General features: G+C 67.9%; 45 protein-coding genes (2 of these 45 running past the window's edge). 26 read left to right on the forward strand and 19 right to left on the reverse strand.

The features are described 5' to 3' along the window. Positions 1 to 272: the 3' portion of an EamA family transporter gene (locus tag BMX32_RS07855; protein WP_089976557.1), read on the forward strand. 583 nt of this gene lie to the left of the window's left edge; the window shows 272 of its 855 coding nt (coding positions 584-855); its start codon lies beyond the left edge, outside the window; it ends in the stop codon at positions 270 to 272. A gap of 216 nt (positions 273 to 488) precedes the next feature. On the opposite strand, the gene BMX32_RS07860 is transcribed toward BMX32_RS07855, so the two are convergent. Both BMX32_RS07860 and BMX32_RS07865 read right to left on the reverse strand, forming a co-directional pair. After that, positions 489 to 1514 carry a LacI family DNA-binding transcriptional regulator gene (locus tag BMX32_RS07860; RefSeq protein WP_089976559.1) on the reverse strand — a complete coding sequence of 342 codons (1026 nt, stop codon included), beginning with the start codon at positions 1512 to 1514 and terminating at the stop codon, positions 489 to 491. 63 nt (positions 1515 to 1577) lie between these two features. Continuing rightward, on the reverse strand, positions 1578 to 2867 hold the full coding sequence (locus tag BMX32_RS07865) for a sugar MFS transporter (RefSeq protein ID WP_089976563.1): 1290 nt from the start codon (positions 2865 to 2867) through the stop codon (positions 1578 to 1580). Between the two features lie 430 nt (positions 2868 to 3297). On the opposite strand from BMX32_RS07865, the gene glk reads away from it, so the two are divergent. The 3 genes from glk (at position 3298) to BMX32_RS07880 (ending at position 9600) form a co-directional block, all read left to right on the forward strand. Continuing rightward, the gene (gene glk / locus BMX32_RS07870; protein ID WP_089977130.1) at positions 3298 to 4293 is read left to right on the forward strand and encodes a glucokinase; all 996 of its coding nucleotides are present in this window, start codon (positions 3298 to 3300) and stop codon (positions 4291 to 4293) included. A 119-nt stretch (positions 4294 to 4412) separates the two neighbouring features. Beyond that, entirely contained in the window at positions 4413 to 7148 is a 2736-nt protein-coding gene (locus tag BMX32_RS07875; protein WP_089976566.1) for a TonB-dependent receptor, read from the forward strand. Positions 7149 to 7326: 178 nt separating this feature from the next. Continuing rightward, a complete protein-coding gene (locus BMX32_RS07880) occupies positions 7327 to 9600 on the forward strand; it encodes a family 20 glycosylhydrolase (protein WP_089976568.1) in 2274 nt (757 codons plus the stop codon). Positions 9601 to 9650: 50 nt separating this feature from the next. Here BMX32_RS07880 and BMX32_RS07885 read toward each other — a convergent pair whose 3' ends face one another. Next, positions 9651 to 13952: a DEAD/DEAH box helicase gene (locus BMX32_RS07885; RefSeq protein WP_089976571.1), complete on the reverse strand. Its 4302-nt coding sequence runs from the start codon at positions 13950 to 13952 to the stop codon at positions 9651 to 9653. Between the two features lie 130 nt (positions 13953 to 14082). Between BMX32_RS07885 and BMX32_RS07890 the strand changes: the two genes are divergently transcribed. Together BMX32_RS07890 and BMX32_RS07895 are read left to right on the forward strand one after the other, a co-directional pair. Next, on the forward strand, positions 14083 to 16299 hold the full coding sequence (locus BMX32_RS07890; RefSeq protein WP_244511454.1) for a glycoside hydrolase family 3 C-terminal domain-containing protein: 2217 nt from the start codon (positions 14083 to 14085) through the stop codon (positions 16297 to 16299). Between the two features lie 128 nt (positions 16300 to 16427). Further along, positions 16428 to 17201, forward strand: a complete 774-nt coding sequence (locus tag BMX32_RS07895; protein WP_089976575.1) for a transporter — start codon at positions 16428 to 16430, stop codon at positions 17199 to 17201. On the opposite strand, the gene BMX32_RS18625 is transcribed toward BMX32_RS07895, so the two are convergent. The 3 genes from BMX32_RS18625 to mprF form a co-directional block, all read right to left on the reverse strand. Continuing rightward, positions 17198 to 17362 (reverse strand): hypothetical protein, encoded by a 165-nt coding sequence (locus BMX32_RS18625; protein ID WP_170843590.1) that lies wholly within the window; start codon positions 17360 to 17362, stop codon positions 17198 to 17200. The two genes, BMX32_RS07895 and BMX32_RS18625, sit on opposite strands and share 4 nt — an antisense overlap. 602 nt (positions 17363 to 17964) lie before the next feature. Further along, complete coding sequence (locus tag BMX32_RS07900) at positions 17965 to 18759, reverse strand: virulence factor family protein (RefSeq protein ID WP_244511455.1); 795 nt, start codon at positions 18757 to 18759, stop codon at positions 17965 to 17967. Continuing rightward, entirely contained in the window at positions 18756 to 21365 is a 2610-nt protein-coding gene (mprF, locus tag BMX32_RS07905; protein ID WP_244511456.1) for a bifunctional lysylphosphatidylglycerol flippase/synthetase MprF, read from the reverse strand. Before mprF ends, BMX32_RS07900 begins: the two co-directional genes overlap by 4 nt. A gap of 215 nt (positions 21366 to 21580) precedes the next feature. Between mprF and BMX32_RS07910 the strand changes: the two genes are divergently transcribed. Continuing rightward, positions 21581 to 23512: an LTA synthase family protein gene (locus BMX32_RS07910; RefSeq protein ID WP_089976581.1), complete on the forward strand. Its 1932-nt coding sequence runs from the start codon at positions 21581 to 21583 to the stop codon at positions 23510 to 23512. Between the two features lie 84 nt (positions 23513 to 23596). Here BMX32_RS07910 and BMX32_RS07915 read toward each other — a convergent pair whose 3' ends face one another. Next, positions 23597 to 25018: a nicotinate phosphoribosyltransferase gene (locus BMX32_RS07915; protein WP_089977134.1), complete on the reverse strand. Its 1422-nt coding sequence runs from the start codon at positions 25016 to 25018 to the stop codon at positions 23597 to 23599. 42 nt (positions 25019 to 25060) lie between these two features. Then, complete coding sequence (locus tag BMX32_RS07920; protein ID WP_089977137.1) at positions 25061 to 25762, reverse strand: pirin family protein; 702 nt, start codon at positions 25760 to 25762, stop codon at positions 25061 to 25063. A gap of 195 nt (positions 25763 to 25957) precedes the next feature. Here BMX32_RS07920 and BMX32_RS07925 point away from each other — a divergent pair, with 195 nt between their 5' ends. Together BMX32_RS07925 and BMX32_RS07930 are read left to right on the forward strand one after the other, a co-directional pair. After that, entirely contained in the window at positions 25958 to 26965 is a 1008-nt protein-coding gene (locus tag BMX32_RS07925; RefSeq protein WP_089976583.1) for an LLM class flavin-dependent oxidoreductase, read from the forward strand. 4 nt (positions 26966 to 26969) lie between these two features. Next, entirely contained in the window at positions 26970 to 27383 is a 414-nt protein-coding gene (locus BMX32_RS07930) for a putative toxin-antitoxin system toxin component, PIN family (RefSeq protein WP_089976584.1), read from the forward strand. A gap of 35 nt (positions 27384 to 27418) precedes the next feature. On the opposite strand, the gene BMX32_RS07935 is transcribed toward BMX32_RS07930, so the two are convergent. Together BMX32_RS07935 and BMX32_RS07940 are read right to left on the reverse strand one after the other, a co-directional pair. Further along, the gene (locus tag BMX32_RS07935) at positions 27419 to 28066 is read right to left on the reverse strand and encodes a DUF6348 family protein (protein WP_089976587.1); all 648 of its coding nucleotides are present in this window, start codon (positions 28064 to 28066) and stop codon (positions 27419 to 27421) included. Positions 28067 to 28094: 28 nt separating this feature from the next. Continuing rightward, the gene (locus BMX32_RS07940) at positions 28095 to 28925 is read right to left on the reverse strand and encodes a DUF72 domain-containing protein (RefSeq protein ID WP_089976593.1); all 831 of its coding nucleotides are present in this window, start codon (positions 28923 to 28925) and stop codon (positions 28095 to 28097) included. 103 nt (positions 28926 to 29028) lie between these two features. On the opposite strand from BMX32_RS07940, the gene BMX32_RS07945 reads away from it, so the two are divergent. Then, on the forward strand, positions 29029 to 29649 hold the full coding sequence (locus tag BMX32_RS07945) for a response regulator (protein ID WP_089976597.1): 621 nt from the start codon (positions 29029 to 29031) through the stop codon (positions 29647 to 29649). A 59-nt stretch (positions 29650 to 29708) separates the two neighbouring features. Here the strand turns inward: BMX32_RS07945 and BMX32_RS07950 are convergent, their stop codons facing one another. Further along, entirely contained in the window at positions 29709 to 30206 is a 498-nt protein-coding gene (locus BMX32_RS07950) for a hypothetical protein (protein ID WP_089976600.1), read from the reverse strand. A 69-nt stretch (positions 30207 to 30275) separates the two neighbouring features. After that, positions 30276 to 31247 carry a GlxA family transcriptional regulator gene (locus tag BMX32_RS07955; RefSeq protein WP_089976602.1) on the reverse strand — a complete coding sequence of 324 codons (972 nt, stop codon included), beginning with the start codon at positions 31245 to 31247 and terminating at the stop codon, positions 30276 to 30278. 97 nt (positions 31248 to 31344) lie between these two features. Between BMX32_RS07955 and BMX32_RS07960 the strand changes: the two genes are divergently transcribed. The 4 genes from BMX32_RS07960 (at position 31345) to bla (ending at position 36320) form a co-directional block, all read left to right on the forward strand. Next, entirely contained in the window at positions 31345 to 31992 is a 648-nt protein-coding gene (locus BMX32_RS07960; RefSeq protein ID WP_089976605.1) for an HD domain-containing protein, read from the forward strand. A gap of 92 nt (positions 31993 to 32084) precedes the next feature. After that, positions 32085 to 34304 (forward strand): TonB-dependent receptor family protein, encoded by a 2220-nt coding sequence (locus BMX32_RS07965; protein ID WP_089976608.1) that lies wholly within the window; start codon positions 32085 to 32087, stop codon positions 34302 to 34304. A 1-nt stretch (position 34305) separates the two neighbouring features. After that, positions 34306 to 35394: a PepSY-associated TM helix domain-containing protein gene (locus BMX32_RS07970; protein ID WP_089976610.1), complete on the forward strand. Its 1089-nt coding sequence runs from the start codon at positions 34306 to 34308 to the stop codon at positions 35392 to 35394. A gap of 131 nt (positions 35395 to 35525) precedes the next feature. Continuing rightward, positions 35526 to 36320, forward strand: coding sequence for a subclass B3 metallo-beta-lactamase (gene bla / locus BMX32_RS07975; protein WP_089976613.1), 795 nt, complete (start codon positions 35526 to 35528; stop codon positions 36318 to 36320). A gap of 9 nt (positions 36321 to 36329) precedes the next feature. On the opposite strand, the gene BMX32_RS07980 is transcribed toward bla, so the two are convergent. Together BMX32_RS07980 and ligD are read right to left on the reverse strand one after the other, a co-directional pair. After that, a complete protein-coding gene (locus tag BMX32_RS07980) occupies positions 36330 to 37226 on the reverse strand; it encodes an acyltransferase (RefSeq protein WP_089976616.1) in 897 nt (298 codons plus the stop codon). 57 nt (positions 37227 to 37283) lie between these two features. Then, complete coding sequence (ligD, locus tag BMX32_RS07985; protein ID WP_089976618.1) at positions 37284 to 39836, reverse strand: DNA ligase D; 2553 nt, start codon at positions 39834 to 39836, stop codon at positions 37284 to 37286. Between the two features lie 152 nt (positions 39837 to 39988). Between ligD and BMX32_RS07990 the strand changes: the two genes are divergently transcribed. The 3 genes from BMX32_RS07990 (at position 39989) to BMX32_RS08000 (ending at position 43618) form a co-directional block, all read left to right on the forward strand. Further along, complete coding sequence (locus tag BMX32_RS07990) at positions 39989 to 40951, forward strand: fimbrial protein (RefSeq protein ID WP_089976621.1); 963 nt, start codon at positions 39989 to 39991, stop codon at positions 40949 to 40951. A 106-nt stretch (positions 40952 to 41057) separates the two neighbouring features. Then, a complete protein-coding gene (locus tag BMX32_RS07995; protein WP_244511457.1) occupies positions 41058 to 42746 on the forward strand; it encodes a copper resistance system multicopper oxidase in 1689 nt (562 codons plus the stop codon). Next, positions 42743 to 43618 (forward strand): copper resistance protein B, encoded by an 876-nt coding sequence (locus tag BMX32_RS08000; RefSeq protein WP_244511458.1) that lies wholly within the window; start codon positions 42743 to 42745, stop codon positions 43616 to 43618. The genes BMX32_RS07995 and BMX32_RS08000 overlap by 4 nt, the downstream gene beginning before the upstream one ends. On the opposite strand, the gene BMX32_RS08005 is transcribed toward BMX32_RS08000, so the two are convergent. Next, positions 43575 to 45152: an MFS transporter gene (locus tag BMX32_RS08005; RefSeq protein WP_089976626.1), complete on the reverse strand. Its 1578-nt coding sequence runs from the start codon at positions 45150 to 45152 to the stop codon at positions 43575 to 43577. The two genes, BMX32_RS08000 and BMX32_RS08005, sit on opposite strands and share 44 nt — an antisense overlap. A 109-nt stretch (positions 45153 to 45261) precedes the next feature. Between BMX32_RS08005 and BMX32_RS18630 the strand changes: the two genes are divergently transcribed. The 5 genes from BMX32_RS18630 (at position 45262) to BMX32_RS08025 (ending at position 49224) form a co-directional block, all read left to right on the forward strand. Further along, positions 45262 to 45399, forward strand: coding sequence for a hypothetical protein (locus BMX32_RS18630; protein WP_170843591.1), 138 nt, complete (start codon positions 45262 to 45264; stop codon positions 45397 to 45399). Positions 45400 to 45479: 80 nt separating this feature from the next. Further along, positions 45480 to 45659, forward strand: a complete 180-nt coding sequence (locus tag BMX32_RS08010) for a hypothetical protein (RefSeq protein WP_089976628.1) — start codon at positions 45480 to 45482, stop codon at positions 45657 to 45659. A 69-nt stretch (positions 45660 to 45728) separates the two neighbouring features. Beyond that, positions 45729 to 47186 carry an alpha-L-fucosidase gene (locus BMX32_RS08015; protein WP_211664187.1) on the forward strand — a complete coding sequence of 486 codons (1458 nt, stop codon included), beginning with the start codon at positions 45729 to 45731 and terminating at the stop codon, positions 47184 to 47186. Between the two features lie 85 nt (positions 47187 to 47271). Then, positions 47272 to 47538: a DksA/TraR family C4-type zinc finger protein gene (locus BMX32_RS08020; protein ID WP_089976630.1), complete on the forward strand. Its 267-nt coding sequence runs from the start codon at positions 47272 to 47274 to the stop codon at positions 47536 to 47538. 114 nt (positions 47539 to 47652) lie between these two features. Continuing rightward, on the forward strand, positions 47653 to 49224 hold the full coding sequence (locus tag BMX32_RS08025; protein ID WP_089976633.1) for a methyl-accepting chemotaxis protein: 1572 nt from the start codon (positions 47653 to 47655) through the stop codon (positions 49222 to 49224). Here BMX32_RS08025 and BMX32_RS08030 read toward each other — a convergent pair whose 3' ends face one another. Continuing rightward, positions 49225 to 49884 carry a glutathione S-transferase family protein gene (locus tag BMX32_RS08030; protein ID WP_089976635.1) on the reverse strand — a complete coding sequence of 220 codons (660 nt, stop codon included), beginning with the start codon at positions 49882 to 49884 and terminating at the stop codon, positions 49225 to 49227. 173 nt (positions 49885 to 50057) lie between these two features. On the opposite strand from BMX32_RS08030, the gene BMX32_RS08035 reads away from it, so the two are divergent. Further along, positions 50058 to 51080, forward strand: a complete 1023-nt coding sequence (locus tag BMX32_RS08035) for a L,D-transpeptidase (protein ID WP_089976638.1) — start codon at positions 50058 to 50060, stop codon at positions 51078 to 51080. A gap of 9 nt (positions 51081 to 51089) precedes the next feature. On the opposite strand, the gene BMX32_RS08040 is transcribed toward BMX32_RS08035, so the two are convergent. Then, on the reverse strand, positions 51090 to 51986 hold the full coding sequence (locus BMX32_RS08040; RefSeq protein WP_089976641.1) for a LysR family transcriptional regulator: 897 nt from the start codon (positions 51984 to 51986) through the stop codon (positions 51090 to 51092). Positions 51987 to 52208: 222 nt separating this feature from the next. Between BMX32_RS08040 and BMX32_RS08045 the strand changes: the two genes are divergently transcribed. The 3 genes from BMX32_RS08045 to BMX32_RS08050 all read left to right on the forward strand — a co-directional run bounded on the left by BMX32_RS08045 (position 52209) and on the right by BMX32_RS08050 (position 56467). Next, complete coding sequence (locus tag BMX32_RS08045) at positions 52209 to 54419, forward strand: toll/interleukin-1 receptor domain-containing protein (protein WP_089976644.1); 2211 nt, start codon at positions 52209 to 52211, stop codon at positions 54417 to 54419. Positions 54420 to 54541: 122 nt separating this feature from the next. Continuing rightward, on the forward strand, positions 54542 to 54694 hold the full coding sequence (locus tag BMX32_RS18635) for a hypothetical protein (RefSeq protein WP_170843592.1): 153 nt from the start codon (positions 54542 to 54544) through the stop codon (positions 54692 to 54694). Between the two features lie 87 nt (positions 54695 to 54781). Continuing rightward, positions 54782 to 56467 carry a hypothetical protein gene (locus BMX32_RS08050; RefSeq protein WP_089976647.1) on the forward strand — a complete coding sequence of 562 codons (1686 nt, stop codon included), beginning with the start codon at positions 54782 to 54784 and terminating at the stop codon, positions 56465 to 56467. A gap of 7 nt (positions 56468 to 56474) precedes the next feature. Here BMX32_RS08050 and BMX32_RS08055 read toward each other — a convergent pair whose 3' ends face one another. Both BMX32_RS08055 and BMX32_RS08060 read right to left on the reverse strand, forming a co-directional pair. Beyond that, positions 56475 to 57239 (reverse strand): SDR family oxidoreductase, encoded by a 765-nt coding sequence (locus tag BMX32_RS08055; protein ID WP_089976650.1) that lies wholly within the window; start codon positions 57237 to 57239, stop codon positions 56475 to 56477. 8 nt (positions 57240 to 57247) lie between these two features. Beyond that, positions 57248 to 57671, reverse strand: partial view of a hypothetical protein gene (locus BMX32_RS08060; protein WP_089976652.1) — the final stretch only. It continues 443 nt past the right edge of the window; 424 of the gene's 867 nt are visible here — the last part of the coding sequence; its start codon lies off the right edge, out of view; its stop codon occupies positions 57248 to 57250.

The raw sequence follows: 57671 nt of genomic DNA on the forward strand, positions 1-57671 counted from the left end.
GCGCGCTCATGGGCAAGGCGGCGCTGTCGTGGCGCAGTGTGGGTTTCGGTGTGCTGCTGGGCGCCGCCAACTTCGCCAACATCCTTTTCTACGTACGCGGGCACCAGGCCCTGCCCGGCTCGCCGTCGCTCGTGTTCGCCTCGATGAACGTCGGCGTGGTGGTGCTCGGTGCGCTGGTGGGCGCACTCGGCTTTCGCGAAAAGCTGTCGTGGCTGAACTGGCTCGGACTTGCGGTCGCCATCGCCGCGATCGCGGTGATGACGACCGCCTGAGGAGCGGACGGAAGCGCTCCGTCCTCGTCGAGCTCGTGTGGGAGCGGCCTTGGCCGCGATGAGGGCTGCCGCGAGCCCCATCGCGCGCGAGCGCGCTCCCACAGGGTTGTGGCCGGCGAGCTTGTGTGGGAGCGGCCTTGGCCGCGATGGGTGCCTGCCGCGAGCCCCATCGCGGCCAAGGCCGCGCCCGCACGCGAGCAATCTCCCGGCCGCGCCTCAGAGCCTTCGCGGCGCCGTCGATCCGCGTACCACCAGATCGGGGCTGAACCCTTCGTTGTCGATCACGTGATCGTCCGCGCGTTCGATCTCCGCGATGAGTCGCTGCGTCGCATGGCGTCCGATCTCCTCGGTGTTCTGTCGCGCGGTGGTCAGCGCGGGCCACGACTGCTTGGAGAACGGGCTGTCTTCGAAGCCGGCGATGGAGAGCTCCCACGGTACGTCGACCCCGCCGGAACGCGCGGCCGCGAGCACGCCCGCCGCGATCTCGTCGTTGGAGCCGAAGATCGCGGTCGGCGGCTCCTTCAGCGCGAGGAGTTTGCGCGCGCCGCGGAAACCGTCGTCGAACGAATAATCGCCTTCGACGACGAGGCGCTTGTCGACCGCGATGCCGTACGCGCGCAGCGCGTCTTCGTAACCCTTGTAGCGTTCGGGACTGGAGCGATGCTCCTTGCCACCCCAGAGGAAGCCGATGCGTTGATGCCCGAGCTGGATCAGGTGCTCGGTGATCGCATAGGCGGCGTCGCGATCGTCGACGAACACGCAGGGCCAGCCGTCCTTCGGATCCTGTCGCGCGGAGATGATCCGCACGAACGGCACCTTCTGCTCCGTCAGCGCCGTGAGCAGCTTCGGCTGCTCGGACATCGGGGGGCAGAGCACGAGGCCCGCCAGCCGGTTGCGCCGCACCAGGTCGCCCAACTGCTCGGCGAGACGTGGCGCCGAGGCGTCGCAGGGGTGGATCTGCAGGCCGAAGCCGCGCTCCCGGCAGACCGACAGCACGCCGTTCTGCATCGCGATCACGTAGTGGGCGTTCGGGTTGTCGTAGACGAGTCCGAGCGCGTACGTGCGCTGGCTGCGCAGGCTTCGCGCTGCCTGGTCGGGCTGGTAGTCGAGCGCGTCGATGGCCCGCTGCACCCGCTCGCGGGTACGGGCGTGCACGGATGGCTCGTGGTTGATGACGCGGGAGACGGTCTTCAGCGACACGCCGGCCCGCTCGGCCACGTCCTTGATGGTAGGGCTACGCAAACTTTCGACCCCTCGATAGCAGAACGGCGATCCTAGCGGATCGCCGTTGCGGCGCGAATACGCTTAATTCTTCAGGTGCTGCCCGATCCGGTGGCCGACCGCGCCATAGAACAGGATGTACAGGTAGCAGACCGCCATGATCACCAGGAAAACGGCCTGGAAGTCGTACACCTGCTTCAGGTGCGCGAAGATCAGCGGGACGATGGCGCCACCGGCGATGCCCATGATCAGGAACGCCGAGCCGAACTCGGTCAGGCGGCCGAGGCCCTTGATCGCGAGCGGGAAGATGGCCGGCCACATCATGGCGTTGGCGAAGCCCAGCGCCGCGACGAAGGCCACCGAGGTGTAGCCGGTGGTCACGTACGTGCCGATCGAAAAGAGCACGCCGAGGACCGCGGAGATCGCCAGGTAGGTGTGCTGCGAAATGAACCTCGGAATCAGCGCGAGACCGGCGACATAGCCGAGCAGCATCGCGAACAGCGTGTACGAGGTGAAGTGCTTGGTGTCTTCCGGCGACATGCCGAAGCCCTGGCCGTAGGTGCCGATCGCGTCGCCCGCCATCACTTCCACGCCAACGTAGACGAACAGGCAGAGCACGCCGAGCCACAGGTGCGGGAAGCTGAAGACGCTGCCCTTGTCATGACCGATCGCGCGCTCGGAGTTGTCGTGCGATGCCCGGATCTCGGGCAGCGACGAGCGCACCACCCAGATCGCCAGCACCACCAGCAGGCCGGCCATCACCATGTACGGCAGGTGCACCTTCGCGGCGAAGGCGTTGAGCAGGGCTTCGCGCTGCGCGGGATCCGTCGCGGCGGCGATCTGCTTGTCGAAGCTGCCGATGTTGCTCATCACCACGGCGCCGAACACGAACGGCGCCAGGAAGCCGGCCGCCTTGTTGCAGATGCCCATGAACGCGATGCGCTGCGCGGCACTGTCGATGGGGCCGAGGATCGAGATGTAAGGATTGGAAGCGGTCTGCAACAGCGAGAGGCCGGCGCCGATCACGAACAGGCCCGTCAGCGCCCCGGGATAGACGCGCATGGTGACGAACTGGCCGAAGAGGACGGCGCCGATCGCCATGACGAACAGGCCGAGGCCCATGCCCTTCTTCATGCCGGTCTTCTTGAGGATGAACGACGAGGGCAGGGCGAGGAAGAAATACGACAGGTAGAACGCGCTGGGCACGAGGAACGCGCCGACGTCGTCCAGGTCGAAGGCAAGCTTCACGAAGGTGATCAGCGGTCCGTTGAGCCACGTCACGAAGCCGAAGATGAAGAACAGGACGCCGATGATGATCATCGGGATCAGGCTGGAGTGGCGCGTCTCGTCGACGCCAATCGCAGTGGACGACATGGGTGTTTCCCCTCGTGATGGACCGGAACGACCGGGTCGGCGGCACCGCCCGATGTCCCGTGGTTGTCTCTTTATCGGCGCACGTGCCCAACGTTGTCAATTGCCGCCGGGCCGGCCTCCGTGACCTGTGGCATGGCCGCCGACTTTCGATGTCGCAGTGCGTCAAGCCGTTGATCCTGTTCCGATGGCGACGCGGCAACCCCCGCGTGACGGAATTGACACGATCCAAGCGAAACGCGGCGAAAACGTTTCCTGTTGCACCGCGTTATGGAACGCGGCTTGTCTCGGCCATTTGTCCGGTTGACAACGTTGTCATCGGGCGAAGAGACTCGGCGGCAACAAGGGGCATCGTCCACGTTTCGGGTGACGACGCAGGGCAGAAAGCAGCAAGGGGCAGGGTGTGGGCGAATCGGCCAAACAGCGGGATGTCGTGCGTTCGTCGCGGCCCGGGGCGTTCATCGCCGCCGATGTCGGTGGCACGCATGCCCGTATCGGCCTCGTCCGCCGCGCGGCCGGCTCGACCGCGATCGACGTGCTGCGCTACGAGCGCTACGCCTGCGCCGAGTGGCCGAGCCTGACCGCCGTGCTCCGCGACTTCGTCGGGCACCTCGATGGCGACACCGCGATCGAGCACTGCGCGGTCGCCAGCGCCGGCTACGTGCTGGGCGACGCCATCGTCAACGAGAACCTGCCGTGGCCCGTGTCGATCGGCGACATCCGCCAGTCGCTCGGTCTGTCGGGTCTGGCCGTCGTCAACGATTTCGAAGCGGTCGCGTACGCGTGCCAGTTCCTCCAGAGCCACGAGACCACGCCGATCATCGCGACCGACGCCGCGCCCGTCGAGGGACCGATCCTGGTGATGGGTCCGGGTACCGGTCTGGGTTCGGCCGTGCTGCTGCCCGGCAAGCCGCATTGCACCGTGTTGCCGACCGAGGCCGGCCAGATTTCGCTCGCACCGGGTAATGCGCGCGAGGTCGCCATCCTCGCCGAACTCGGCCGCGACCGCGACTACGTATCGTACGAGACGGCGCTCTCGGGTCCGGGTCTCGTGAATCTCTATCGCGCCATTTCCACGCTGCGCGGCACGACCGCGACGCTGTCCGAGCCCGCCGACGTCACTGGCGCTGCGCTGGGCGGCAGCGACGCCGCCGCAACCGAAGCGCTCGACGTGTTCTGCGGACTGCTCGGCAGCTTCGTGGGCGATCTCGCGATGCTCTACGGCGCGCGCGGGGGCGTGTATCTCGCCGGCGGCATCCTGCCGCAGGTACGCGAGCGCCTCGTCACCAGCAGCTTCGCCACCAGGTTCTTCAACAAGGGCGTCATGCGCGCCTTTCTCCAACAGGTACCGGTACGTCTGATGGACCACGGACAGTTGGGTGTGATCGGTGCCGCCGGTCTCTACCTGCACGGTTCGACCGCTCATTGAAGAGCGGGGAAGGAACGTAAGGCCAGTTCGAAAAACCGGGTCGAAAGGCCCTTCGATAGCAACGAAGCGTGACGGTCGCGAAACCCGTCGTCGCTCTTATCCTCTGAGGGGAGGACATCATGTCGCATCGTAGAAACCTGCTCGCGGCGAGCATCATCGCCGGGTTGTGTTGCTTCACCGGAACCGTGGCCGCGCAGGACGCGTCCACCGCCACGACGAAGACCCAGACGGCTCAGCAAAAGGCCGAAGCCGCCAAGGCGGCCGAGCTCGAAGGCATCACCGTCACCGGTATCCGCGCGAGCCTCGAGAAGTCGCTCGACACCAAGCGCAACGCCGACGCCATCGTCGAGGCCGTCACGGCCGAGGACATCGGCAAGTTCCCGAACACCAACGTCGCGGAAGCGATGACCCAGGTGCCGGGCGTCACCATCGACCGCGCCTTCGGCCAGGGCGACCGCGTGTCGATCGACGGCACGGACCCCAGCCTCAACCTCACGTTCCTCAACGGCCAGCCGATCTCGCAGACGCCGTGGCAGTACGGCGCGCAGCCGAACCGTGGCTTCGACTTCACGATGCTCGCACCGGAAATCGTCGGTCGCCTCGAAGTCTACAAGTCGCCCGAAGCGCGCCTGCCGGAAGGCAGCCTCGGCGGCACGATCCTGCTGCACACGCTGAAGCCGCTCGACCTGCCGGCCAACACCATCCGTGGTTCGTTCGGCCTCAACTACAACGATCAGGCGACGGCGGGCACGCGCCCGACCGGCTCGGCACTGTATAGCTGGAAGGACGCGAACAACATCTTCGGCATGATCGCCTCGATCCAGCACTTCGAGGAAAAGATCGACCGCCAGGGCTTCGAGATCTTCAGCTACAGCCCCGTCTCCAAGTGGGCACCCAGCCCGGCCGTCGCCGCCGGCATCGCCAACGGTTCGCTCGACCCGAACGCGATGGTGCCGGACGAAGTGAACTCGGCGTGGTTCCAGCAGAAGCGCAAGCGCGACACCGCGACGCTCGGATTCCAGATCCACCCGACGAGCAACTGGGACATCGACATCAACAACCTGTTCGTCCGCGAGAACTTCGACAACTGGAACCAGTCGCTCTATCCGTTCACCGGCGCCACGCCGGGCAACGTGACGAGCTTCATCCAGGGTCCGAACGGCGTCGTGACCGGCGGCCATGTCTGCGGCAACGACTCCCCGAACTGCCCGGCCATCGCCCAGGGCACCTTCGACAGCAACATCCGCAAATCCGTGGTGCGTACGTCGGCGTTCGACCTGAAGTCGGAATACCGCGGCGAAGGCTGGAAGCTCGGCGGCGCCGCCGGGTATAGCAAGGCCCGCAACGACAATATCTCGCAGGCCGTCATGGAGCCCGTCTACGCGGGTGGCTACACCTGGGATATCCGTCGCGGTTTCAACTTCGACAACCCGGCCGCCGCACGCGATCCCGCGAACTGGCACATGGGCGACGTGGACGGTCTGGGCGGCTGGCCGGGCAACTACGGCGACTACTCGGCGAGCTCGCGCGACACCTACGGCCAGCTCGACTTCTCGAAGTACTTCGATTCGTTCTTCAACGAGATCGCCGTCGGTTACCGCTGGAACCGCCACGAAGAAGGCATGCAGGCGCATGTCTACGGCGGCAACGCTCCCACCAATCTCGCCGAACTCGGCACGAGCGGTTACACCGATACGCTCGACGCCTTCGGCGGCGCGCTCGACGGTTCGTCGAGCCACATCATGCCGGACCGCAACGCGCAGTACGCATGGGTGCGCAACACCAATCAGGGCAACGAGGATCCGGGCACTTACCTCAACGGCACGTACAAGCTGGTCGAAAAGACCAATGCCGCCTACGTGCAGGGTAACTTCGCCGGCGGCGGCTTCCACGGCAACATCGGCATCCGCTACGTCGACACGAAGACGGACGGTACCGGCTTCAACTACAGCGGCGCCCCGGTGCTGCCGGCCCCGGCCGGTTCGTGGCAGACGTCGTCGCGCACGACGAAGAACTGGCTGCCCAGCTTCAACGTCGCGTACGACCTGATGGACGACGTGGTGCTGCGCGCGGCCGCGGCGAAGGTGATCGCCCGTCCTCCGTACAACATGCAGGTGAACAACCTGTTCCTCAACGACTCGGTGCTCACCGGCTCGGGTGGCAACCCGAACCTGAAGAACTACAAGTCGAAGAACTACTCGCTTTCCGCCGAGTGGTACTTCGCGCCGCAGTCGTACCTGGCGCTCACCGGCTTCTACAAGCAGATCGACAACTACACCGTCGTCGACTCGGCCAACGAGAGGCAGTTCAACTCGGGTCTCGTCAACGACCCTGCGACGTTCGCGCGCCAGGTCGCGCAGGGCCTCTGCACGCCGGACGGCTTCTGCACGTACTCCATCAGCCGCCCGCGCAATACCGGGTCGGGCAAGGTGCGCGGCGGCAGCATCAGCTACCAGCAGGCGTTCTGGGATACGGGTTTCGGCGTCACGGCGAACTACACGTACGCCAAGGGCACCCTCGATTCCGGCGGTGCGCTGCCGTACAACTCGAAGAATTCGTACTCGGTCAGCCCGTACTACGAGATGGGCCCGTTCAGTGCCCGCATCACGTACAACTGGCGCAGCAAGTACCTCGCCGGCGGTTACATCGCCGGTGCGCCGCCGGCCACCACGGCCGACTACGGCGACCTGGGTGCGACGCTCGGCTGGAAGCTCAACAAGCAGATCTCGTTCACGCTCTCTGGCATGAACCTGACCAACGAGAAATACGAACAGTATCTCGGCGTCACCTCGATGCCGGCCTCAAGATACACCACGGGTCGCCGCTACATGGGCTCCGTGCACTTCGATCTCTGATAACGCGCGATGGACTCGCGGCCACGGACGGCCGCCAACGCATACCTCGATGCTTCATTCCCCTCGGGCCCGACGCCTCTTCATCGGGCCCGTTTTTTTTACTCCCACCGACGATACCTAGTCGCGATGCGGTTTCCACGCCACAATCGAACGACTTCACGAGATAAGGGAACCCTCGATGCGCCGACTCCTCCTCCTTGCGATGGCCACCGGCCTTACCGCGTGCGCCACCCAGCCGAAGCAGGAAACCGCGCCCGTCGATGCCGCGCCACTGTCGCTCATTCCCATGCCGGCGCAGGTGCAGCGCGCACCCGGGCATTACCGGCTCGATGCGATGACCACCATCAACGTGGCGCCGGGCGACACGCAGGCGAAGCATGTCGCGGCGCAGCTGCAGGGGTGGATCCGCCAGGCGCGCGGCATCACGCCGGCGATCGTGGAAGGGAAGGGCAAGAGCGGTATCTCGCTCGCGACCGTATCGTCGATCAAGGGGCGCGAGGCCTACACGCTCGACGTCGGCGCGAACGGTGTACGCATCGCGGCCAACGCCGAGACCGGCCTGTTCTACGGCGCGGTCACCTACTGGCAGCTGCTCACCGACCCTGCCGCGCAGAACGGCGTACCCGCCGTGCACATCGTCGACGCACCGCGGTTCGAGTGGCGTGGCCTGATGCTCGACTCCAGCCGGCATTTTCAGTCGGTGAGCGACATCGAGCACCTGCTCGACCAGATGGCGATGCACAAGCTCAATACGTTCCACTGGCATCTCACCGACGACCAGGGCTGGCGCCTGCAGATCGAGAAGTATCCGAAGCTCACCGAGACCGGCGCGTGTCGCAAGGCGGTCGGTCCCGACATCGCGCTCACCGGCGGTGCGGACACACCGTACTGCGGGTTCTACACGAAGGACGAGGCGAAGCAGATCGTCGCGTACGCCGCCGAGCGCCACATCACGGTGGTCCCCGAGATCGAGATGCCGGGCCATGCGCAGGCCGCGGTGGCGTCGTATCCGAAGTTCGGCGCCGGCTCGAAGAAGCTCGCCGTCTCGTCCGACTGGGGGGTGAACACCGCGCTCTACAACGTCGACGATGGCACGTTCACCTTCCTGCAGGACGTGCTGGACGAGGTGATGGACATCTTCCCGTCGACGTACATCCACGTTGGCGGCGACGAGGCGGCCAAGGACGAGTGGGAGCGCTCGAAGACGGTGCAGGCGAAGATGAAGTCGCTCGGCATCACCGACGAGGAAAAGATGCAGGGCTGGTTCATCGCGCGCATCGGTACCTATCTCGACAAGCACGGCCGTCGCCTCATCGGCTGGGATGAAATCCTCGACGGCGACGTGCCGGCGAGTGCCACCGTGATGTCCTGGCGCGGCACGGAGGGCGCGATCAAGGCGGCCAACGCCGGGCACGACGTCGTGATGGCCCCGTCGCCGACGCTCTACCTCGATCGCCTGCAGTCGACGCTGCCGGACGAACCGCCGGGTCGCCCGTCGGGGCAATCGCTGCGGACGATCTACGATTTCGATCCGGTACCGAAGGAAATTGCCGGTGCCAACGCCCACCATGTGCTGGGCGCGCAGGTGACCGTGTTCTCGGAATACATTCCGACCTGGTCGCGCACGCAGCACGTCATTTTCCCCCGCATCGCCGCGCTCGCCGAGCGTACGTGGTCGCCGAAGGCCGACTGGAACGATTTCGTCGCGCGTCTGCCTGCGCAGATGTCGCGCTATCGCGCGGCGGGCATCGTGCCCGCCGACGGTGCGTTCGCCGTCGCCATCGCCACGGAAGAGGCACCCGGACACAAGGCGAAGGTGACGCTGTCCAACCAGACCGGCTATGGCACCGTGCGTTACACGACCGACGGCAGTGCACCGACGGCGCAATCCACGGCCTATACGGGGCCGTTCGACGTGGATCTTCCGTCGACCGTGCGCGCGAACGCGTTCGAGGGCGGTTTTGGCCTCGCCGGTCCGCGCGACCGCGAGATCGATGCGAAGTCGCTGCTGCGTCGTACGAGCGACGAGCTCGACATGTGCGGCGACAAGCTCGTGCTTCGTCTCGAGTCGCCCAACGCGGTCGACGGCGTGCGTCCCGTGTACAAGGTCGACATCATGGACACGTGCTGGATCTGGAAGGGCGCGAAACTCGACGGTCGTTACGGCCTGTCCGTCACCGTCGATCGCCTGCCGTACAACTACGCGCTGTGGAAGGACGTCAAAGGCATCGTGTCGCGCAAGTCGCGCTCCGCCGCCGGCGAGCTGGAAGTGCACCAGGACACCTGTGACGGCCCGAAGCTGGCGACCATTCCCCTCGCGAAGGCGAAGGACGGCCGTGCCACGCTCGACGGCATCCTGCCCAAGCGCGAAGGCACGCACGATTTGTGCTTCGTGATCACGGGCAAGCCGGGTCCGAAGATGTGGGTGCTAGGCGACGTGCAGCTGCGATAACCGTTGCTCCAGGGGTGGGAGCCAGCAGGCTGGTTCCCACCTGAAAGCGCCTACAACGAGGCGAACGACCGCATGTCCGCCTTGCGCTGCAACGCACCCCGCGCCTCGCGCTCGTCATCGCCTTCCAGCGGCGTCAGCGACACGAATTTCCCCGCCACCATCGCTGCCAGCGGCACGCCGTCGCGGATCGCGATGCGATTGCCGAGCGTGGCCGGCACCTTCGCCATCCCCGCCACGATGGAGCCGACCAGGTTCAGCGGATCGGTACCGGCGATGCACACGATCTCGCCATCGTGCTCGCGATGGCGGATCTGTCGAAGGGCCGCCAGCGCTTCGGGCAGCGCGAACTGCTCGCCGACGAGTCCGTCGACGAAGCGGCCGCCGCGAATCTCCCCGCGCGCCTCCAGCCGGTGATACACCCGACGCAGTTCGCGCCAGCTCGGGAGCCACGCCGCCTCGCGCTCCAGGATGCGCCAGCTCACCACGCCATACCGCCGCAGCAGCGTGCGTGCGATGTGCTCCAGCCCATCCGCATCGTTGCGCTGTTCGCTCGGACGGCGCGCGAGCGACCAGCGGCCGGCATCTTCGATGCCGCTCATCATGTGCCGCCGCGTGCGACGGTGACGACTGGCGTTGCGCTTCGACGACGGCAGCAGCAGCGCGCGAAGACCGGCGAAGCTGTCCGCCGTGACGCGTCCCGCGGCGACGAGCTCGCCCAGGGCGTCTTCGAGCTCCGTTCTCAGCAAGCGCGTGATCGAGGCCAGTTCATCGAAGAACAACGCACCTTCGTCGCGCAGCGCCTCGTCCACCGCCTGCGCGCGCGACGACAGCGTCACGTCGCCGGGGGCCGGCGGCGCCGCGGCGGACCAGACCGGCAGCTGGCGCCGGGGCAACAGCACGATGGGCGTGGAGCGCACGGGCCCGCCGGTCCCCGTGCCGAGCCGCAGGCGACTCCACACCACGCGTCCGGCACGACACAGATCGTCGAGCCAGCCGATCCCGTAATCGCCGACACGCGATGGCAACAGCTCCGATTCCCATGCACCGGCCGCCGCCTCGAAACCTTCGAGCTGTCCGATGATGCCGGCCAGCGCATCGGGTCCGGCGACTTGCGTCGCGCGCGTGACGTGCTGCCAGTCGAGCAGGAACCGGAGGAAATCGCGCGGCGCCACGGGCTCGATCTCGCGACGCAGCCGCCCGATGGTGTAGCGATGGATGCGTGCGAGCAGGTGACGCTCGCACCATTCCGGCTCCGTCGCACCGGGCGAGAACGCACCGCGCATGACGAAGCCTTCCGACTCCAGCGCCGCCAGTGCGACATCGACATCGCCCGGGCGCACGCCAAGTGCGTCCGCGAGGAGTGCCGCCGGCACGGGGCCGAGTCCGCCGAGACGTCCGCGCACGATGTCGACGAGCGCCGCCTCCGCCGTCCACGGCTGCGCCGCGTATCCGGCGGGAGCGGCGATGGCCGGATGCATCGATGCGTCGGGGAGCAACGCGCGCCAGGCGGGCAGGCGCTCGGCGGCGACCCAGAGCGTATGACCGTGCCGCACCAGTCGTGTGGCCCGGGCATCCTTCGCCAGCGCGGCGAGCAGCGTCGCCCAGCCCGCGTTGTCACGCGCCTCGCTCTCCGTGATCCCGCCGAGCTGGACCAGCGCCTCGTGCATCTCGTCCGCGCTGCGCGCCTCGGGCCAGGCTTCCACGCGCACGGCGTCGATGGCCTCGGCGTCGAGACGACCGAGGTCGTCCGGACTCTCGGCCTCGTTCCAGCGACGCGACTGCACGGCCTGCGTGCGGCGCTCCTCGAGCGGTGCGTCGTCGAGGAAGGCATAGGGCGCGGCGCTGAGCACTTCCGCGGCCAGCGGCGACGGCGCGGCGAGGTCGCGCGCCACCATGGCGATGCGACCGGTTTCCAGGCCACGCAGGATGTCGAGCAGACCTTCGCTGTCCATCGCCTCGTGCAGGCAGTCCTCGAGGGTCTGTTTCACCAGCGGGTGGTCGGGCACCTCGCGCTCCCCGACGAGGTTTTCCGCGCAGGCGACCTGATCGGGGAAGACGGTGGCGAGCAGGTCTTCGCTCTTCATGCGCTGAAGCTGCGGCGCGACCTTGCGGCCGCCGGTGAAGCGCGGCAGGGCGAGCGCGGTGGTCGCGTTCCAGCGCCAGCGCACGCCGAACAGCGGCGCGTCGAGCAAGGCCTGGATCAGTACGTGCTCGGCGGAGTTCGAATGCAGGTAACGGGCGACCTCGTCGAGCGGAAAGCTGTGGCTCGTGGACAGCGACAGCACGATCGCGTCTTCCGTGGCCGCCGCCTGCAGCTCGAAATTGAACTTGCGACAGAATCGCTTGCGCAGCGCGAGTCCCCACGCACGGTTGATACGGCTGCCGTAGGGCGTGTGGATGATGAGCTGCGTGCCGCCGGATTCGTCGAAGAAGCGTTCCATCACCAGCGTGTCGCGCGTCGGCAGCGCACCGAGGGCCGCGCGGGCGCGGAAGAGATAATCGACGATCTGCTCCGCGGCGGCTTTCGGCACCCGGAGTTCGTCGACGAGCCAGCGGAACGCCGCATCGCGACCGCCGTCGTCGAACGCGGCCGACACGTCGCTGCGCAGACGCGACACGCCGATCGACAACTCGTCGGTACGGCCGGGTGCTTCGCCGAGCCAGAAAGGAATGTTCGGCGGCGCACCCTGGGCGTCTTCCACTCGCAGTCGTCCGGCTTCCACGCGCATGATGCGGTAGGAGCGGTTGCCGAGCTGGAACACGTCGCCGGCGAGACTCTCCACGGCGAAGTCTTCGTTCACCGTGCCGACGATCGTGGCCTGGGGTTCGAGCAGCACGTTGTAATCGCCGGTGTCGGGGATGGTGCCGCCCGACGTCACGGCCGTGAGCCGGGCGCCGCGGCGTTCGCGCAGCCGACGGTTCACGGCGTCGCGATGGATGTACGAACCCCGCGGACCGACGCGCGTCGTGAAGCCCTCCGACAGCATGCGCACCGTTTCGTCGAAGGTGTCGCGCTTCAGCGCCCGGAAGGGATACGCGCGGCGGAACAGGTCGTAGAGCGCGTCTTCGTCCCATTCCTGGCAGGCGATCTCCGCCACGATCTGCTGCGCGAGCACGTCGAGCGGCTCGTTGGGCATGATCAGCGTGTCGAGTTCGCCGCGGCGCACGCAATCGAGCAGCGCCGCGCATTCCACGAGGTCGTCGCGGGACGTGGGGAACAGCCGGGCCTTTGGCGTGCCGCCGACGGCGTGGCCCGCGCGGCCCGCGCGTTGAAGGAACGCCGCGATCGAACGCGGCGAGGCGATCTGGCACACGAGGTCGACGTCGCCGATGTCGATGCCGAGTTCGAGCGACGCGGTGGCGACCAGCGCGCGCAGCTCGCCGCGCTTCAGCCGCTGCTCGGCGTCGAGCCGCTGCTCGCGCGACAGGCTGCCATGGTGCGCGGTGACGGCCTCCTTTCCGAGCCGTTCGGAGAGGTGACGCGACACGCGCTCGGCCATGCGTCGCGTGTTGACGAACACCAGCGTGGTGCGGTGCTGCTCGATGAGGTTGCCGAGACGGTTGTAGACGAGTTCCCACATGTCGTTCGACATCACCGCCTCGAGCGGTACCGGTGGCACCTCGAGCGCGAGGTCGCGCTGGCGCGCGTGGCCGATGTCGACGATGGCGCAGTCCTCGCGCTCGCTGCCCGTGAGGAACGCGGCCACCTTCTCGATGGGTTTCTGCGTGGCCGACAGGCCGATGCGCGTGATACGGCGCTGGGCGATCGATTCGAGGCGTTCGAGCGATACCGCCAGGTGGCTGCCGCGCTTGCTCGCGGCCACGGCGTGGATCTCGTCGACGATCACTTCGCGCACGTCGCGCAGCATCGCGCGGCCCGATTCCGAGCCGAGCAGCACGTAGAGGGATTCCGGCGTGGTGACCAGGATGTGCGGTGGGCGTCGCTTCATGCGTTCGCGGTCGGACGACGGCGTGTCGCCGGTGCGTACCGCGGTGCGGATCTCGAGGTCGGGCAGGCCACGCGCGCGGAGTTCGTCGCGGATGCCGGCCAGCGGGGCTTCGAGGTTGATGCGGATGTCGTTGGACAGTGCCTTCAGCGGAGACACGTAGAGGATCGTCGTGCGATCGCGGAGGCCGCCTTCCTCCACGCCTTCGCGCACCAGCATGTCGATCGCCGACAGGAACGCGGTGAGCGTCTTGCCCGAGCCCGTGGGCGCGGCGACCAGCGTGTGCCGGCCGGAACGGATCGCGGGCCACGCGGCGACCTGCGCCGGCGTGGGCGCCGGAAACGTGGCCGAGAACCACGCCGCGACGGCGGGATGGAAGGCGCTGAGCGACTTTTGTGAATTCATTGAACCACTTGAGTGGGGTCGGCGGGCCTCGATGGCAAGCGCCGAGCATAGGCCGGTCGCGTCTCGCCGGTTGCGATAAAAGCGTTACTTGGCGATGGTTAGCCATTCTCCTTACCAACGCAGCGAGATCATGCCCCCAGTCGCCCGCCGTACCGCCCTTGCCGTCGCCCTCGCCGCCGGTCTTGCCGGCACCGTGCATGCCGCCGCTCCCACGGACCGGCCGTGGATGGATCGCTCGCTCCCGGCCGACCGGCGCGCCGAGCTGATCGTGGCCGCGATGACGGACGATGAGAAATTCCGGCTGATCCGCTCCGACTTCGGCCTCGCGAGCGACAAACACGGTGTGCCGGAAGGCGCGGTCAGCGGTGCGGGTTACGTCCCCGCCCTGCCCCGGCTGGGCCTGGCTGCGATCAACGAAACCGATGCCGGCCTCGGCGTGAACAAGCCGGGCATCGACGGCAAGGGCGCGATCTCCCTGCCCGCCGGCCTCGCCACCGCGGCGAGTTTCGATCCGGCGGTTGCCCACGCGGGCGGGCGGATGATCGGCGGCGAGGCGCGCGGCAAGGGCTACGCGGTGCTGCTCTCCGGCGGCGTGAACCTCGTGCGCGATCCCCGCAACGGCCGTAACTTCGAATACGCAGGCGAGGATCCGATCCTCGCGGGCACCATCGTCGGCGCGGCCGTGAAGGGCATCCAGGAGCGGAAGATCCTCGCGACGGTCAAGCACTTCGCCATCAACGACCTCGAGACGGGCCGCAACACGCACAGCGCCGACATCGATCCGGTCGCGCTGCGCGAGTCCGACTTGCTCGCGTTCCAGATCGCGATCGCCCACGGCGACCCGGCGTCCGTCATGTCGGCGTACAACCGCATCAACGGCGTCTACGCCGGCGAGAACGCCTGGCTGCTGACCGACGTGCTGAAGAAGGAATGGGGCTTCAAGGGATTCGTGATGTCCGACTGGGGCGGCGTGCACAGCGGCGCGAAGGCCGCGATGGCCGGCCTCGATCAGGAGTCGGCCGGCGAAGTCTTCGACAAGGAGGTCTACGTCGACAAGCCGCTTCGCGCGGCCGTCGCGTCCGGCGAGGTGCCGAAAGCCCGGCTCGACGACATGGTCCGCCGCATCATGCGCAGCCTGTTCGCCCACGGCGTGATCGACGAGCCGACGCCCGTGAAGCCGACCGTCGCCGTGCCTTACGCCGCCGATCGCGTTGTCGCGCGGGACGCGCTCGAAGCCGGCGCGGTCCTCCTGCGCAACGAAGGCGCGCTGCTGCCGCTGGCGCGCAAGGGTCAGTCGGTGGTCGTGATCGGCGCCCACGCGGACAAGGGCGTGCTGGCGGGCGGCGGTTCGTCCACGGTCACCGACGAGGGCGGCGACCCGGTGCCCGGCCTGGAGCCGACCGGCTGGCCGGGTCCCGTGCGGTATCACGCGTCCGCGCCGCTCACCTATATGCAGAAGCTCGGGGGCAAGGTCACGTTCGACCCGGGCACCGATCCCGCCGCGGCGGCAAAGGCGGCCGCGGCGGCCGACGTGGCCGTGGTGTTCGTCACGAAGTGGGCCGCCGAGTCGTACGACGCCCCGGACATGTCGCTGCCCGACGGCCAGGATGCGCTCGTCGCCGCGGTGGCGAAGGCGAATCGGAAGGTGGTCGTGGTGCTGGAGACCAACGGCGCGGTGAAGATGCCGTGGCTCGGCGACGTCGGCGCGGTCATGCAGGCGTGGTACCCGGGCTCCGGCGGCGGCGAAGGCATCGCGCGCCTGCTCTATGGCGAAACGTCGCCGTCCGGCCGCCTGCCGGTGAGCTGGCCGAAGGACGAAGCGCAGCTGCCGCGCCCGACGATCCAGGCGGCAGGCCTGAATGCGAAGGACAAGCCGGCCGACGACATCGACTACAACATCGAAGGCGCCGACGTCGGTTACCGGTGGTTCGAGAAAACGAAGCGCGATCCGCTGTTCGCCTTCGGTTACGGCCTGACATACACGACGTTCGCGTACAGCGACTTCGCGGTCGGCACCGACGCCGCCGGGCATCCGGTGGCCCACGTCACGGTGAAGAACACGGGCAGGGTCGCCGGCGCGGACGTGCCGCAGATCTACGTCGCCGCACCGGGCGGCGCCATGCGCCGTCTGGCCGGCTGGAGCAAGGTGTCGCTGAAGCCGGGCGCCAGCCGCCGCGTCGACATTCCGCTCGAGCCGATGGCGCTGGCCCGCTACGACGACGCCGGCAAGCGCTGGCGCGTGGCACCCGGCACCTACAAGGTGAAGCTCGCCCGCTCGGCGACGGATTTCGCGGGTGAGGCGACGCTCGAGATGAAGGAGAGCTTCCCGGTGGTCAAGGCGCCGTAATCGGCTTTACCGGTGGGAGCCAGCCTGCTGGCGAAGGGTGCCTGCCGCGAGCACCCTTCGCCAGCAGGCTGGCTCCCACCAAAGCGTCTCGACGATTCGCCCACACGCTTCGCCGCCACAATGCGCGCATGAACCTGCGCCCTGCCCTCGCCGCCCTGTCGCTCCTCGCCGTCGCCACCCCGGCCCTTGCCGACCCGCCCGACTTCGACCGCCCCGGCGCCGGCTTCGCCACCACGGTGCTACCGGCCGGCACGCTCGCGCTCGAGCAAGGCCTGCCCACGTACGAGCGGCAGCGCCAGGATGGCTTTCTCGATCGGACCTATACCGCCGACAGTCTCGTCCGCATCGGACTCGGTGGCCCGGTGGAGCTGCAGGTGGCCGGGTCGGCGTGGAACCGTCTGGAGGAGCGCGGCCAGGGTTCCCGGCGGCACGCCGTGGGCCATGGCGACACCAGTGTGGGCGTGAAGTGGGCGCCGGCGGGCGCGGGCGACGCCGGCGACTTCAGCTGGGCGGCGCTGGGCAACGTCACCTTCGACAATGGCGATGAGGATTTCGGCAACGGCGCACGCGAAGTCAGTCTCGGCACGACACTCCAGTGGCAGCCGGACGAGCAGCACCAGAACACGCTGTATGCCAACGTGGACCGGCTGAAAGGACGCAACACCTGGACACTGGCGCCCACGTTCGGGCGCCGCTTCGGTGAAAACCTCACCGCGTATCTCGAGGCCGACGCGATCCACGACGCCGACGACGGCAACGAGCTGCAGGCAGGCGGCGGCCTCGCGTATACGATCGGCGACCACGTGCAGCTCGACGCGTACGCCCTGCATCGGATCGGCAGCCATGGCCCGTCGGTGGTGGCGGGCGTGGGCGTGTCGATGTTCTTCGGGAAGAAGGGCTAGCGCCGGTTCGCCCGGCGCATGGCGCGGAGCAGGATCGCGGCAAGCACGAGGCCGACCAGCAGGCCGATACCACCGCCCCACACGGAACCGGTCCGCCCATCGACGACATAGCCGATGGCGAAACCGAGGAGCGCGATGAGGGGGACGGGAAGGCAGCCCATGGGTGAAAGATTACCCCACAAAAAGCATGGCCCTCGCGCTCACGCGGAGGGCCATGGCGACCGTCCCTTGGTCTGGTGGCCTTGGCCACCGGAACGCGGCCCGGCGAAGCCGACGCAGCGTTACCGCCGATGAAGGGGGGATCGATCCTTGCGCTAGGGACGGACGGCGTCCTGCCGTCGGATCGGTCATCGGCGATGGACCTAATGTCGCGTAGGTAGGCCGATGACGGATATAGGAGAATTCTTAAAATTAGTGCCGATTTGCCTTCGTCTTCGTAGGCCTCGACCCCGATTCACGCCGGGGCTTGGCTTTCCGGCGTCGACGTGTCGTCGCGGCGAGGCTGCGGACGGGCCCGATCGGTTCGGCTGATGCGACGGGGTGGCGGCGTCGGCTGAGGCTCGCTGAGCCCGCGACTGGCGAGGCTACGTGCGCGCGCACCGTCGGAGGATCCGTAATCGCGTTTGCCTGGTTCTCTCTGCATGCCGTTCTCCTGAGTGCACCCACCCGGGCGGTCAGGTTGGCTGCAAAAGGCGAAATTTTCGGTGGCAGGGGGGTGAACGTTTCGTGACAGTCTTTCACGGCCTTCCGGCGCCGGAAGACGTTAAGGCGACGTCGAGGCGGCCGGCATCCGCTGGATCAGTTCGGTCGCCAGTACTTCGTAGTTCTCGTCGAAATGATGGGAGCCGGGCTTTTTGTAGACCGTGACGAAGGACGGCAGCTTCGGGTCGGTGCAGCCGCTGTCGTCGGCGTCCTCGGCGCCGTAGTAGCACGCCATCGGCGGGCGACCCGCCAGGGCGGCGATCGGCGGCATGGCATCGGTGTGGACCACCGGATTCAGCCACTGCAGGAAATTGTGCGTGTGCGTGGTCCACCAGCCCTGCTGCATGTAGCCCTCGAGTTCGATCTCGAAGTTCACGTCGCGGCTGGCCGAGAGGAGCACCAGCTGGGCCAGCCGGTCGCGGTTGCCGGGCCGCAGCTTGCCGACGATCGTCGGCAGCACGTCGGCACCGAACGAATAGCCGATCAGCAGCACCCGCTTCTTTTTCCACAGGGTGGTGTAATGGTCGAGCAGGCCATCGAGGTCGCGGGCGGATTCGTCGGGCGAGCGATATCGCCAGAAGTACTTGAAGGTGCTCACGCCCGCCACGGGGATACCGCGCGAGGTGAACACCGCGCCCAGCCGCTGGTCGAGGTCCCACCAGCCGCCGTCGCCGGAATAGATCACCACCAGCAGATCCTCCTGGCCCGCCGGCGCCGCGGTGAGCGCGGGTAGCTCGACCGTGGATTTCTCCATCGAGGCACGCGTCCACGGATGCCACGCGAGCAGGGCCAGCACGCCGAGGATGACGACGGAGAGCGCGCCGTAGCGCAGCGCCTTGCGCATCGACGATCTCATCGGCGCACCACGCCGCCGAGGCCGCCCGAAATCAGGCTGGCGACGTTCGCGAGCGCGAGGGGCAGCGCGATGCCACCCGGCACGGCGATGTAGCGCGGTTCCCACTCCGGATCGAACTTGTCCTTGTACCGGTGGAGTCCGCGGAAGTTGTAGAAGCGCTCGCCACGGCCGAACACCATCGCGCCGAAACGGCTCCACAGCGGCGCCGTACGCCTATTCTGCAGGCCCGACAACGGGGCCATGCCAAGGTTGAACCAGCGATAGCCTTCGGCTTTCGCCCAGACCATCAGTTCGATGAACAGGAAATCCATGATGCCGGAGGGGCCTTCGGGCAGGTGGCGCATGAGGTCGACGGAGGCTTCTTCCTTCGTCGAGGTCACGAAAATATTGGCGAACGCGACCGGTTCGTCGCCCTGCCAGACGACCGCCATCGGCGTACGGGAAAGATACCGCTCATCGAACAGACCGAGCGAGAAACGTTTTTCGCGGACCTTCTTGTCGCGCATCCACGCGTCGGAGATGCGCTTCAGACGAGGCAACAACGCGGGCACGCCTTCGACCGGCACGATCTCCATGCGCAGGCCGTCACGCGCCAGCTTGTTCACGGTGCCGCGCAGCGTTTTCTTGGACTTGCCGTCGAGGTTGAACGCATCGAGGCGCACACGTGCCTCTTCGCCGATCTTCAGCAGGCTCATGCCGACGTCGAGGTAGAGGTCGAGGTCGTCGGGTCGTACCTGATAGAACAACGGCCAGCCGCCGGCGCGCTCGCATTCCTCGCGGAACGTCCACACCAGTTCGCGCCGCACGCTTTCGTCGGTGCCCACCGGGTCGCCCATGGCGACCCAGCTGCGGCCTTCGATGTCGTACATGATGAAGGCGCGGTCGTCGGGCGCGAACATCAGCATCTTGTCGCCCACCAGCGCGAGGTGCGCCTGTGCCGAGTCGAAGCCCTTCACCAGCGGCATCGCGCGCGCCAGTTCGGCATCGCCGGGCAGAGAGCGTCGCGGTCGTGCCGGGCGGATGAGCCGGGCGAGCGCGAAGAGCATGACGACCGCCGTCGCACCCACCAGCGCGCGCAGCGCACGCGGCGCGCCGCCGTGGCGGAAGCTGAATTCCCACCACAGGTTGTTGCTGTATTCGACGTGCTTGAAGCTGAAGAACACGAGCCATGTGGAGCAGGCGAGCACCGCGCCGATCGCCAGCACCCAGCCCGGCGAGAACGTGGCGCGGAACAGCGACGCGCGGCGATGGAAGTGGCGATGGGCAGGTGCGAGCGCGAGGGCCAGCAGGGCCAGCAACGTGGCTTCCTCGTAATCGATGCCCTTGAGCAACGAGAGGATCGCGCCGAGGATCAGCAGCACCAGCGTCAGCACGTACGCCGCATCGAGGCGACGCTGCAGCCCGCGCGCGAGGATCAGCAGCGACATGCCGACCACGCTCGAAAGGAAGTGGGACACCTCCACCAGCGGTAGCGGAACGAAGCCGCGCAGGATCTCCATGCGTCCGGGGATCGCCAGCGTCGCGCCCGAGAACAGCAGCACCGCGCCGCAGACCAGCGTCAGCCCGGCGAAGAACGGCGGCAGCAGGCTGCTGAACCACGGCGTGATCAGCGCGGCGTGGCGCAGCGCGCGCACCTCGCGCCAGATGACCATCACCGTGGCCGTGCACAGCGGCAAGAGGTAATAGACGAGCCGATACGCGGCCAGGGAGCCGAGGATGGGGGCTTCCAGTCCGTGGTTTCCGGTGGCGCCGAAGCCTGCGAGCATCACGGCCTCGAACACGCCGATGCCACCCGGCACGTGGCTGATCAGGCCCGCCATCTGCGCCAGCACGAAGATCGCGAGGAAATGGCCGAAGCCCCCGGCGATCGCCTCGGGCATCAGCACGTACAGCACTCCCGCCGCGAGACCCCAGTCCAGCGCGCCGATCAGGATCTGCCGCGCGGCGACCGCCGGGCGCGGCGTTTCCACCGCCCAGCGCCAGAGGCGCACGGGCCGGCGGACGAGGACGGCCGCCGCGAACCACGCGAGTGGCACCCCGGCGAGCACGATCGCGAGCGGAATGCGCCAGGCCGATAACGGCACGTCGGCCGGGATCGGTATGACCAGCAGCGTGACCCCGGTCAGGGCGGCGAGGCCCAGCCAGAAGCTCAGAGTGGTGTAGAGCACCACGCGCGCGACCTCGCCGGTGGTGAGGCCCGCCTGCACGTAGAACCGGTAGCGGATCGACCCGGACACCAGAAGCGACATGCCCAGGGCGTTCGAGAACGCGTAGCTGATGAACGAGATCATCCCCACGCGCTTCGCGGGCAGCCGCTTGCCGATGCTGCGGAGGCCGAACCAGTCGTAGAGGGTCATGACCAGATAGCCGGCGCCGGTCAGCAGCACGGCCAGCGCGATGTCCGTATTCGGCAAACCGTGGACGTACGAGGCGATCTGCCGGTAGGTGACCTCGCGGGCCATCGCGTGCAGCGCCCATAGCGCCAGGCACAGCAACACCACCGACAACAGCGGCCCGCCCGCGCGGCGCAGGAGGGTCAGGTAGAGCGCGCGCCTGGCAGCGGGCTGATCGGTCGACGGGAGCTCCGCCATGGTTTCGTGCTCCACGTGCGACGTGGCTCCGCTTCGGGTCGTAAGGTCGTGTAGGGTGCCACAGAGCGAACGGGTGCGGCAGGGCGTCTTTTCCTCGCGCGGCGATCTGAACGCGTCCCGGCGAACAAAGCCTCCCCTAAGCTGGGGGAAAGGGTCACGTAAGCACCCTCTTCTACGCTGCGCAGCATGCCGGATCCGCGCCCGGGGCCGGCACCGTTTCGAGAGGCGCCATGCGTTCGTTCTCCCTCCCCTCCGGCCCGCTCGGCCAGCGGTTTCGTCCGCTCGCCTGGTTCGCGGTGCTCTTCGTCGCCGTCGCGTTCCTTGTACGGCTCATCCTGGCACTGAAAACGCGCCACGAGCTCCCCGCCTCGCCGGGCCCATGGCTGTACGCGTTCCTCGTCGGCTTCGGTTACGACCTCGTGACCTTCGTCTACGTGGCGTGGCCCCTGTTGCTCGTGACCTGGCTGGTGCCCCGCCGCGCGTGGTCCTCCACCTGGGGTCACCGGATCGTGGTCGGCTTCTGTGCCGTGCTCGCCTTCGGCGTGCTCTACCTCGGGGCCGCGGAACTGGTGTTCTGGAACGAATTCTCGGCACGGTTCAACTTCATCGCGGTGGACTACCTCGTCTACACCCATGAGGTGGTCGGCAACATCCGCGAGTCCTATCCGATCGGCACGTGGTCGGCGCTGCTGGTGCTGGCGACCGTCGCGGTGATGTTCGCGAGCCGCCGCGCGCTCGCGGCGCGAGAGGACACGTCGCGCTTCCTGCACCGCACCGCGGTGGTGGGCGTATGGCTGGTGCTGACCGTGGCGGTGAGTTTCGCCCTCGACGGCTCGTCGAAGGACCGGTCTTCCAATCAATACGTGAACGAGCTCGCGGGCAACGGTATCTACGAGTTCTTCGCCGCGTTCCGGGAAAACGAGCTCGCCTACGACAAGTACTACCCGACGCTCCCCGAAACCCAGGCGTTCGGCAACCTGCGGCAATTGCTGAAAACGCCGGACGCCACGTTCACCAGCGACGACCCGAAGGACATCACGCGCGATATCGTCGCTGACCGGCCCGAGAAGAAGCTCAACGTCGTGCTGATCAGCGTCGAGAGCCTGTCCGGCGACTACGTCGAGGGCCTCGACGTGAGCGAGCACAAGCACCTGATGCCGAACCTCGACGCCCTCGCGTCGAAGAGCCTGTTCTTCACGCAGCTCTATGCGAACGGCACGCGCACCGTGCGCGGGCTCGAGGCGCTGTCGCTCTCCGTGCCGCCGACGCCCGGGGAATCGATCGTGAAGCGGCCCGACAACGAAGGGCTCTGGTCGCTCGCGGACGTCTTCAACGCTAAGGGCTACGAGTCCGAGTTCCTGTACGGTGGCTACGGCTACTTCGACAACATGGACCACTTCTTCTCCAGCAATGGCTACACGGCCGTCGACCGTGCCGCGATCGCGGACAAGGACATCCACGCCGAAAACGTCTGGGGCGTCGCCGACGAGGATCTGTTCACGCTGGTGATGAAGCGGATGGACGACGCGTACGCGAAGGGCAAGCCGTATTTCGGCCACGTGATGACGACCTCCAACCATCGTCCCTACACCTTCCCCGCCGGTCGCGTGAGCCTGCCGCAGGGATCGCGCCGGGCGGCCGTGCAGTACACCGACTGGGCACTCGGCGACTTCCTGCGCCGCGCGGCCAGCAAGCCGTGGTTCGACGACACCGTGTTCGTCATCACGGCGGATCACTGCGCGACGAGCGCCGGCAAGACGAGCCTGCCCGTCGATCGCTACCACATTCCGCTCTTCATCTACTCGCCGAAGCACGTGGCGCCGGGCCGCGTGGATCGCCTGATGAGCCAGATCGACATCCCGCCGACCGTGCTCGGCATGCTCGGCTTCAGCTACAAGTCGCGTTTCTACGGGTACGACCTGTTCCGCCTGGAGCCGGGTCGCGAGCGCGCGTTCCTCAGCACGTACCAGGAGCTCGGTTACCTGCACGGCGGAAAGCTCACGTCGCTCGTGCCGCGCCAGCCCGTGAAGGAGTCGATCCCGACGATGGGCACCGGCGACGCGACGCCCATGGCGCAACCGGATGCCGACGACGCGCGGGACGCGGTGACCTACTACCAGACGGCCGCATACCTTTTCACGCACGGCCTGATGAAGCACTGACACTCGGTGGGAGCCAGCCTGCTGGCGAAGGGTGCTCGCGGCAAGCACCCTTCGCCAGCAGGCTGGCTCCCACCGGGCTAGCGCCTACGGGCGCCCCGCCGCTCGCTCGCGCACCTCTGAAAAAGACCAGTCGCGCAACAGCGTGCCGTTCTCCCACACCGTCTGCATCGCCTCCTCCCAGCCGTCGGGAACGGCATCCGGCGGCAGGGAAACGGCGTCGCCGGGCAGCGGCACGGTGCGATAGCTGCCGTCGCGCAGGTTCCGGAGCAACGTCATGCGACCGCGCTTCGACATCTTGCCCTGATCGGTCACCGGATCCTTCCACACGTCGCGCCACGCACCGGCGACGCGGGCGGCCGAGCACTTCAGCGCGAACTTCTGCGTGTCGCGCGTGAGCTTCTGCAGCAGCGCGCCACCCATGCCGAAGGCGAGGTTGTCGGCCGAATAGCCCGCCGCGACGATCCGTTCGAGGATCGCGCGGATGCTCTCGGGATTCACGCCATCGCCCTGGATCACGCGAACATGGTTCAGCACGCGATAACCCCGCCCGTTGACGGTGCTGCCGAACGCGTCGTCGAGCATCGCGACACAGCGATGCACCACCTCGACGGGATCGCCCGAATCGGGCCGCACGACCACCGTCGCACCGGACGCGATCACCTCCTCGCGCAACGCCTTGCCCCATAGCTCCGCGATCGCGTGGTAGATGTCGTAGCTGTCGGACACCACGGCGACGAGACTGCCCGGTTTCGCGAAGCGGCGGAGCATGTTCCGGTAGGCATCGACTTCGTGCTCCCGGCCCCAGCTCGTGATCGTGCTGTGCTCGGCCGCCGGGATCGAGAAGCCCGCCATCGGCTCGCCGTAGAAGGCACGCGCGGCAAGCACGCCGGAGACGGTGTCGGTGCCCAGGAAATTGACCAGGTGCGCCATGCCGCCGAGCCCCGCGGATTCCGCGCTCGACACGCCGCGCGCGCCGAAGTCGTGCAGTTTGAAGGCTATCTGCCCGGCCGCGTCGTCGGACGTGCGTTCCAGGTAATGGAGGATCGTGCGCCGCGCCTGCCAGCTGATCGTCGCGACCGTCACCGGATACCAGAGGCGCAGCAGCAGCGTCTCGAGGTAAGACGGCAGCCAGTAGCAACGCGGGTCGGTGGATTCGATCGTCACGAGTGCCTGGTGCGTGGGCACCACGCTGCCTTCCGGAACGGCCCGCACGCGCACGGGCAGGCGTCCGCCGTGCACGTCGACGATGTGGCGCCAGTCGGGCTCGTTGAAGGGTTCGCCATGGGCGGCGAAGAACGCGCGCGCTTCGTCGATGTCCGCGTGCGTCACGGGGCGACCGAGGCGGGATTTCAGCACCGCCTGCAGACCGAAGAACACCGTGCTTTCGTACGTGCCGCCGCGCGATTCCACGTAGAAGAACGTGGCCTTCGTATCCGGCGGGTATTGCAGCCAGTGGCTGGCCTTGTAGCTGTCGGTGTCGAGGATGGGATTGTCGAGGTAAGGCATGCCGTGGGTCGTCATGACCCACAGCATACCTCCCGCATGCGATTACGCGGCGGCGTCGACGAGCACCAGTTCGGCGTCGTCCGAGGCGGTGATGCGCACCACGTCCTCGTCGCGGATCGCCGCACCGTCACGGGCGTTCAACGTCACGCCGTTGACGTCGACCGTGCCGCGGGCCGGCACCATGTACACGTGGCGACCCTTGCCGACCTTGTATTCCACGCTCTCGCCGGCCTTCACCGTCGCGCCGAGCACGCGGGCGTCGGTGCGCAGCGGCAGCGCATCGCCGTCGCCTTCGATGCCGCTGGCCAGCGTCACGAACTGGCCCGAGCGCTCGCCCTTCGGGAAAGGACGCGTGCCCCACGACGGCGCCTTGCGCTCGCCGTCGGGGATGATCCAGATCTGGAAGATCCGGGTCGTGCCCGGCTCGGCGTTGTATTCCGCGTGGCGGATGCCCGTGCCCGCGCTCATCACCTGCACGTCGCCCGCTTCGGTACGCCCCTTGTTGCCGAGGCTGTCCTCGTGGGTGATCGCGCCTTCGCGGACGTAGGTGATGATTTCCATGTCCGAATGCGGATGCGGGGGGAAGCCGGTGCCCGGAGCGATCGTGTCGTCGTTCCAGACGCGCAGCGCGCCCCAGCCCATGCGCTTCGGATCGTGGTAGGAGGCGAACGAGAAGTGATGCTTGGCGTCGAGCCAACCGTGGTTGGCGCCACCAAGGCTGTCGAAACGACGGACGTCGATCATGTCGTGCTCCCCCGGCATTACCGGACTGGATGAGTGGATGGGTGTATTTTCCTCTTCTCGCCGGGCCGCGGCGCATCGCTTCCGGGAACGGATCGTTTCCAAAAGCCGCCTTTATGGGTTGCAAAAGCATCCCCCGCGCCCATCTGGGATGGATCGGCGGTTCGTCCGCCAGCCCTATTCCCGAGGTGTTTCCGGATGATCCCGTTCTCCGTGCTCGACCTGTCGCCCGTGACGCGCGGCGCCACGCCCGGCGACGCGCTGCGCAACTCGCGCGATCTCGCCATCCACGCCGAAGCCCTGGGCTTCCACCGTTACTGGCTGGCGGAGCACCACAACATGACGGGCATCGCCAGTGCGGCGACGGCGGTGGTCATCGGTTACGTCGCGGACGCCACGAAGACCATCCGCGTGGGCTCGGGCGGCATCATGCTGCCGAACCACGCGCCGCTGGTGATCGCCGAACAGTTCGGCACGCTCGCGTCGCTGTACCCGGGGCGCATCGACCTCGGCCTCGGCCGCGCGCCGGGCACCGACCAGGGCACGGCGCGCGCGCTGCGCCGTTCGCTCGGCCCCAGCGACGATCGCTTCCCCGACGACGTGCAGGAGCTGCAGTTCTTCCTCGGCCCGCAGCAGCCGGGGCAGACGGTACGCGCGGTGCCGGGCATGGATACGAACGTGCCGATCTGGCTGCTGGGTTCCAGCCTCTTCAGTGCGCGTCTCTCGGCCGAGCTCGGCCTGCCCTTCGCCTTCGCCTCGCACTTCGCACCGGATCTCATGATGAAGGCGCTCGAGGTCTATCGCACCATGTTCCGGCCGTCCGCCACGCTCGACAAGCCGTACGCGATGCTCGGCATCAACGTCGTCGCGGCGGAAACGGACGACGAAGCGCGCCGCCTGTTCACGTCGCAGCAGCAGGCGTTCTGGAACCTGCGCCGCGGCGCGCCGGGGCAGTTGCCGCCGCCGGTGAACTCGATGGATGGCGTGTGGACGCCGATGGAGAAGGCGCAGGTCGATCACGCGCTGTCGTGCGCCGTCGTCGGCTCGCCGGACACCGTGCGCGAAGGCCTCGCGGCATTCATCGAACGCACGGGCGCCGACGAGCTCATCATCACGGCGCAGGTCTACGACCACGAGGCGCGCAAGCGCTCGTACACCATCGTGGCCGGGCAGCACGCCGCGCTGGCCGCTCGCGCGGCCGCCTGATCCGGTGCGGGTCGTCCTCGACACGAACGTGTGCCTCGACGCGTTCGTCTTCGACGATCCGCGCACCGCGCGACTCGTCGCCGCGCTGGCGTCGCACGACGCGGTCGCCGTCACGCGCGGCGATTGCCGCGACGAGTGGCTCGCCGTGCTGCGTTACCCGGTGCTGAAGCTCGACGCGGTGCGGATTGCGGAAGCGATCGCGCGTTTCGACGCGATGGTTTCGTTGCTGCCCGTCGAAGCACCGACGCAGGCCGTGCCTCGATGCCGCGATCCGGACGACCAGAAATTCCTGGAGCTCGCCGCCGCGTCCGGTGCGTCGGTGCTGTTCTCGCGCGACGCGGAACTGCTGCGCCTCGACCGCCGTACGCGGCGCGAGGGGCTATTCGCGATCACGACGCCCGAACACTGGCCCGTCTGAGCTTTGGTGGGAGCCAGCAGGCTGGCTCCCACCCGTCAGTCGGCCGGCACCAGAGCGATGAAATTGCGCAGGCTGTAGTACCGGTCGTGCTGCGGCCATTCCACCGACGCGATGGCCTTGTGGCCCGCCGCCCAGGGTTCGTTGTCCAGCAGCACTTCGACCTGTGTCTTGCCGTCGCCCACGTTGCCGTAGAACACACGGATCCAGTGCACGTCGGCCGTGAGCGGCGCGGTCGCGATCGCGGCTTCCAGCGCGGAGAGCCCGTCTTCCGGAATCTCCATCGGCGCGTCCTTTTCACCGCGCAGCGTGAAGTCGCCGAGGAACACGGTGAAACGCTGGGTGCCGGCAGTGAGTTCGCGGACGGCCAGTTTCTTCTTGTTGATCGTATGCCAGCACGCGGCGAGCACCACGTGGAAATCGTTGCGCGCGAAACTGTCGAGCGCGTCGCGGCAGCCGGCCTTGCCGTGGCCCACGCCGCCGAAACTTTCCTCGATGGTGCGTTCCTCGTCGAGCACGATGTCGATGTCGAGCCGGCCCATGCCGCCGTCCTTGCCCTCGTGCCAGATGCCACGCACCGCGGGGTAATCGTCGCCTTCGGTCAGCAGCCAGTCTTCGTCGGGTTCAAGGGTGATGCCGTGGTCGGCGAACAGATCGATGAGCGTGTTCTGGATGAGACGGTCCATGGGGCATCCGTGGGAGGAAAGGTGTCGATTATGCGCCGTCGACGAGTTTGCGCAGCGCGACCGCGGCGGACGGATTGCGTACCTTCGCCGCGGCGATGAAATAAATGAACACGTCGCGCGGTCCGGCAGCGGGCACCAGCGCGTCGACATGCGGCAGCTCGGCCGGGTCGCCGCCCGCCGCCCACGTCGCGGCGTGCGCGGCCCACTGGCGCAGGGCCTTGCGCGGATAGCCCGCCGTTTCGTCGGCGACGCTGCGCATCAGGCGCGCATAGATGAACGGGCCGGTGATGTCGGCCGTCGACGGGTAGTCGTCCGAATCGGTGAATACCGTGGCGACGCCGCGCTCGCGGGCTAGCGCCACCCAGCGCGGATCGAGGAAGCTCTCGTGGCGCACCTCCACGGCGTGGCGCAGCGCGACGCCGGCGTGCCTCTCGGGCAGAAGGTCGAGGAAGGCCGCGACGTCGTCGGGATCGAAACGACGGGTCGGCAGGAACTGCCACAGCAGTGGCCCCAGCTTGTCGCCGAGCGCGACGGCGCCATCGAGGAAGCCTTCGATGCGCGTACCCACGGCCGCGAGCGCCTTCGTCTGCACGATATGCCGCGGCGCCTTGACCGAGAACCGGAAGCCCGGCGGCGCCTCGGCCGCCCATTTCTCGTAGGTCGCGGCATCCGGCGCGCGGTAGTACGTGCCGTTGATCTCGATGGCGCCGACTTGCCGCGTGGCGTATTCCAGCTCGCGCTTCTGCACCAGGCCTTCCGGATAGAACGGCCCGCGCCAGGCGGGAAAGACCCATCCGCCCATGCCGGTACGGATGCGTCCCGCGGGCTGCGCGGGTGTCTTGGTGCGTTTCGTCGCCATGGGAACGATGCTCGCAACAGGTGGGTAGAGGGTACGTCTTTACATGCGGTGGGCCGGCCGTTTGCGGGATACTCGCGCCTTTCGAGTCTCCAGCGTGTGACCCATGCCGTCCATTCGTATCCTGACCGTCGACGATCACCCCCTCCTGCGCGAAGGCATCGCCGCGGTGCTCGAAGGGCACCAGGGGCTCCAGCTGGTCGCCGAGGCGAGCACCGGTGAGGAAGCCATCGAGCGCTACCGCGAGCACTTGCCCGACCTGACCCTGATGGACCTGCAGATGCCGGGCATGGGCGGCATCGCGGCCATCGAGGCCATTCGATCGGAGTTCCCCGAGGCGCGCATCCTCGTTCTGACGACCTACCGCGGCGACGTCCAGGCGCTCCGGGCGTTCCGCGCCGGTGCGCAGGGGTATCTGCTGAAGAGTGAACTCCGCAAGGACATGCTGGCGACCATCCACCAGATCATGGAAGGCAAGCGCCGGATTCCCGAGGAAATCGCCCAGGAGATGGCCGGCCATGCGGAAGACGACGAGCTGACGCCGCGCGAGACCCAGGTGCTGACCCATGTGGCGCGCGGCGAGGCCAATCGCGACGTGGCCGGTGCGCTCGGCATCGCCGAGGAAACGGTGAAGGCGCACATGAAGAGCATTCTGGCCAAGCTTCAGGCGAACGACCGCACCCATGCGGTGGCCATCGCGCTTCGCCGGGGCATCATCGAGCTCTGAGGAAATGGCCCCCGGGGTTCATGCCGAAAGGTGGAAGCCAGCCTGCCGGCGATCCGGAACTACGAAAGCGCCGTGGGTTGTTCGAATGGCAGCGGCGTCGCACCGGTGGCCCGCACGGCCTGGTCTGCCGCGTCGTCCAACTCGCCTTCGACGTCGACCACCACCAGGATCTTCCCGGACTCGATGGTCTCCTCGAATTTCTGGCGTACCGGATCGGGCGACGAGGCACCCATCAGCGCGTTGGTCCACGCTCCCACCAGGGCACCTGCGGCACCGACGGCCGCCGCGCCGGCGATGGTCACTCCGAGGGGCGGAATCGCCATGGCGACGAGCCCGGCCAGCAGGCCGGTCGCGCCGCCTTCGGCGAGCCCGCGCAGGGCGGCCGGCTTGAAGTCGGTGTGCTCATCCTTGTCCTGCTCGGGAATCCGGTCCAGTTCGATGTCGGCGCGGGCGATCAGCGACAGATCGTCGTCGGGCACTCCCACGCGCCGCGCGGCGGCCATCGCTTCACGGGCGCGGACGAGGTCGGGCGTGCTGTAGACACGGCGGGTTTTCATCGTGACTCCTGGGCGTCGGGTGCACGGGCATGGTTCCGTCGTCCGGGTCGAACGGGTGTGACGGGCAGGTCAAGCACGCACGTGCGCGTGGCGCTTGCGGTACTCGGCGGGCGTGACGCCCACGCGTCGCTGGAACGCCCGGCGCAGGCCGTTCACGTCCGCGTAGCCGCAGCGCGCGGCCACGCGCTTCGGTCCGTCGATCCCCTGTTCGAGCAGGCGTCGCGCGGCTTCCACCCGCATGGTTTCGACGAACGCGGCCGGCGTCAGCCCCGTTTCGTGGCGAAAGATCCGGGCGAAATGCCGGGGACTCATGCCGACGCGTGCCGCCATGCTGCCAATGGAGTGGTCCTCGGCCGGGTGGGCCGCGACGTAGCGCTGGAGTTCCTGCAACGCGCCCCTGCCCGCCGGCGCGGCCTCGCCATGCCGGCTGAATTGCATCTGCCCCCCGGGGCGGCGAAAGAACACCACCAGCTCCGCGGCCACGGCCATCGCGATGTCGCGTCCGAGGTCTTCCTCGACCAGCGCGATCGCCAGGTCCATGCCGGCCGTGACGCCGGCGGCCGTGCACACCGGGCCGTCGCGCACCACGAAGGCGTCGGCTTCGACGCGCAGCGTCGGATGTCGCGCGGCGAGCAGGCCCGCGACCTTCCAGTGCGTCGTGACGCGACGGCCGTCGAGAAGGCTAGTGCGAGCGAACAGCAGCGCACCGCTGCAGATCGACCCGTAGCGACGGGCACGCGCCGCCTGCCGCGTCATCCAGGCGGTGACGGTCACGTCTTCCGCCGCGGTCGGCAGATCGGGTGAACCCGCCACGAGCAACGTATCCAGCGCCTCGACCTCGTCGAGAATGGTGCGGTCGGGCAGGAAGCGCATGCCGCTCGACGCCGTGATCGCGAGCGGGGCCGTGCCGACCGAGACGACGCGATAGACCGGCCGGCCGGCCTGGCGATTCGCCTCGGCGAAGACGTCGGCCGGCCCGGAGACGTCGAGCATCTGGACGCCGGGCGGCGCGAGGATCGCGATGGTCAGGGGTGGCCGCATGGAACGCACTATGGCCTGATCTGATACATCGCTGCAAATCGGGACGCGGGGTCGCCGTTATCCAATGGCTCCACCCTCCCATCCACAGGTTCCCGCCATGACCGCCATCGACCGCGTCGCCGGCATCGCCGTTCCCGACAGCGCCCTTGCCCGCGACATCACCCAGCTCGTACGCGACACCGAAAGCGATCTGCTCTACCACCACTCCCGCCGCGTCTGGTTCTTCGCCGCGCTCACGGGCGAGGCGAAAGCGCTGAAATACGACCCGGAACTCCTGTACGCCGCCGCCATGTTTCACGACATGGGGCTGGTGCCCGCGCACGCGAGCACGGACAAGCGCTTCGAAGTCGACGGCGCGAACGTCGCCCGCGCATTTCTTAGGAGTCGGGGCGTGGCCGAGGCCGACATCGAAACCGTGTGGACGTCCATCGCGCTGCATACGACGCCGGGCATTCCGCCGTTCATGCGCCCCGAGATCGCGCTGTTGACGGCCGGCGTGGAGATGGACGTGCTCGGCCTCGGCTTCGACACCGTGAGCGAAGCCGATCGCGAGACGGTCGCCGTGGCTCATCCGCGCGGGCCGGCCTTCAAGCAGGGCATCGTGGACGCCTTCTATCAGGGCGTCCGGAACAAGCCGGAAACGACGTTCGGCAATGTGAAGGCCGATGTGATCGCCTACAAGGATCCGCACTTCCAACGCGGCGACTTCGTGCAATGCATCCTGCACAACCACTGGCCGACATGACCCGATCGTTTCGATGAAAACGATCATGTAATTGATCTGAGAATCATTCGCAACTACGATGGCGGCCTTTCGCTCCTGCAAAAGGCCGCTTCATGCCGCTCCGTCCCTCCGCCCTCGCCCTCGCACTTGCCGGGGCGCTCGCCGCCGGCCCCGTGCTGGCGCAGGACGCCGCCGTGCCGCCGCCGGCCGCCACCGAGCTGGAGGGCATGAAGGTGGTGGGCGACTGGCTGGGCGAGGCCTCGCGCCTTACCGTCGAAAACCACCCGGGCGCGCGCACCGTCGTCCGGCGCGAGGCGCTGATCGAGGCGGGCGCGATCAACCTGCGCGACGCGCTGCGCCGGATCCCCGGCGTGCAGGTGCAGGAAAGCAACGGCACGGGCGGCAGCGACGTCTCGCTCAATGTCGGTGTGCGCGGCCTCACGGCACGCCTGTCGCCCCGCTCGACCATCCTCCTCGACGGCGTACCGCTCGCCGTGGCGCCGTACGGCCAGCCCCAGGTATCGATGGCGCCGGTGGGCCTCGGCAACCTGCAGGCGGTCGACGTCGTGCGCGGCGGCGGCTCGGTGCGCTACGGGCCGCAGAACGTCGGCGGCGTCATCAACTTCGTCACGCGCGACATTCCGGAACGTTTCGGCGGCAGCGCGGGCGTGCAGTTCCAGGGCGGCGAGCACGGCGGCATCCGCACCAGCAGCAACATACTGGTGGGCGGCACCACGCAGGAAGGACTCGGTGTCGCGTTGCTGTACAACGGCCTGCACGGTCCGGGCTTCCGCGAGCGGGAGGACAACGAAAGCATCGACGACCTGATGCTCAAGGCGAAGTACGCGATCACCGGCGACGACACCCTCACCGGCAGCATTCACCATTACGACGGTCAGGCCGGCATGCCCGGCGGGCTGAACCAGGCCGACTACGACGCGGATCCGTTCCAGTCGCGCCGTCCGTTCGACGACTTCCACGGTCGCCGCACCGATTACGTGCTGAAGTACAGCCACGTGGACGACCGTCGCAGTTTCGAAGTGCAGACCTACTACTCCGACAGCTTCCGCGGCAGCCACATCGAGACCATCACGGCCAATCCGAACGGGACGTACGCGCACCAGCTGATCGCGTACCCACGCAACTACCACGTGTTCGCGATCGAGCCGCGCTATGCGCAGTTGTTCGACTGGGGCCAGGTCACCCACGAGATCGGCGTGGGGTATCGCTACACCAGCGAGGCCATGCACGAGCGCACGCTCCGCAACAATCGCTTCGTGTCGAACCTGCCGTACACGCCGTACGACAGTTTCCCGTATGCCGCACCCTATGTGCTGTCCGGCGACAACACGGGCAGCAACGAAGCGCACGCGTTCTATCTCGACGACACGATCAACGCGGGTGACTGGACCATCACGCCGGGCATCCGCTACGAGCGGATCGACAGCCAGTGGCAGGCGCATCCGGGCGGCACGGTCGTGGTGCGCGGACCCACGTCGCGCCAGAAGGATTATTCGAAGCCGCTGCCGTCGCTGAACGTGATCTACCACGTCAGCGACGCATGGAAGCTCTACGCGAACGCCGAGACGTCGTTCGGCTCGCTGCAGTACTTCCAGATCGGGCAGAAGGATTCGCGTAACCAGTTCGCCGCCGGTCTCGAGCCCGAAACCGCGCGCACCTACGAGATCGGCACGCGTTACGACACCAGGGCATGGGGTGGCGAGGTATCGCTGTTCCGGATCAACTTCGATCACGAGCTGCAACTCGTGGGCCGACTGCCGAACGTGCCGGACTCGTACGAAGGATGGACGAGCCTCGGCGCCACGACGCACAAGGGCGTCGAATCCGCCGGACACGTCGACGTCGGCGCCTTCAGCGACGCGCTGCGGGGCCTGACCCTCTGGGGTACGGCCACCTATACGCATGCGTTCTACAAGCACGGTTCGTTCGCGGGCAGGGATCTGCCGTTCTATTCGCGGCGCACCGCGAACCTCGGCCTGCGTTACGGCATCGCGCAGTGGACGTTCAACCTGGACGCGTTCTCGCAATCGCGCCAGCACTCGCCCGGCTCGCCGAGCTTCGATCCGGCGAACCCGACCGAATACGTCACCGTGCCGACACCGGAGGGCGACCTCGGCGACATTCCCGGATGGACGACCTGGAACGCGCGTGCCGAGTACGCATTCGGCCCGTCGTTTTTCAACCTTCGTCTCGGTGCCGGCGTGAAGAACCTCGCGGACAAGCGGTACTTCACGCGGTCGACCGACAACAACGACGGGATCTACGTGGGCCTTCCGCGCACGTACTTCGTGCAGGCCTCGGTAGACTTCTGACATGACGCCAAGGCCGCGCCGCTTTCGCCACACCCTGAAGACCCTGCACCTGTGGCTGGGCCTGAGTCTCGGTGTCGTGCTGGCGCTGGTGACGTTGTCCGGCAGCGTGCTGCTGTTCGAGCAGCCCCTGTTCGCCGCGGGACATCCCGAGCTCGCCTCGCGCCCCTTGCCGGACCTCGCGACGCAGGGCGCGTCGCTGCGGCAGGTGCTCGCGTCGCCCGACGCGAAAGCGCTGCGCGGCCTGTCGTTTCCCGATGCGGAGCTGCCCGTATGGGAAGGTAACGCGCGGGGTGGCGATCGCATCTATTTCGACGCCACCACGGGCGAGCCGCTGCTGCACCGGACGAAATCCGGCGACGGCCTGCTGCTCCTGCTCGATTGGCACACGCACCTGCTGACCGGCGAGGTCGGCGAAACCGTGCTCGGCGTGGTCGCGTTCGCCGGTCTGTTCATGCTGTTCTCGGGCGTCTGGCTGTACTGGCCGGGACGTCGGCGCGCGTTGAAACACCTGAAGCCTCATGCCAATCCACCGGTATTGCGCTGGGCGAGCCTGCATCGCTTCGTCGGCGTGGCCGCGTTGCCGCTGCTGATCGTGATGATCGGCACCGGCACGACGATGGCGTATCGCGGCGCGGTGCGCAGCGGTCTGGCATCGGCGTTCGGCGAACGCGGGCCGGCACGTCCGCCGAAGATCGCGCCCGGCAGCGCGCCGATCGACTGGCCGACCGTGCTTGCAGCGGCGCAGGCGGCCGCGCCGGATGCGCAGCTCACGCGTCTGACACTGCCTTCGAAAGACAATGGCACGCTCGTGCTGCGCCTGCGCCGCCCGGGCGAATGGAACCTCGCCGGCCGCAGTTCGCTCTGGATGGACCCGGTGTCGGCCACCGTCATCGGCGGCGACGACGCGACGAAGCTCGGCCCCGGCGGACGCCTCGCCAACGCGCTGTTCCCCATCCACTCGGCGGCCGTGGGCGGCATGACGTGGCGCGTCGTCGCCTGTATCACCGGCGCGCTGCCGCTGTTCCTGCTGGTGACCGGCTTTCTCTTCTGGCGGGCGCGCCGGCGCAGGCACACTCCGATCGCCGCGTGATGCTCCCGTCGCGGCCGCGACGGAGTGCTAACGCGAGGCCGTTCGAGCCCGCTTCCCGCCACATCGCCGACCGAACGGCGCCCCGTTCGACGAACTATCCTCCGCGGACATCTTTTTCCACGGGGACCGTTATGCGCCGAACCCTTCTCGCTCTCGCCGCCTGCACCGCCATGCCTGCCATCGCGGCGATGAATCCGCTCTGGACGCAACCCGTCGAGCCGCACGCGATCTACGGCAACACGTACTTCGTCGGCACGAAGGGGCTCTCGGCGATCCTCGTCACGTCGCCGCAGGGCCACGTGCTGATCGACGCGCCGATGGCGCAGAACGTGGCGATCGTCGAGGCCAACATCCGCAAGCTCGGCTTTCGCGTTGAGGACATCAAGGTGATCCTCAATTCGCACGCGCACTTCGATCACGCAGGCGGCATGGCGGCACTGGCGAAGGACAGCGGCGCGACGGTGCGCGCCACCGCCGCGGGCGCGAAGGAACTCCGGCTCGGCGGCGACGATCCCGACGACCCGCAGCACGGTGAGGCGCCACTCTACGCGACGGTGGACGCGAAAGGCGATATCGCGGACGGGACCGTCGTGCGCGTGGGAGCGCTGGCGCTCACCGCGCACGTCACGCCCGGGCACACCGTTGGCGGCACGGCGTGGACGTGGCAATCGTGCGACGCCAACAACTGCAGACAGATCGCCTACGTCGACAGCCTCTTCGCGTTCTCCGCGGATGGCTATCGCTACAGCGACCATCCCGCGTTCGTCGCCGATTACCGCAAGACGTTCGACCGGGTGGCGGCGTTACCTTGCGACATCCTGGTCACGCCGCACCCGGAGCAGGGCGACGGAAAGACGTGCAAGGAATACGCCGCCGCCGGCCGCGAGCGCCTGGAAGAAAAACTGAAGCAGGAAGCGGGGAAATAGAGAAAAGCGTCAGCGCGGCGATGCCAGCATCGCCGCGATCCGCGCGTCCTTCTCCGCCCACAGCTCGTTCACCCACTGCTGGAAGCCTTCGCGGAAGGTGGCATCGTTCTCGTAGTCGCCTCGCATCGACGGCAGGATGGGCAGCTGCCGCATGTGGATGCGGATCTCGCGGATGCGACCCGCCAGCATGTCCATCATGGTCGCGGGCCCATCGGGATACACGATGGTGATGTCGAGTATCTGCCGGATCGCATCGCCCATCGCGTCGATGACGAACGCGACACCGCCGGCCTTCGGCTTCAGCAGGTGCACGTAGGGCGATTTCTGCGCGTCGTGCTTCGCAGGCGTGAACCGCGTGCCCTCGGTGAAGTTCATCACCGACACGGGCAGGTGGCGGAACTTCTCGCAGGCGCGGCGCGTGGCTTCGCGATCCTTGCCTCGCAATTCGGGGCGCGCCTCGAGCTGCTGCCGCGAATGCCGCTTCATGAACGGAAAATCGAGTGCCCACCACGCGGGGCCGAGGAGCGGGACCCAGATCAGCTGGCTCTTGAGGAAGAAACGCATGAACGGAACGCGCCGGTTGAACACCTTCTGCAGGGCAGGGATGTCGACCCAGCTCTGGTGGTTGCACACCATCAGATAATTCTCACGCGGCGCCAGTCCGCCGTCGCCTTCCACCACCCAGCGCGTCCGTGTGAATGCGCCGAACAGCCAGCCATTGAAGCCGAGCCAGCTTTCCGCGATCCACACCAGCACCGCGCCGATCGATCGCCGCATGCCCGCGGCGGGCGCGATCACGCGCACCAGCGAGAGGGTGAGCAGCGGAATGACGTGGAGGAGGGTGCTCGCCAGCAACAGGAGGCAGGCGATGGGAACGCGCAGGAAAGTGGGGAGCGAAGCGAACATGCGGTAAGGACTGACCGAAGGAACCCAGAGTCTACAGGCACGCCCCGGGCGTTGGCCCTAGGCGCCCAGGGATGCTCCGACCGTCTCCAGATCCTGTTTCACCACGTCGATGCCCTCCCACGGATCCTTTTTCAGTCGCGCGAGACGCTTCGGCACGCTGTGGATGTCGAAGGCGTTTCCGGACTTCACCTTGCCCAGTTCCTCCCAGCGGAGGGGCACCGCCACCGGTGCGCCGGGCCGGCCACGCAGCGAATACGACGCCACGGCGGTGGCGCCGCGACCGTTCCGCAGATAGTCGACGTAGATCTTTCCATGCCGGAAACGCTTGGTCGCGGTGGCGACGAATTCCAGGGGGTGCAGGGCGGCGAGCGCTTCGGCGAAGCCGCGCGCGAACGTCTTCACGGTGTCCCAGTCCGCGCCGGGGTTCAGCGGCACCACCACGTGCAGCCCCTTCCCACCCGTGGTGCGCACGAACGACACGAGGCCGAGCTGTTCGAGCAGCTCGCGCACCTGCCGCGCCGCGGCGACGACGCGGCTCCAGGCGACGTCGTCGCCCGGGTCGAGATCGAACACCACGCGATCCGCGATGTCGGGCGAGCCGACGTGCGACCCCCAGGGATGGAATTCCACGGCGCCGAACTGCACCAGCTCGATCAGGCCGGCTTCGTCGCGTGGATAGAGATACACGCCCTGTGCACCCGTTTCCTCCTTCAGCTTCGCGGTGCCGACGTGATCGAGCCCGGCCATCACGTGTTTCTGGAAAAAGCACGGCTTGCCGATGCCGCCGGGACAACGGATCGTCGACGTGGGGCGGTCCGCGATACCGGGCAGCATCCACGGCATCACCGCGCGGTAGTAGTCCACCACCTGTTGCTTGGTGATGCCATCGTCGGGAAACACGACACGGTCGGGATGGGTGATCACGACATCGCGGGGGTTGCCGGCCGGTGCGCTGATCGCAGGCTTCGCGGCGCGCGAGGTCTTCTTCGGCGCGGCCGGTGCGCGATCGGCGTCGCGCAGGTCGGCAGGTGCCTTGTCGACGCGCAACGTCTTGAGGCTCGGCTGGCGCAGCAGGTTCTTGTTGCCGATGCCGCGGTAATACACCTCGGCGACCGCGGTGGGCGCCACCCAGAGGGCACCGCGCAGGGTCGGATCCACGGCGTCGATGCGCACGGATGGCTTCGTCGCGCCCCCTTTCGCCAGCGTCTTGCCGAGCTGGCGAAGCATGTCGTCGGTGAATCCGGTGCCGACGCGTCCCACGTACGTCCATCCGCCATCCGCATCGGGCTTCGCGAGCAGCAACGACCCGAAGACCAGTCGCGACCCCTTCGCCGGCGTGTAGCCGACGATCGCGAACTCATCGCTCTCGAGGCGCTTGATCTTCAGCCAGTCGTCGCCGCGTCCGCCGTGGTAAGGGCCTTTCGCCCGCTTCGAAACGATGCCTTCGAGCTTCTGCTCCATCGCCATCGCGAACACCTCGTCGCCATGGCCGACGTTGTGCCCGCTGAAGGACAGATGGGCCGGCGCGTGCGCGAGCAGGCGTTCGAGCAGGGCCTTACGCTGCACCAGCGGCACGCGCGTGAGGTCGTAGCCTTCGCAGAACGGGATGTCGAAGAGCATGTACACCAGCGGGGCGCTGGCCTCGCCGGACAGCGTCTTCTGCAGCGCGTTGAAGTCGCTGCGCCCCTGCGCGTCCAGCGCGATCAGCTCGCCGTCCAGCCGCAAGCCCTCCAGTCCAAGCGCCTCGATCGCCTCCGCGATTTCGGGGAGGCGATCGTTCCAGGGCAGGGCATTGCGCGACCACAGCGACACCTTGCCCTTCGCCATGCCCGCGAGGATGCGGTAGCCATCCCACTTCACCTCGTGCAGCCAGTCGTCGCCCTGCGGCGGCGTCTCGCGGAGCTTCGCCAGCTGCGGCGCAAAGAAGTCGGTGCTGGCCTTACCCTTGCGCGCACCGTCGAGTGTCGCCGCCTGCTTCGTCAGCGCGGCGGCGGCGACCTTGCGCGTCTTCGGCGCCGCTTTCCGGCGCGATGTCGATTTCTTCGCGGCGTCGCGAAGGGCGGGGGTCTTCGCCGCCTGGCGTGTGCTCTTTCGCATGGTCGCATCCAGGAGATCGTCGGCCTCGACATCGCCGGCATAGGCGTCGTCGACCTTGATGAGGAACCACGCCGGCTGACGCTCCTTGCGACCGCTGCGCACGAGGTGCCAGCTTCCCTTCAGGCGCTTGCCGAACAATTCGAAGGCGAGGTGGCCCTTGCGTAGCTGCGCCTCCACGTCGCCGCGCGTGGACCACACGCCCTTGTCGAAGAGATCCACGTGGCCCTTGCCGTAGCCCTCGTCGATGTCGCCTTCGAAATCGGCGTACGACACCGGGTGGTCCTCGACCTCCACGGCCAGTCGCTTGACCTTCGGGTCGTAGCTCGGCCCCTTCGGCACGGCCCAGCTGCGCAGCACGTCGCCGACCTGCAGGCGGAAGTCGAAATGCCGCCGCGACGCGTGGTGCAGCTGCACGACGAAAAGGGCGCGTCCGCCCTTGCCGGCCGACGCGTCGGGCGTGGGCTCGCGCGTCTTCGCGAAGTCGCGCTTGCGACGGTAATCCTGCAGGGTCATGCCTGATCGTTGGCCGGGGGGCGTGAACGTCCCGTCGAAGATGGCCGATGTCGTCCCGCTTTCAGAATTGTCGTGTGGGATGTGCTGGCCAGGAGGAACAGAATCGAGGGCCACCGCCGTCGCGGAACCGAACCCCTCGCAAGGAACGCCCCATGAATCGCCCATTCCGAGGCATCGCTTCGCTTCTTTTCGTTTTGGGCCTGCTAGGCCCCTCGCTCTCCGCGCACGCCGGCTGCCTGTCCTACCCGTCGCAGGCCGCGCCGCAGGCGGTCACCTTCGGTACCGTCCGGGTTCCGGCGGATGCCGCGCCCGGCACCGTGCTCGCGGTGCGCGATTCGCAGCCAAACTTCAGCCCCGCCAAGCATAAGTGCGACAAGGCGTCCCGCGCCGCGCGGCTCGGGGTGTTCAGGACGCCGAGCACGCTCGGCGGCGGGATGTACGACACGAACATCCCTGGGATCGGCATACGCATCCGTCACTTCGGATTCCAGCTGGGCTTCGACAACGCGCTCGTACCCTCCGAAAGTCCCTTGCCGTCGTGGGCCTTCTACCCGATCGTCGGCGCGCATTTCCGCGTGGAGCTCGTGAAGACCGGCCCCGTGACGAAGGCCGGCGACCTGAGCGCCGGTACCATCGCGGAAGCCGGATACGATGGCCACCGGCAGTGGTGGGCCGACCTCGGGGCCACCCGCATCGAGCCCGAGCACGGCACCTGCGCGTTCCATGCGCGGCACCTCGTGTTCGACCTCGGCGACGTCGATGGGGGCACGCTCGTCGCGCAGGGACACAGCCGATGGGCGAACCAGTCGCTCGCCGTTACGCAATGCACCAACGTGACGCAGATCGACATGACATTCGAGGGCGCCGCGCACGACACCGACGCGTCGCTCTTCCGTCTCGACGCCACGCCCGGCACCGCTCGCGGCATCGGCGTGGAGCTGCGATCCGTCTACCCGGACGCGCAGGCCATGCCGAACGCGTCGGTGCCCCTGGTGTTCGACGTCATCACCGGCGACGACACCTATGCGTTTCGCGCGCGTTACCGTGCCACCGGCGAGGCGGTGTCTCCCGGAACGGCGAACGCGAGCATCACGGTGCGCGTCGCCTATCGGTGACGCCGGAATCACGGTCGGGCCCGCGTGGAGGCTGGTCCAGAGTTGCCGGCCACGCGATGCGCTGGCTACGCTCGGGCTTCTTCCCGTGCAGATGGCGCGACGCTCCGTGACCGATATCGACAACAGCGCTACCCATGCTCCCCGGCGCCGTTTCGTCCAGGGGCTCGTCATCGCCGGCATCGCGGCGGGTGTCGGCGTGCTGCGCCCGGGCTATGCGACGGCGGCGATGAAGGTGCCGGCGCAACGCGTCGGGCCGGAGGTTCAGCTCGACCTCGTCGCCGCCACGGTGGATTTCACCGGACGTGCCCGGCGCGCCGTCACGGTCGATGGAAGCGTGCCGGGGCCGGTGTTGCGGTTCCGGGAAGGCGATGTCGCGTCCATCCAGGTGCGCAACACCCTCGACACGACGTCATCGATTCACTGGCACGGACTGATCGTGCCCGCGAATCAGGATGGCGTGCCAGGCCTGAGCTTCGACGGCATCGCACCCGGCAGCACGTACCGCTATCGGTTCCCGTTGCGACAGTCCGGCACGTACTGGTACCACGCGCACAGCCGTTTTCAGGAACAGAGCGGTCTTTACGGTGCGATCGTGGTCGAGCCCCGCGACGGCGAGCGCCACGCCTGCGATCGCGAGCACGTGCTGCTCATCAGCGACTGGAGCGACGAAGATCCGGAGAGCATCTACGCCCGGCTCCGGACGCGCAGCGACATCTACAACTACGGGCAGCCGACGCTCGTGGACTTCATGCGCGACGCCCGCGCGAAAGGCTTCGGCGACGCGGTCGCGATGCGACGCATGTGGAACCGCATGCGCATGAACCCGACCGATCTCGCCGACGTCTCGGCCGCGACGTATACGTATCTCGTCAACGGCGCGACGCCCGCCGCCAACTGGACGGGTGACTTCCGTCCCGGCGAGCGCGTGCGCCTGAGGGTGATCAATGGGTCGTCGAACTCGATCTTCGACCTGCGCATCCCCGGCCTCGGGCTTCGTGTGATCGCCGCGGACGGGCAGGACGTCGAACCGGTGGTCGTCGACGAGATCCGTCTGTCGGCCGGCGAAACATACGATGTCATCGTCGAGCCCGGCGAAGACCGTGCGTACACGATCTTCGCGCAATCCATCGATCGCTCGGGTTACGCCCGCGCGACGCTCGCGCCGCGTGCCGGCATGGTCGCGGCGGTGCCCCCACTAGATCCCCGTCCGCGGCTCGCCATGCGCGACATGATGGGTGCGATGGGAGGCGACGGCGGCGAGCACGGCGCCATGGCGATGGCGAACCACGCACGCACCGAATACGGACCCGGCACCGACATGCGCGTGGACATGCCGCGAACCAACCTCGACGATCCGGGGGTCGGCCTGCGCGAGCGCGATCATCGCGTTCTGACGTACGCGGACCTTCGCAGCATCGATGGTCCCCGGGACCGGCGTACGCCGGGCCGCACGATCGAGCTGCATCTCACGGGCAACATGGAGCGCTTCGCCTGGTCGTTCGACGGCGTGAAGTACTCCGCGGCCAAACCGGTGCACTTCCGCGAGGGCGAGCGCCTGCGCATTCGTCTCGTCAACGACACGATGATGAACCACCCCATCCACCTGCATGGCATGTGGAGCGAGCTGGAATCGCCCGACGGTGCTTTCCAGGTGCGCAAGCACACGGTCAACGTGCAGCCCGCCCAACAGGTGACCTACGCCGTCACGGCCGACAATCCGGGCCGCTGGGCATTCCATTGCCACATGCTCTTCCACATGGAAGCGGGCATGTTCCGCGAAGTGGTGGTGTCGTGAGGCGTTTGCTGGTCGGCGTGCTGCTTTCCCTTCCCGCCGCCGCCTTCGCGCAGGCGATGCCGGACATGGATCATGCGGCGATGGGTCACCACGACATACCCGACATGACCATGGGCCCGATGCAGGGCGGGCGCGCGCCGGCGAATGCGCGAAGCGGCGACTGGTCCGAGGGTGTCGAAGGCTCGTCGATGCCCGGCATGGCGATGCACGACATGGACGACACGGCGGGCGCCGGCACCTTGCTGGTCGATCGCCTGGAATCGTTCGCGGGGCAGGGAGGTCACGGCCAGTCGTGGGAAATCGACGGCTGGTATGGCAACGATACGGACAAGGCCTGGTTGCGCAGCGAAGGCGAGCGCGTGGCCCGTCGTGCGCACGACGCCGACGTGGAGTTGTTCTGGAGTCACGCGGTGGCGACGTTCTGGGACACGCAGCTCGGCGTGCGTGTCGATCCGGGCGAGGGCGCGGACGCCGGCGGGCGCGCACCGGCACGACGATGGGCCGCCTTCGGGCTGCAAGGCCTCGCGCCGTACTGGTTCGAACTGGAAGCCACCGCTTATGTCGGTACCGGCGGCCGAACGGCGGCACGCGTCCGCGCCGAGTACGAACTGAGGATCACGCAGCGCCTGATCCTGCAGCCCGAGCTCGAACTCAACGCCTACGGGAGGGACGACGCACGCCGCGGAATCGGCTCGGGCCTTTCCAGCGTCGAAGGCGGCCTGCGGCTGCGCTACGAGATCCGGCGCAGCATCGCGCCCTACGTCGGCATCGCGTGGGAGCACGTCACGGGCAACACGGCCGATCAGGCACGCGACGCCGGACGGCGCATCACCGATCGTCGCTGGGTGGCCGGTGTGCGTCTCTGGTTCTGACATCGCCGAGCGTCACGGCCGTGACCAGCGCGGACAGCACGGCCAGTCCGGCGGAGCAGAGCATCACGGCCCGGAATCCCGTGACGAACGCTTCTTTCACGGCGTGCCGGGCGGCGGGATCCGCGATGACGATGCCTGCAAGCTTCGCTTTCTGCATGGCGATGGTCCGCATGTCGTCGGGAGACAGGCGAAGCGGCGCGAGCCGGGCGTCGAGTGCGCCGTCGAACACGTGCGTCATCACCACGCCGAACACCGCGATCGCCAGCAGTCCGGCCGTACGGGACACCGCGTTGTTCACGCCCGACGCGGTGCCGGCCAGCGAGGGCGGCAACGCGTTCATCACCGTGGTCGTCAGGGGCGCGACGACGATGCTCATGCCGAGACCGAGCACGCAGCTCGCCGGGAAGAAGGTCGTCCAGTAACTCCCGCCGACGCCCGGCAGCGCGTACAGCGCGAAACCCGCGGCGGCGATCAGCGGTCCGACGACCAGCGGCAGGCGTGCCCCGACCCGGTCGACGAGCTGTCCGGTCAGCCGCGACAGTGCGAACATGATGGCGATGAACGGCAGCAACGAGGCGCCGGCGCCCGTGGCGCCGTAACCCTGCACCTGAATGAGATTCAGCGGCACGAAGAACAGGCTGCCGCCGAGCGCGGCGTAGAGCAGCAGCGTCAACGCGTTGGCCGCGGCGAAGTCGCGGTGACGGAACAGGGAGAGAGGCAGCATCGGCGCCGAAACACGCGCCTCGACGACGACGAACGCCACCAGCGACCCCACGCCGACGATGGTGGCCACCACGACGCTCGTGGCGGCCCAGCCGAGCAGCGGCGCTTCGATCAGCGCATACACGATGCCCGTGAGGCCCGCGGTAGCGAGCGCCGCGCCCGCGACGTCGAGATGGCCCGTGCCGGCATCGCCGCGGCTTTCCGGCACGCGCCAGTAGCAGATGACCAGCAGCGCGATGCCGAGCGGCAGGTTGAGCAGGAAGGCCCAGTGCCACGACACGTACTCGACGAGGTACCCGCCGATCACGGGGCCCGCCGCCGCCGTGATGCCACTGAACGCGGACCACGTGCCGATCGCCGCGCCGCGCTTTTCCTTGGGGAAGGCACTGCTGATGAGGGCGAGGCTACCCGGCACGAGCAGCGCGGCGCCCAGGCCCTGCAAGGCGCGCGCGCCGATGAGCGTGTGAATGTCCGGTGCGACGGCGCAACACAGCGACGCGAACGTGAAGATCGCCGTGCCGATGGCGAAGACGCGGCGCCGCCCGAAACGATCGCCGAGGACGCCGCCGACCAGCAGCAAGGCGGACAGCAGAAGCGCATAGGCCTCCATCACCCACTGTGCGTCGGCCGTCGTCGCATCGAGGGCTTGCTGGATGGCCGGCAGCGCGACGTTCACGATGGTGCCGTCCACGAAGGCCATGCCGGATCCCACGATCGCGGCGATCAGCGTCCAGCGCTGCGCCGATGGCGAGCAGGGCACGGCGCCGGTCGCGTCGTCGGTCGGCATGGGATCGGGATCGGTAAGGCGCATGGATGGAGAGCCTACGCCCTCCATGGCACCGTCGTCTGGGCGATTCGCGCAACATGACGTTGCCTGAACGCGTCGGGGTATACATCGGGGACATGACCGGAGACGACCGATGAAGCCACGCGATGCCTACGACGATCCCACGACGAACTCGGGCGACCCCACGCACGGGGACCGCCCCCAGCCCGACGAACCGGTCACGACCGGCTCGGGCGACCCCCAGCACCGGATGCCGGACGAAGAGGAATAGCGGCCGGCGGGCCGGATCGGTGCTCGTGCCGTCGTGTCGAAATCGCGGCGGGCCACTCGTCGTGAATGACGAGACCCCCCATGGAGACCACCCATGTCGCTCCCGTTCCAGCGCATCACGCCCTTCTCTCTCTCTCCTGGCAGATCGTGCCCGCGAGCGTCGATGAACTCGTCACGGACAAGGCCGCGATGAACGCGCTGCTGCAGATGACGAAGATCGACATCGCCACCATCGAGGCCGCCCGCCGCGCCGGAGTGTGACGCCGGTGCGTTGACAGTCCGCTCCCTTGCGTCGAAAGTCGAAGGTCGCGCAATGGTGGGAGCGGAGCATTGAATCGACGTGAGTTCGCGAAGGCGCTGGCCGTCGTCGGCGCCTTCGGCAGTGGCATGGGAACGGCGTGGCAGGCCGTGGCGGGTACGACACCTCCGGCGATGCGTCACGTGGCGGTCGATCCGGATCGCCTTCTCACCCTGCAGCAGGCGTTTCTCGACCTGCGGTTCGGCATGTTCATCCATCTCAACATGGCGACGTTCCAGGATCGCGAGTGGGGCGACCCGACGCGTTCGCCGACGCTCTTCAACCCGAAGCATCTGGACACCGACCAGTGGGCGCGCGCGGCGAAGAGCGCCAACATGGGTTACGCGTGCCTGACGACCAAGCATCACGACGGCTTCTGCCTCTGGCCGACGAAGACGTCCAGCGCCAACGTCATGCAGTCGTCCTACCCGCACGACGTGGTGCGGCGCTACGTGGATTCGTTCCGCAAGGCCGGACTCAAGGTCTGCCTGTATTTCTCGATCCTCGACCTGCGCCAGGACATCCGCGCGCGCACCGTCACGCCGGAGAAGATCGCGCTCATCAAGGCGCAGATCACCGAGTTGCTGACGAACTACGGGCCGCTGACGGCGTTGATCCTCGACGGATGGAACGCTTCGTGGTCGCGCATCTCGTACGCGGAGCTCGCCTATCGCGAGATCTACGATCTCGTGAAGTCGCTGCAGCCGGATTGCCTGCTCACCGACCACAACGCGGGAAGCTACCCCGGCACCGCGCTCTATTACACGGACATCAAGCAATACGAGCAGCACGCCGGGCAGAAGATTCCCGCGAACAGCCCCGTGCCGTCGCAGTCGGGTACCACGCTGCAGAGCGACTGGTTCTGGAAAACCACGTACCCCACGTCGGAACTCGCTGCCGCGCGCACCATCGTCGACGACTGGCTGAAGCCCTTCAACGACAACCATTGCAACCTCATCCTCAACGTGGCGCCCAACCGCGACGGACGCTTCGACGACAACGCCGTGGCGCGCCTCGCGGAGATCGGTGCGCTGTGGAAGAACCCCGGCCCCGCGGCGAAGATCGCGCGCCCGGTCACCATCACCACGCCGGATCTCGCGGCGGGGCGCCCCGCGTGGGCCAGCGCGAGCGACGAGGCCGTCGGCCCGGACCAGGCCTTCGACGACGACTTCCGCACGTACTGGCTTGCCGATCGCGGCACGACGGAGGCGTGGATCGAGGTGCGCTTCGATGCCCCCACGACGTTCAACACGCTGTCGATCGTGGAAGCGCGGGGGCGTGAGGGTTACGGCGACGCGAGCCGCATCGTGTCGTACAAGGTCGAGATCGAGCGCGACGGTAAGTGGATCGGCATCGCCGCGGGCGCGACGCCCGAGCCCTACCAGTTCCACGAGATCGCTCCGGCCACGGCAAAGCGCGTGCGCCTGTCCGTCACGGGCAGACAGCCCGGGATCGTCGAGTTCGGTCTCTACGACGAACCGCGCGGATAATTCCCCGCGACGATACCGTCACGCCTTTAAAACCAATGGCTTGCCACCATCTTCAGACGATGGGGCGAGTCCCTGGAGGTGTGTCATGGCAACCGGTTGGGCGGGCGACACCGCCGTGCAGGACCAGATCGACGCGACCGTGAACGACGCGGTCGAGCGCGCCCGTAGTCGTCTCTCGAAAGGGCCGAGCCTCGAGCGCTGCGAGGCATGCGACAACCCGATCCCGGAAGCGCGGCGGCAGGCCGTGCCGGGCGCGCGTCTGTGCGTCGCCTGCCAGGAGGCCGCCGATCACGACGAAGCCGCGTTCGCGGGCTACAACCGCCGGGGCAGCAAGGACAGCCAGCTACGCTGACGCGTGTCACGCGTTTTGCAAGTGATTGACATAAAACAGAAATATGCCGAAAAACGCTAAAGGTTCGGGGCGGGGCGGCCGACATCGGGGCATCCCCGCTCGCCCGAGTTCCCCATGCGTTTTCCCCGTGCCTCCCTCCCTACGCTGACCCTGCGCGCCCGCCTCGTCCTCCGGATGGCCGGCACGATCCTGCTGCTGCTCGCCCTGTGGATCGTCGGAGGCCTTCAGCTCCGTGCCGCCGACGAGCGGCTGCGCTCCGTCGTCGCCGGCACGCTGGCGCCCGTGGCGGACGTCGGGCGTATCCAGAACGATTACAACGACCTGCTCGACGCGCTCGTCCATGCCACGCTGACACGGTTGCCGTCCTCGCTCGACGACGCGGTCACCGCCATCGGCAGCGACCGCAAGGACATCGGCAAGCAGTGGCGAGCGCTGGAGGCGAGCGGCCTCGGGAAGGAGCAGGCGAAGCTCGTGGCGCTTGCCGCGGCGCATCGCAAGGCCGCCGACGAGGCGGTGGATGCCGTGCTCGCATTGCTCAAGGCCGAACAGTACGACCTCGCGCAGCTCCAGCTGTCCAACGACGTGCAATCGGCCGTGGTGCCGCTGAAGAGCGATTTCTCCAACCTCTTCGCGCTGGCGCTGGATGGCGGCAAGGCCGCCGTCGAAGCGCAGCATCGCGACATCCAGCGCGGCGCGGTCTGGTCGTCGGTGTTGCTCGGTGTCGCGCTGTTGCTGGCGAGCGTCGTCGATATCGCCATCATCCTGTCGCTCGGCAGGCGCTTGCGGCAGGCCGCCAACGTCGCCGCGTCGATCGCGGATGGCCGGCTCGGCGAGCGCATCGATGCGGGCCGCGACGACGAGGTGGGCCGCCTGCTCGCCTCGCTCGCGCACATGGATTCGCAACTGGTGCGCGTGGTCTCGCACGTGCGCCACCGCGCCGTGCTCGTCGCGACCGCCGCCTCCGGCATCGAGCGTGGCAACGACGCGCTGCACGAGCGCACCCGTCAGCAGGCGACGCACGTGGATCGCACGACCCGGTCGATGCGGGACATGGCGAGCGCGGTCGCCTCGGGGCTGGGGCAGGCGGCACAGGCGAATGGCGCCGTCGGCGAGACCCGCGCGCTGACGGAAGAAGGGCGGGACATCGCCACCGCCGCCATCGACAACATGCACGCCATCCGGCGCACGAGCCAGCGCATGACCGACGTGCTCGACCTCGTGGACCAGGTGGCCTTCCAGACGAACCTGCTCGCGCTGAACGCGGCCGTGGAAGCGGCCCGGGCCGGCGAACACGGCCGCGGATTCGCGGTGGTGGCTTACGAGGTCCGCGAGCTGGCCCAGCGCTGCGCCGCCGCCGCGCGCGACATCCGTGGTCTGATTTCGGAAAGCGACGACGCCGTGCAGGCGGGCGCGGCCTCGGTGGACCGCGCGGCGGACGTCCTTTCGCAGATCGGTCAGCGGGTGGCGGGCCTCGAGACCATGGTGGCTTCGGTGATGGACGCCACGCGCGGTCAGCGTGACGGCATCGCCCGCGTCGGTGAAGCCATCGCCGGCATCGACGCCGCGGCGCGCGAGAACGCCGGGCTCGTCGACCAGGCGGCGGGTGCCAGCCGCGCGATGCGCGAGAGCGCCGAGACCCTGCGCTCGGAGATGGCGTACTTCTCGATGGCGGGCGACGCCGCCTGATCAGTCGCGATCGGGCGCGCCCAGCGGAAAGAACGAGCGGTAGGGCCTGGCTTCGTCCACGGCTCGTGCGAACGAAGGGCGCGCGAGCAGGCGCCGCCGATACGCGTGGACGTTGGCGAAACCCGCATCGATGCGGTGCGTCCAATCGGCGTAGAACAGGAACGGCGCGGCACCGCAGTCCGCGAGCGTGAACCGGTCCAGCGCGGCCCATTCGCGCCCTTCCATGTGCCGGTCGAGCCAGGCGTAGGCCGCGTCGAGCATCTCGCGGGCTTCGGCGGTGCCTCGCGCGTCGCGCTGGCCTTCGGGCCGTATCGCGTCGAACACGATGCGCTGCTGCGGCGTCGAGATGTAGTTGTCGAAGAAGCGATCCATCGCGCGCACCTCGAGCGCCGTCTTCGGGTCCTCGGGCACCATGCGCACCGGGCCCGGGTGGAACAGGTCGAGGTACTCGATGATGCAGCTCGCTTCCGGCACGGTGCGCTTCCCGTCGACCAGCACGGGAAACCGCTTCAGCGGCCAGAGGTCCGCGAATTCGGCATAGACGTCGGGGTGTTCCGGCGAGAGCATCTTCCACTCGAACGGCGTGGCGTTCTCGTAGAGCGCGATCAGCGCCTTCTGGCAATACGACGAAAACGGATGGGCGTAGAGTTTCAGGGTCATCGGAATTCCTTCTGGGCTTCCTGACACGTCGAACGGGGGGTGCCGGTTTCGACAGGGCGATGATCACACGCCTGGGTGCGGGACGCGCTGCGATCCAAATCGCGGCCGATCCATACTCGCGCGTGCGGACCCGCTGCCGTTACCCTCCGGCCCATCGGGGATAAGGAGTCGCCATGAAACGTCTGCTCATAAGCATCGCGCTGTCCGTCGCGCTGGCGTCGACCGCGCAGGCCGCCGTGCCCATCTGGGGCTCGCTGCAGTCGAGCCCGGCCGATACGCCGCCCTCGGCGCTGAAGCCGGGTCAGTGGATCTGGGGCGCTCGCGACAAGTCGCCGGGTCCGATGGCCGTCATCGTCAGCCTCACCGAGCAGCGCGCGTACGTGTATCGCAACGGCATCCTGATCGGTGTCACCACGGTCAGCACCGGCAAGAAAGGCCATGAAACGCCGACGGGCGTGTTCACGATCCTGCAGAAGGACAAGGACCACCACTCGAAGAAGTACGACAACGCGCCCATGCCGTATCAGGAGCGCCTGACGTGGGACGGCGTGGCGCTGCACGCGGGCGGCCTGCCCGGCTACCCCGAATCGCACGGCTGCGTGCACATGCCCACGGAGTTCGCGCGCGTGCTGTTCGACGCCACGAACATGGGCATGACCGTCGTCGTCGCGGAGGAGGGCACGGCCCCGGTATCTGTCGTGCACCCCAGCGCCGTGATCCCCATCGATCCGCGCAATGGCGCCGATCTCGCGCTCGAACCGCTCGCCGACGGTCAGCCCTATCGCTGGACGCCCGACGCGTCGCCGGTCGGACCGATCTCGATGGTGCTCAGCGTGGCCGACGGTCGCGTGATCGTGATGCGCAACGGCATCGAGATCGGCCGCAGCAGGGTGCAGGTCACCGACCCGCTCGTCGGCACGCATGCCTTCATCGTCGCGGCGGGTTACATGCCCGAGCACGATGGGCTGGCGATGCCCAACTGGATCACGATCGGCATCCCGGGCCACGGCGACGAGGCCGGCAAGGTCGTGACGCAGGCGCTGGTCGACCGCGTCGCCGTGCCGCGCGAGTTCATGGAAAAGGTCGTTCCGCTGCTCCGGCCCGGCTCCGTGCTCCTCGCCACCGACGAAAGCGTGGATTCGGGAACGACCGGCCCGAAGGTGCAGGTGATCGATTCGAACCCGCCGGGGGTCTGAGCGACGCGATCAGAAGCCGCTGTCCCCGACGGCTTCGGCGAGATACGAAACGAACGAGGAAATGCGCGCGGAAATCGCCGTGTTGCGGTAGTACACGGCGTTGATCGGCTGAAGCTGGTTCGCCCAGTGCTTCTCCAGCACGGGCACGAGTGCGCCACTTTCGCGATCGGTGCGCGTCATGAAATCGGACAGGCAGACGATGCCGTTGCCCGCGAGGGCGAGCCGGCGCAGCGTCTCGCCGCTGGACGAGCCGATGGTCGGCTTGATGTGGACGCTCTGCCCCTTGTCGTCGAGCACGGGCCAGTGATTCAGCGAATCCGGTTCCGTGAAGCCAAGGAGCGAGTGCTTCGCGAGGTCGGCGACCTTGCGCGGCGTGCCCGCCTTCGCGAGATAGCCGGGACTGGCCAGGCAACGCACGCGGCTCGTACCGATCGGTCGCGCATGCAGGGTGGAGTCCTTGAGCTTTCCGATGCGCAGCGCGACGTCCGTGCGCCGTTCCAGCAGATCGATGTAGCCCTCGGTCGAATGCAGTTCCAGCTCGACATCGGGGTACCGCTCCCGGTATCCCGCGATCAATGGGGCCACGACGTGAAGCATGAAGGGTGACGCGGCATCGATGCGGAGGCGCCCGGCGGGGCGGCTCCTTCGCGATGCCATCTGTTCCTCCGCGCCTTCGACCGCCGCGACGATCTCTCGTGCACGTTCGAGGAACGCCTCGCCTTCGTCGGTCAGCTCGAGCCGGCGCGTGGTGCGGCGGAGCAAGGTGGTGGACAGCTTCTGTTCGAGACGGCCCAGTGTGCGGCTCGCGGCGGACACCGTCTGATCGAGCTGCTGCGCTGCGCTGGTGATCGAGCCAGTGTCGACGACGGCGATGAAATTCTGGATCTCGTCGAGCGTGATGTTCATCGTTGCGCATGGCGGGGGTATTACCTGCTTATACGCGGCTTTTTCGGCAAGGGTAAGTCGTGCACGCGCCCGCTGGCCGCAAACGTGCAGAAGGGGTGAAAGCGTGACGCACGTCACATAAATTGGTGCTAGCGTAAATGGGCAACCGTCAGGGTCCGGCTGCCAACGCCCGACCTCCACGCCGCGTGGAGGCCGACACTCGTGCGAAGGAGCGCCAGGCCCATGGGAACGACGCGTGTGACGACTCAGGCTTCCGTGGTTCCGGCATGCCGGTACCGCGCCTTCGTCAGCTACAGCCACCGGGACGAGTCCTGGGCGCGCTGGCTGCACCGGGCGCTGGAAACCTACGCGATACCGCGCCGCCTGGTCGGGCGCGCGACGAGGTTCGGCCCCATACCGCGACGCCTCGCGCCGATCTTCCGCGACAGCGACGAGCTGGCGAGCACGAGCGACCTCAGCGCGGCGGTGAGCGAGGCGCTGACGCAATCGTCCAGCCTGATCGTGATCTGTTCGCCGGACGCCGCGGCGTCGCGTTGGGTGGACGAGGAAGTCCGCACGTTCCGCCGCCTGGGCCGCGGCGACCGCGTCTTTTGCCTGATCGTCGCGGGCGAACCGAACGCCAGCCTGATCGCGGGGCGGGAGAGTGAGGAATGTTTCGCGCCGGCCCTGCGCGAGCGCTGGGACGCGGACGGCGACGGCGCACCGGATAGCGTCGAGCCGATGGCCGCCGACGTGCGGCCTGGCAAGGACAGCAGGGCCGACGCGAAGTACCGCCTGGTCGCGGGCATGCTCGGCATCGAACTCGATGCGCTGAAACGACGCGACTACCAGCGCCGCGCCCGGCGCGCGGTGGTGCTGGCGTCGGCGGCGGCGGTGGTCATGGCCATCACCACGGCGCTGGCGGTACAGGCCTGGGTGGCGCGCAGCGCCGCGGAACGACGGCAGAAGGAGGCCGAGGATCTGGTCGCGTTCATGCTCGGCGACCTCAACGACAAGCTCGCCCAGGTCGCTCGCCTCGACGTGATGGCGGCGGTCGACGATCGCGCCATCCGTTACTTCCAGGCCCAGCCGCCCGACGAGGTCGGCGAGCGCGCGCTCGCGCAGCGCGTCACCGCACTGGAGAAGATTGGCAGCGTCCGCCTGGACCAGGGCCAGCTCGGCGATGCGCTCGCGTCTTACCGGATGGCGTTGCCGCTCGCGGCGCGACTGGCCGGCGGCAAGCCGACGGACCCGGAGAGCCAGCGCCTGTTCGCCGAGGTGCATGCGTTCATCGGCGTCGTGTACTGGCGGCAGGGTCGGCTGGACGAAGCGCAGCAAAGCTACGCGGCATCGCAGGCGGTGCTCCAGCGCGCACTCGAGCATGCCGCCGACGATCCGGCGTTGACGTTCCAGCTGGCGCTGGTGGACAACAACATCGGGCACGTCATGGAGATGCGCGGTCAGCTCGACGACGCCGACGTGCAATACCGTCGCATGCTGGTGCTGATGCGACGTCTCGTGGACACGCAGCCGGGCAATGGCGAATGGGCCGAATCGCTCGGCTCCGCCTACAACAACCTCGGCAAGCTCGCGCTCATGCGCGGCGACCTCGGCGACGCCATCGCCAAGTATTCGCTCGACGAGCGCCTGCAGGCGCGGCTGTCGAAGGCGGATCCGCGGAACATCGACCGCCGCGGCAACCTCATCACGGTGCAGGCGATCCTCGGGCGCACGCAGGCGCTGGCGGGCGACGTCGCCTCCGGCATGGAACGCCTGCAGCGCTCGGTCGACGAAGCCACGGAACTGGCGGCACTGGACCCGAGCAACACCGACCTGCAGGAACAGATCGCGCTGTACGGCACGCAGCTCGCGCGCCTGCGTCGTCTCTCCGGCGACCTTCTCGCCGCGGTGCGGCTGTCGACGAAGTCCGAGGCGATCTTCACGCAGCTCACGCGAAAGGACCCGACGAATACCGCGTGGCAACGGGAATACGCCGAAACCCTGACCGAGCGCGCCGCGCAGTCGCGCGCACTGGGCGACGTGGCGATCGCGCGTCAGCAGGCGCAGTCGGCCCTCCGCCTGCTGATGCCATTACGCGAGAAGCAGCCCGACGATCGTGCGACGGTGCTCGCGGTGGCGACCGCCCGCCTCGCGCAGGCGGCCGCGACGAACGACGCTGGCGCCGCGCACGCGTTGCGGGTGGACGCGTTCCGCGATACGGCGGCGGCGAAAAGCGGGAAGGACGATCCGCGCCTGCTCGCCCTGCGCGCCGAGGCGCTGCTCGGACTGGAGCGCAAGCAGGATGCCGCGCCGCTGATCGACCGTCTGCGCGCCGGGGGTTATCGCGACGTCGCACTGGTCGCCCTGCTTCGGGAGCACGGTGTCGACTACCCGCCGAACGAGGCCTTTCCACGCCAGCTCGCCACGGCGGACGCCGGAGGACTTGCGCGCTGACATGTTTCGATGACGGGCCGCATGCAGCGCGAGGTACTGGCCCGGGGAGCGCGACCGATGGGGCATGAGCATGCATGCCGCACCACGTATCGGATACCTGCCCACGCATACGGGAGACCATCATGGCCAAACTGCCCAGCGACAACCCGCACGACCGGCGCGCCGCGCCCGATGACGACGACGAGCCGAAGGGCGCGCACGAGCGCGCACCGGAAGACCCGGACGATCCGTTGCAGGCCGGCGTGACGAAGAACACCGGCGTGAAGAACAACTGACCGTGTCGCCTGCGGCGACCGGATCCGGTCGCCGCACGGGTCCCGCGCGCCAGCGCTACCGATGTCCCGTCTTCCCCGGATGCAACCATGATTCCACTGGTCGTCGGCGTCACCAGCCACCGCGATATCGCCGCGGGGGAGGTCGACGCCATCCGCACCCGCGTTCGCGAATTCTTCGCCCTCCTGCAGGCGGCGTTCCCGCAGCTGCCCATCGTCCTGCTGTCCTCGCTCGCCGAAGGGGGCGATCAGCTCGTCGCGCGCGAAGCGCTGGCCTGCGGCGCGCGCCTGATGGCGCCGCTGCCCCTGCCGCCCGATCTCTACCTCGACGACTTCGACGACGCGGCGGTGCGCGAAACGTTCCACGCGCTCTGCGGCGAGGCCGAGGTGGTACTGCTGCCGCGACTGATGGACAAGCCGCGGCACGCGATCGACGCGCCGGGCGAGGCGCGCGACCGCCAGTACGCGACCGCGGGCGTCTACATCGCAAGCCACTGCCATATCCTGCTCGCGCTGTGGGACGGCAACGACGCAGCGGGCCTCGGCGGCACGGCGCAGATCGTGGATTACCACCTCACCGGCACGCCGCCGGGTCTCATCGCGCGTCACGCGCATGCGCGGCACGTGCTGGGCGGAGGCAACGAAAGCCTGCTGTACCACGTCGTCTGTTCGCGTACCGATGGCGGCACCGCACCCGGCCTCCGGCCTTTGGATACCGGATGGCGCACGGGCGACGTACCGGCCCTGCAGGGCCGGATGCCCGACGACTTCCGCGACATGTTCGCGCGCATGGGCGAATTCAACGCGGAATGCGCGAGCCACGCGGCGCGCATCGGCGCGGCACCGCGCGAACGCCACGGCTCGCCCTGCGAGGCCACGGCGCGGATCGAGGACGTCTTCCACGCGGCCGACTGGCTCGCGCTGCACTTCCGCCAGCGTGTGCTGCTGGCGTTGCGGCTCACGTTCACCGTGGCCGCGCTCATGGGCATCGCATTCACGTTCTACGCGCACCTGCCGTCGAACAACGCGCTGATCTACCTTTTCCTCGTGCTCTTCGCCACGGGCGGCGCCACGGCGCTGATCGCGCATCGCCGTGGCTGGCACCGCAAATACCTGGACTATCGCGCGCTCGCCGAAGGTTTGCGCATCCAGTCGTACTGGCGACGCGCAGGCATCGTGACGGGGGCGGATCATGAATTCGCGCACGAGAATTTCCTGCAGAAGCAGAATCTCGAGCTGGGATGGATCCGTAACGTGATGCGGGCCGCGAGCCTGTACCCATCGACGCACCCGGTCGAGCCCGACGAGACATCGCTGCGCGAAGTCATCGCCGAATGGGTCGGCGAATCGGGAAAATCGGGCCAGTTGCATTACTATGAGCAGAAAACGGTCGAGCGCACGCGCCTGCACCGCATCACCACCGCCGTCGGCCGCGTCAGCCTCTGGGGCGGCATCGCGATCAGCGTCTTTCTCGCCCTTTTCGCCACCCGGTTGCACGAAGGCGCCAAGGTCACGCTCGTGACCGTGATGGCCGTGCTGTCGATCGTCGCCGCCGTGCGCGAGGCTTATGCGTATCGCAAGGCGGATCGCGAGCTGATCCGCCAGTACCACTTCATGCAGCGTATCTTCGCCACGGCGCGCGCGGCGCTGGACCGCACCACCGATCCGGCCCGGCAGCGCGCGATCCTGCACGCGCTGGGCGAAGCGGCGCTGACGGAACATGCGGAGTGGACGCTCATGCAGCGAGAGCGCCACGTCGAGCACAGCAAGCTGTGATGAAACGCTACCAGCTGCTTCTGGCGTATTCCGACTGCGCCAGCCACGCCTCGAATCCTGTCCGGGCGCGGCGCGCATCGTCGCCCGGCAGCAGGGTCCGGTCGTCCACGCGCGCGCCGAAGTAGGGGGCGTGCGGATCGGTGATCACTTCGCAGGGCGCTTCCATGCTGGTGACGAAGCGGCGGATCAGCTCCGACATGCGCTCGCGCTCGGGGCCGGAGATCTCCACCGTACCGTTCAGCGGACCCTCGACGGCCAGCTGCGCGATCAGGGCGGCGACGTCGTCCGCCGCGACCGGCTCGATGTACGCGGGCGCGAGCTGCACGATCTGGTCGCGCTCGGCCGAGACGATGATGGCGACGAGGAATTCGTAGAACTGCGTCGCGTGCACGATGCTGTATGGGATACCGGATTTCCGGATCTGCGCGTCCTGGTACCGCTTGCCGCGGAAATAGATGCTGTCGTCGATCCGCTCCGTGCCCACCACCGAAATGGCGATGTGGTGCGTGACGCCCACGAGGCGCTCGGCCTCGATCAGGTTGTCCGTCCCCTGACGGAAGAAATCGTAGGTTTCCTGTGTGGTGAACGACGTGGCGTTCGTCGCGTCGACGACCACGTCCGCACCGGCCATCACGTCGACGAGGCCTTCGCCGGTGACGATATCCACGCCCGTCGACCGCGAGGCCACGAGCACCTCGTGACCTTCGCTGCGCAACCGGTCCACCACGTGGCGTCCGACGACGCCCTTTCCACCCAGCACGACGATATTCATGACTTACCTCACGACCCGCCGAGCCACGACGCGACGTTACGGACATAGCGATGCGTGGCACGCAGCGCATCCGGATGCCGCGCCATGCGATCGCCCGGCGCTTCCGAGACGAACGACGGGCAACCCGCGCCGATATCCCAGTTGTAGTCGGCGAAATGGTGGAACGTGGACTGCGCGATCGCGCGGCCGCCGTCCGGCGAGCGTTCGAACGCCACCGCGAGGTTGAAGTCGCGACCCGTCGTGAGGCTTCGTCCACGCAGGATCACGCGGCTGGATGCGTCGCCCGGCGGGGCGCTGATCGCGCCCTCGTGAGGGTGCGACGGCAGGAACCGGATATGGCCGGTGGGCGATTCCGGGTCGTGCAGCACGGGGTGCGGCGTACCGACCACCTCGACGTCCTGGTAGTCGCCGTTCGCGCCGGAATGGTAATTC

Source organism: Luteibacter sp. UNCMF331Sha3.1 (assembly GCF_900109915.1).
Taxonomy (GTDB): domain Bacteria; phylum Pseudomonadota; class Gammaproteobacteria; order Xanthomonadales; family Rhodanobacteraceae; genus Luteibacter.

What these genes read in the sequence shown, in the direction of transcription:
- BMX32_RS07875 (WP_089976566.1), top strand. Translation starts at nt 4,413, where the DNA reads ATGTCGCATCGTAGAAACCTGCTCGCGGCGAGCATCATCGCCGGGTTG.
- BMX32_RS07965 (WP_089976608.1), top strand. Translation starts at nt 32,085, where the DNA reads ATGCCGCTCCGTCCCTCCGCCCTCGCCCTCGCACTTGCCGGGGCGCTC.
- ligD (WP_089976618.1), bottom strand. Translation starts at nt 39,836, where the DNA reads ATGACCCTGCAGGATTACCGTCGCAAGCGCGACTTCGCGAAGACGCGC.
- BMX32_RS07945 (WP_089976597.1), top strand. Translation starts at nt 29,029, where the DNA reads ATGCCGTCCATTCGTATCCTGACCGTCGACGATCACCCCCTCCTGCGC.
- BMX32_RS07865 (WP_089976563.1), bottom strand. Translation starts at nt 2,867, where the DNA reads ATGTCGTCCACTGCGATTGGCGTCGACGAGACGCGCCACTCCAGCCTG.
- BMX32_RS08030 (WP_089976635.1), bottom strand. Translation starts at nt 49,884, where the DNA reads ATGACCCTGAAACTCTACGCCCATCCGTTTTCGTCGTATTGCCAGAAG.
- BMX32_RS07990 (WP_089976621.1), top strand. Translation starts at nt 39,989, where the DNA reads ATGAATCGCCCATTCCGAGGCATCGCTTCGCTTCTTTTCGTTTTGGGC.
- BMX32_RS07895 (WP_089976575.1), top strand. Translation starts at nt 16,428, where the DNA reads ATGAACCTGCGCCCTGCCCTCGCCGCCCTGTCGCTCCTCGCCGTCGCC.
- BMX32_RS07955 (WP_089976602.1), bottom strand. Translation starts at nt 31,247, where the DNA reads ATGCGGCCACCCCTGACCATCGCGATCCTCGCGCCGCCCGGCGTCCAG.
- BMX32_RS07960 (WP_089976605.1), top strand. Translation starts at nt 31,345, where the DNA reads ATGACCGCCATCGACCGCGTCGCCGGCATCGCCGTTCCCGACAGCGCC.
- BMX32_RS18630 (WP_170843591.1), top strand. Translation starts at nt 45,262, where the DNA reads ATGAAGCCACGCGATGCCTACGACGATCCCACGACGAACTCGGGCGAC.
- BMX32_RS08040 (WP_089976641.1), bottom strand. Translation starts at nt 51,986, where the DNA reads ATGAACATCACGCTCGACGAGATCCAGAATTTCATCGCCGTCGTCGAC.
- BMX32_RS08025 (WP_089976633.1), top strand. Translation starts at nt 47,653, where the DNA reads ATGCGTTTTCCCCGTGCCTCCCTCCCTACGCTGACCCTGCGCGCCCGC.
- bla (WP_089976613.1), top strand. Translation starts at nt 35,526, where the DNA reads ATGCGCCGAACCCTTCTCGCTCTCGCCGCCTGCACCGCCATGCCTGCC.
- BMX32_RS18635 (WP_170843592.1), top strand. Translation starts at nt 54,542, where the DNA reads ATGGCCAAACTGCCCAGCGACAACCCGCACGACCGGCGCGCCGCGCCC.
- BMX32_RS08045 (WP_089976644.1), top strand. Translation starts at nt 52,209, where the DNA reads ATGGGAACGACGCGTGTGACGACTCAGGCTTCCGTGGTTCCGGCATGC.
- BMX32_RS08035 (WP_089976638.1), top strand. Translation starts at nt 50,058, where the DNA reads ATGAAACGTCTGCTCATAAGCATCGCGCTGTCCGTCGCGCTGGCGTCG.
- BMX32_RS07980 (WP_089976616.1), bottom strand. Translation starts at nt 37,226, where the DNA reads ATGTTCGCTTCGCTCCCCACTTTCCTGCGCGTTCCCATCGCCTGCCTC.
- BMX32_RS08055 (WP_089976650.1), bottom strand. Translation starts at nt 57,239, where the DNA reads ATGAATATCGTCGTGCTGGGTGGAAAGGGCGTCGTCGGACGCCACGTG.
- BMX32_RS07940 (WP_089976593.1), bottom strand. Translation starts at nt 28,925, where the DNA reads ATGGCGACGAAACGCACCAAGACACCCGCGCAGCCCGCGGGACGCATC.
- BMX32_RS08020 (WP_089976630.1), top strand. Translation starts at nt 47,272, where the DNA reads ATGGCAACCGGTTGGGCGGGCGACACCGCCGTGCAGGACCAGATCGAC.
- BMX32_RS07935 (WP_089976587.1), bottom strand. Translation starts at nt 28,066, where the DNA reads ATGGACCGTCTCATCCAGAACACGCTCATCGATCTGTTCGCCGACCAC.
- BMX32_RS07920 (WP_089977137.1), bottom strand. Translation starts at nt 25,762, where the DNA reads ATGATCGACGTCCGTCGTTTCGACAGCCTTGGTGGCGCCAACCACGGT.
- BMX32_RS08050 (WP_089976647.1), top strand. Translation starts at nt 54,782, where the DNA reads ATGATTCCACTGGTCGTCGGCGTCACCAGCCACCGCGATATCGCCGCG.
- BMX32_RS07900 (WP_244511455.1), bottom strand. Translation starts at nt 18,759, where the DNA reads ATGAGATCGTCGATGCGCAAGGCGCTGCGCTACGGCGCGCTCTCCGTC.
- BMX32_RS08005 (WP_089976626.1), bottom strand. Translation starts at nt 45,152, where the DNA reads ATGCGCCTTACCGATCCCGATCCCATGCCGACCGACGACGCGACCGGC.
- BMX32_RS07890 (WP_244511454.1), top strand. Translation starts at nt 14,083, where the DNA reads ATGCCCCCAGTCGCCCGCCGTACCGCCCTTGCCGTCGCCCTCGCCGCC.
- BMX32_RS07880 (WP_089976568.1), top strand. Translation starts at nt 7,327, where the DNA reads ATGCGCCGACTCCTCCTCCTTGCGATGGCCACCGGCCTTACCGCGTGC.
- BMX32_RS07950 (WP_089976600.1), bottom strand. Translation starts at nt 30,206, where the DNA reads ATGAAAACCCGCCGTGTCTACAGCACGCCCGACCTCGTCCGCGCCCGT.
- BMX32_RS07910 (WP_089976581.1), top strand. Translation starts at nt 21,581, where the DNA reads ATGCGTTCGTTCTCCCTCCCCTCCGGCCCGCTCGGCCAGCGGTTTCGT.
- BMX32_RS18625 (WP_170843590.1), bottom strand. Translation starts at nt 17,362, where the DNA reads ATGGGCTGCCTTCCCGTCCCCCTCATCGCGCTCCTCGGTTTCGCCATC.
- BMX32_RS07915 (WP_089977134.1), bottom strand. Translation starts at nt 25,018, where the DNA reads ATGCCTTACCTCGACAATCCCATCCTCGACACCGACAGCTACAAGGCC.
- BMX32_RS07885 (WP_089976571.1), bottom strand. Translation starts at nt 13,952, where the DNA reads ATGAATTCACAAAAGTCGCTCAGCGCCTTCCATCCCGCCGTCGCGGCG.
- BMX32_RS07925 (WP_089976583.1), top strand. Translation starts at nt 25,958, where the DNA reads ATGATCCCGTTCTCCGTGCTCGACCTGTCGCCCGTGACGCGCGGCGCC.
- BMX32_RS07970 (WP_089976610.1), top strand. Translation starts at nt 34,306, where the DNA reads ATGACGCCAAGGCCGCGCCGCTTTCGCCACACCCTGAAGACCCTGCAC.
- BMX32_RS08010 (WP_089976628.1), top strand. Translation starts at nt 45,480, where the DNA reads ATGGAGACCACCCATGTCGCTCCCGTTCCAGCGCATCACGCCCTTCTC.